Source organism: Stenotrophomonas sp. TWI273, from assembly GCF_039674765.1.
Lineage (GTDB): Bacteria > Pseudomonadota > Gammaproteobacteria > Xanthomonadales > Xanthomonadaceae > Stenotrophomonas.
The window spans coordinates 1-54637 of sequence record NZ_JBDJOA010000016.1; the positions used below are offsets into that span (position 1 = coordinate 1).

Consider the following 54637-nt stretch of genomic DNA (forward strand, 5'->3'; position numbering starts at 1 on the left):
ACGCAAAAAAGGCCACCCTTGGGGTGGCTTTTTTTGCGTGTCTGGCGGAGAGGGGGATGAAGCGAAGACGCGCCGGGGTTCGACGGATTCGCCAGGAGCGAATCCGGACAGACGAACGTCTGGCCCTGGAGCGCGCAAGCGCGGAAGGGCTGGGTGCATGGATGCACCCAGCAATCCCAATGAAGCGGCCACCCTGCATCCGAAGCCCTCAGCGGCATCACCGACATTCCCGGGCGCGTGGCGACGCGTTCATCCCCAACGGCGTCTCCAGCTATGGGAGGCGCGGCCCTGGAGCGCGCAAGCGCGGAAGGGCTGGGTGCATGGATGCACCCAGCAATCCCGGCAATGAAGCGGCCACCCCGCAGGCCACGCGACGTCATCGCGGTAGAGCCACGCCATGCGTGGCTGCCTCCCGCCGACCATCGCGCAGCCACGCACGGCGTGGCTCTACCCGATCACCGCGCAGCCACGCACGGCGTGGCTCTACCCGAGGGGCCGCACCCGCGCCCCACACCCCTCCAACATGCGCTCCGCTAAACTGCCCGCCTCACGTAACGGATCCCCACCATGACCGCTGAAATCCTCGTCCCCGTGTCCTTCGGTGAACTGCTCGACAAGATCTCGATCCTGCAGATCAAATCCGAGCGCATCAGCGACGAGGCCAAGCTGGCCAACATCCGCACCGAGCTGAGCGCGCTGGAAAAGACCTGGATGGCGCACCCGGCCGGGGTCAAGGACATCGCCCGCCTGCGTGCCGAGCTCAAGGCCGTCAACGAGCGCCTGTGGGACATCGAAGACAACATCCGCCTGCAGGACAAAGCCCAGGCCTTCGACGACCACTTCGTCGAACTGGCCCGCAGCGTCTACCAGCAGAACGATGAGCGTGCCCGCATCAAGAAGGACATCAACCTGGCGCTGGGCTCGCTCTACGTGGAAGAGAAGTCGTACAAGGATTACGCGCCGCGCGGGGCGTAATCGGCCACATAGCGCTCGAAGGCGGCAATGCCGTCCTCGACCGTGATCAGCTGCATCACGTCGTCGAACTCGACCTTCGCGCCCCACTTCAGTTCGCTGGCCGGCTTGCCCAGGAATCTGCGCGCGGCGTCGTCGTAGCGGTCCACGCAGTAGCGCCGGTCGGAGTAGGGGCCGCTGCGGTGCGGGTTGCTGGCCGCGTGCAGGCCCAGCACCTTGGTGCCCATCGCGTTGGCGATATGCATCGGGCCCGAATCGGGCGTCATTACCAGTGCGGCGCGCGCCAACAGCGCGGGCAGCTGCTTGAGGGTGTCCTTGCCGACCAGATCCAGCGCCGGGGTGGTCAGCTGCGCCTGGATGGCATCGGCCATGCCGCGCTCCAGATCGCTACGCCCACCGCACAGCACCACCCGCCAGCCGCGCGCGGTGGCGTGGTTGGCGACGGCCGCATAGCGGTCGGCATACCAGTTGCGGCGCACGTGGCTGGAGCAGGGCGAAATCATCAGCACCGGGCGGCCATCGTCGGCCCACTGGGCATTGGCCCACTCGAACGCCGCCGGCGGCACGGCCAGATCCCAGCTGACCTCGGCCTGTTTCAGGCCGAGCGGCTCGCAGAAGCTGCCGATCGCGTCGAGCACGTGGATGCCCGGGCGGTCGGGGATGCGTTCATTGATAAACAGCCCGTGAAGGTCCTTGGAGCGCGATCTGTCGTAGCCGATGCGGCGCTTGGCCGGCACGAAGGCAGACAGCACGTTGGCGCGGAAGGCGACCTGCATCTGCAGCAGCGCATCGAAACGCCCCGCAGGGAGGCTCTCGCGCAGGGCGCGCATGCCGGCCAGGCCGGTCTTCTTGTCGTAGCTGTGGAAGGTCACGCCCGGCAGCCCGTCGAGCAGCTTGTGGCCGGCCTTGTCGATGATCCAGTGCAGCGACACGCCGGGATCGGCCTGCTGCAGGGTGCGCACCAGCGGCACCACATGGGTCACGTCCCCCAGCGCGGACAAACGCAAAAGACACAAGGAAGAGGACGTTGGTGCCATGGTGTTGTTAGACTCGAAGGAATGGTCGCATTCGACGCCACTGAAGCGCTGACGCCCTGCCGCGATGGACGCGGTATCGGTGCCATTCTGTTCGACCGCGAAGCCTTGCGGCAAGCCGAGATGAGCCTGTTCGCGCCGGCCCACTGGGGCGAGCGGGCACGACCGGTCGCCGATGGCGGCCGCGGCGGCGCCTGGTTCGTCGATGCCCCCTTCGGTCATGCCGTGCTGCGCCAGTACCTGCGCGGCGGCCTGGCGGCCAAGCTCAGCCGGGACCACTACCTCTGGCGCGGCGCCAACCGCACCCGCAGTTTTGCCGAATTCCGGCTGATGCGCGCCCTGCACGCGCAGAAGCTGCCGGTGCCGCGGCCGATCGCCGCGTTCTACATGCGCGAAGGCCTGCGCTACAAAGCGGCGATCCTGATGGAGCGGCTGGAGGGCGTGCGCTCGCTGGCCGATCGGGCGCTGGTCGCCGGGCGCGGCGCTCCCTGGGAAGAGACCGGCCGGCTGATCGCGCGCTTCCATCGCGCCGGGCTGGACCATGCCGATCTCAATGCCCACAACATTCTGTTCGACGCCAACGGCCACGGGTGGCTGATCGATTTCGATCGCGGCGTGCTGCGCATTCCCGCTACCCGCTGGCGCGAACGCAATCTCAAGCGGCTGCTGCGCTCGCTGATCAAGCTGCGCGGTGAGCGCAGCCATGAGGATGTCGAGAAGGACTACGCACGGCTGCGCCGCGCCTACGACCTGGCCTGGAACCGGGGTTACTGATGGACTGGGCATTGCGTTTCATGGGGGTCGGCAATGCGTCGGCCGTGCAGCTGGGTTCGCCGATGGCGGTGATCGAGCGCGATGGCCGCCCGTGGCTCACCATCGATTGCGGCGGGGAAGGGCTGACCGCCTTCCAGGCGCACTACGGGCATGTGCCGCAGGCACTGTTCGTCACCCATGTGCACCTGGACCATGTCGCCGGTTTCGAACGCCTGTTCGTGGATGCGTATTTCTCGCCGCAGCGTCGCGGGCGCATCCGCCTCTACGTGCCGGCGACGGTCGTGCCGCTGCTGCACAAGCGCGTGGCCGATTACCCGAATGTGCTGGCCGAGGGCGGTGCGAACTTCTGGGATGCGTTCCAGCTGATCGTGGTCGGCGAGGCGTTCTGGCATGACGGCGTGCGTCTGGAAGTCTTCCCGGTGCGTCATCACTGGCCGGAAACCGCCTATGGCCTGCGCCTGAAGGGTGCGGTCACCTGGAGTGGTGATACCCGCCCGATTCCGGAAATGCTGGCGCGCTACGCCGACGACAACGAACTGATCGCCCACGACTGCGGCCTGCACGGCAATCCCTCGCACACCGGTGTGGACGACCTGGAGCGTGAGTACACGCCCGAGCTGCAGGCGCGGATGATGCTCTATCACTACGCCAGCGAGACGGACGGCGAGGCGCTGCGCCAGCGTGGCCACCGTGTGGCCCTGCCCGGTGAGCGTGTGGCGCTGGCCACCCCGACCGCCATGCATGTGCTGGCCCAGGATCCGCCCTGAGCATGGACGACGCGCTGGCCGCCCAGCTGCAGGCGCTCGAACGCGCGTTGCATGCGCCGGCGGTTCGCGGTGATGTCGCGCAGTTGGCGGCGCTGTTGGATGATGACTTTCGCGAGATCGGCAGCTCGGGCACCTGTTTCGACCGTGCTGCTGCGTTGGCCGAGCTTCCGCGTGAGCGCGCGCAGGTGGAGATCGTGTCCTGCGATTATGACGTCGCTCTGCTGGCCCCGACGCTGGCGCAGGTGCGCTACCGCAGCTGGTATGTGATCGAAGGGGTGCGCCAACGTGAGGTGCTGCGCAGCTCGCTGTGGCGGCTGCACGGCGAGGCATGGCGGGTGGTGTTTCATCAGGGCACGCCCGCGGCGCCTTGAGCGGCAGCATCGCGAAGGAAAACAGGGGGCCCAAAAAGGTGGCGGCCCCGCCGGCTGACCTCGGCGCCCGCGTCGATCGATACCGTTGCTGCCTTCCGGCCCTGGCGGGATTTTCGACCTAGCGTCGCGAGGGGCCGACGGGGCCACCATAGAGACGTTCCGGCTGCAGGGCGATCAGGGATCAGCCAGCCGCAGGCGGAAGGTGCACCGCAGGAACAGGCCCGGCAGTGCAGTCGCGCATTCTAGCGCATGCGTGGCACGCAGTGCCAGACGCGGAGGCTGAATCCCGTGTAGCCCGCCGTGACACGGAGCGGCCAATGTGCGGGCGGGTTGCTAAAATGCGCGGCACAGGAGGAACGGCCTCCCCCATTTCGGGAATCACTGACCAGGACGGCCTGGCCCCCATCAAGGAGGGCCGCATGGCCTGGATCTATCTGTTGGCAGCGGGTGTACTGGAAATCGTCTGGGCGTTCTCGATGAAGCAGTCCGAGGGGTTCAGCAAGCTCACCCCCTCGATCATCACCCTCGTCACCATGATCGCCAGCTTCTGGCTGCTGTCATTGGCAATGCGCACGTTGCCGCTGGGCACCGCGTACACGATCTGGACCGGCATCGGCGCGGTCGGCGCGTTCGTGATCGGCATTAGCTTCCTCGGCGAGCAGGTCAGCGCGATGCGGATTGCCGCAGCGGTGTTGATCGTGAGCGGGTTGGTGTTGATGAAGTTGAGCAGCAGCTGAGGCGTTCAAAATGCACGCTGCGCGCTCGGGGGTAGAGCCACGCCATGCGTGGCTGACGTAACCCTGACGCACTCCAATCACTGGCGCCGCTCAACGTGGCGCCAGTTCGAGTGCCATCTCCACCGCATCCAGCCCGGGGCCATGCCCATCGGGGGTGATGTGGGTGACGACGAAGCCGAGGCCGGCGTAGAACGCCTGCGTGTGCTGGCTGGTGCTGAGCGTGATGCGCTGGGCGCCGAGTGTTCTTGCGTGGGCCAGCCGCGCGTGGGAGAGCTGCGCGCCCAGGCCTTGGCGATGACGGGTGCGGTCGACCATGCCCCAGCAGAAGGCCGCGGTGTGTTCGTTGTCGAGGGCCAGGCCGCCGCAGGCGACAAGGTGGCCGTTGTGGTCGATGACCAGATAGTCGTGGGCGCGGTGTGGGTGGAGCAGGTAAGTGGCGAAGTCGTGGCGTTCGTGTGGGGCGAAGTAACGCGGCACGTTGCTGTCGAACAGTGCCAGACAGGCGGGGGCGTCGGTTGGGGTGTAGGGGCGCAGGGTGGGCATGGGGGGACTTTGGCATGGGTTGGCTGCGCAAAGAGCAGCCGACCAGCGGTCGGCTCTACCGTTAGCGGTGGCGACGCAGAGGCTTCGGATGCAGGGTGGCCGCTTCATTGGGATTGCTGGGTGCATCCATGCACCCAGCCCTTCCGCGCTGACGCGCTCCAGGGCCAGCCGTTCGGCTGTCCGGATTCGCTCCTGGCGAATCCGTCGAACCCCCGGTCGGGGGTTCTCATCCCCCTCTCCATGGTTTCGCGCGCTGCTATCGGAGCCGGATGAATGACGAACGTGAGAAATGCAAAAGGCCGCCCCGAGGGGCGGCCTTTTGCATTTGTCTGGCGGAGAGAGGGGGATTCGAACCCCCGAAGCGCGGTTTAGACGCTTACACACTTTCCAGGCGTGCTCCTTCAACCGCTCGGACACCTCTCCGGACCTGCCGCAATAACCCGCTGCAGGGGCGCAGATTCTAGCGGGGGAATCGGAATCGCACAAGCGGTTCGTCACAGGGGGCAGGGGGGCTGGACAGGCGTGGCACAATGGTCGTCCCGATGAAGACGGTGGCCTGATGTCCTATCTCGTCCTTGCCCGCAAGTGGCGTCCGAAGCGTTTTGCCGAGCTGGTGGGCCAGGAACACGTGGTCCGTGCGCTCAGCAATGCGCTGGACAGCGGCCGGGTGCACCATGCGTTCCTGTTTACCGGCACCCGCGGGGTCGGCAAGACCACCATTGCCCGTATTTTTGCCAAGTCGCTGAACTGCGAGCAGGGCACCAGCGCCGATCCGTGCGGCCAGTGTCCGGCCTGCCTGGATATCGACTCCGGCCGCTACATCGATCTGCTCGAGATCGATGCTGCGTCCAATACCGGTGTGGATGATGTCCGCGAGGTGATCGAGAACGCCCAGTACATGCCCTCCCGGGGCAAGTACAAGGTCTACCTGATCGACGAAGTGCACATGCTGTCCAAGGCGGCGTTCAATGCGCTGCTCAAAACGCTGGAAGAGCCGCCGGAGCATGTGAAGTTCCTGCTGGCCACCACCGATCCGCAGAAGCTGCCGGTGACGGTGCTCTCGCGCTGCCTGCAGTTCAACCTGAAGCGGTTGGACGAGGACCAGATCCAGGGCCAGATGACCAAGATCCTGGCGGCCGAGGAGATCGAGTCCGACCCGACCGCCATCGTGCAGTTGGCCAAGGCGGCCGATGGCAGCCTGCGTGACGGCCTGTCGCTGCTGGACCAGGCGATCGCCTATGCCGGCGGCGCGCTGCGCGAAGACGTGGTGCGCGCGATGCTGGGTACGGTCGACCGCACCCAGGTCGCCGCGATGCTGGATGCGCTCGCCGATGGCGATGGTCCGCGCCTGCTGCAGACGGTGGCCCTGCTGGCCGAGTTCTCGCCGGACTGGAGCGGGGTGCTCGATGCCCTGGCCGAAGCCCTGCACCGGATCCAGGTGCAGCAGCTGGTGCCCGGCGCCGCGACGGCAGGCGAGGGGATCGATGCCGAGGCCTTCGCCCAGCGCCTGCGCCCGGAAGTGGTCCAGCTCTGGTATCAGATGGCCTTGGGCGGTCGTCGTGACCTGCACCTGGCCCCGAGCCCGCGCGCCGGGTTCGAGATGGCCGTGCTGCGCATGCTGGCGTTCCGTCCGGCCGCCGCCGTACCGCCGGTGCCCCGCGATCCGGGCACCGGCACCGAAGTGAACAGTGGTGGCCAGGCCAGCGGCCAGGGCACCGGCATGGCCGCTGCGGCAGCGAGCGCGGCTTCTGCATCGGTCGTGGCGCCGGCCAAGGCGAGCGCCCCCGTCGCTCAGCCGGCCCCGGTGGCGCCCGTGGTTGCTCCCGTCTCTGCGGCGCCTGAGCCCGCACCGCCGGCGCCGAAACAACCTGTCCCGGCCCCGGCAGCCGTCGAGCCGGTCAAACCGTCCAAACCAAGCGTCTCAGCCCCCGCGGCCGACGACGATCTGCCGCCGTGGCACCGTGAAAGCGATGTCGCCGATCGCGACGAAGCGCTGGCTGCTGAAATGGCCACCCCGGATGCGGCCATGGTCGCCCCGTGGGAAGCGCCGGCCGAGCGGACCGTGGCACCGGCTGCTCCCGCGCCTGCACGGGAAGCTTCCGCCCCGGTGTCCCGCCCGGAGGGCATCGCCATCGCCCCCTCGGCGCCGGAGACCGCGCCCTCGGACGCCCAGGGCGACCTGACCGCCGATGCGTGGCTGGAACTGGTCGCCGGCAGCCAGCTCAATGGCCCGTCCAAACAGCTGGCCGCGCACTCGGCGTTCATCAGCTACCAGCACGGCGTCTTGAAACTGGCGATTTCGCCCGGATTTGAGTACTTGAGTTCGGACCGCTCGCAGGCGGCGCTGATCGCGGCGTTGACCGGCCCCTTGGGGCAGGCCCCGCGCCTGGTGATCGATACCGGTGCAGCCGGTGCCGAGACCCTGCATCAGCGCGCTGACCGTCAGCGTGGCGAACGCCAAACGGCGGCGGAAGCCGCTTTCATGGCCGATCCTTCGGTGCAGTTGCTGGTCCAGCAACACGGTGCCCGGGTCGTCGCCGATTCCATTCGTCCTTTTGAAGAGTAAAGACCCATGCGCGGCAATATCGCCCAACTGATGCAGCAGGCCCAGAAGATGCAGGAGAACCTGCAGAAGGCCCAGGAAGACCTCGCCAAGCTGGAAGTGACCGGCAGCGCCGGCGGCGGCATGGTCAGCGTGACCCTGACCGGCACCAAGGAATGCCGCAAGGTGCGCATCGATCCGTCGGTGCTGTCCGATGCGGAAATGACCGAAGATCTGGTGGCCGCCGCGTTCAACGATGCCTCCAACAAGATCGACGCCGAGTCGAAGAACCGCATGGGTTCGGCGACCGCCGGCATGCAGCTGCCCCCGGGCATGAAGCTGCCGTTCTGACCCACCGCCTGCGCCGGGTGTCTGCCTGGCGCGACCGTGGTGACCGCGCCGCGAAGCCTTCGGGCTTCGCGCGCTTGTTTCTGAGATGAGCGATCCGCCATGAGCCTGCCCCTGCTCGAACAATTGATCGAGGCCTTCCGCGTGTTGCCGGGCGTGGGCCAGAAGACCGCCCAGCGCATGGCGTACCACGTGCTGGAGCGCGAGCGCGAGGGCGGCCAGAAGCTGGCCGAGGTGCTGGCCAAGGCGATCGAGCGGATCGGGCATTGCGAACAGTGCCGGGATTTCAGCGAGACCGAGATCTGTGCGGTCTGCGCCAACGGCAGCCGCGAGCGCCAGCAGCTGTGCGCGGTGGAATCACCGGCCGATCGCCTGGCGATCGAAACGGCCACCGGGTTCCGTGGAGTGTACTTCGTGCTGCAGGGGCGGTTGTCGCCGCTGGATGGCATCGGTCCGCGCGAGCTGGGCCTGGATCAGCTGGAGGCGCGCCTGAAGCAAGGCGAGGTCAACGAGTTGATCATCGCCACCAGTGCCACCGTGGAAGGCGAAGCGACCGCGCATTACCTGGCGCAGATGGCGCGCAGCTACAAGGTGCGGCCCAGCCGCCTCGCGCAGGGTCTCCCGCTGGGGGGCGAACTGGAATACGTGGATCGCGGCACGCTGTCGCACGCGTTCGGCACGCGTACTGAAGTGCAGGAATGACGCGGCGCACCGCGCGGCAATGATCGAAACCGGGGGCGCATCCGCGCTACTCTCCAGGGCCCTGTTCCACGAGGTGCCCTCATGAGCCACGACACCCTGTTCGGCAAGATCATCCGCCGCGAAATTCCGGCCACCATCGTCTACGAAGACGAGGACGTGCTCGGCTTCAAGGACATCGCCCCACAGGCGCCGGTGCACGTGTTGTTCATTCCCAAGCACGAGGCGATCCCGACCCTGGATGACGTGCGCCCGGAGCAGGCACACCTGATCGGCAAGCTGGCGATGGCCGCCGCGGACTACGCGCGCCGCGAAGGTTTCGCGCAGGACGGCTACCGCATCGTCATGAACTGCCGCGAGCATGCCGGGCAGACCGTGTTCCATATCCACCTGCACCTGCTGGCCGGTGCCCCGCTGGGCCACTTCGGCACGGCAAACGGCTGATCCGGCCGCGCGCAAACAAAAACGCCGCCCGAGGGCGGCGTTGCTGCGTCAGCGTGTTACCACCAGCCCCAGCCACGGTAGCCCCAGCCCGGACCCCAGCCCGGGCCCCACGGGCCGTAGGGGTAGGCGGGCACCACATCCACCTGGCGCTGTTCCGGCCACAGGTAGATGACGTCGGCGTCCAGTTTCGGCAGGCGGTAGTCGTACTCGCCGATGCGGGTGTTCTCGTAGCCGCCGATCTTGCCGATGAAGGTCACATCGCGGCCCGGCTCGAACACCGCCGGATCGTAGAAGCCGGCACGGCAGGCGATGAAGCGGCCGTCACTGGCGTCGGCCGAGGTGGTGCTCGGGCGGCCACTGCCGTTGAGCGGGCGCGAAATCATCTGGAAGCAGGTCTGGCCCTGGCCCGGATTGGTTTCGATGATGCGACCACCCCAACGTACCGGGGTGCCCACCTGCTGGGTGGGAACCGCGTCGCGCGGGCTGACCATACTGAACTGCCCCTGCAACGGCTTGGGCGCGGTGGCGCAGGCAGCCAGTGCCAGAGAGGCAGCAAGGGGAAGCAGGATTTGAATCTTCATGGGGATGCTCCGGAGGTCGGGCGATGCCTGCGCAGGTCGCGCAATAATGAAGTGAGGTCGACGTCAGCGCCAGCGTAGCGCGCCTGGACGAAACGCGCGCTGAGCGACAGCAGCGCAGGATCGGGTCGCTGCCGGTCCACCCGACGCGCCCACTCGTCAGCGGGTTCGGCGCTGGCGCGGGACAGCCCATAGCGTGCGTACCGGCGTCCCAGCCGATGCCAAGCCCGCAACAGCGGGTCGCGCTCGCGTTCGCCCCGGGCCAGCAGCCATGCCATCCAGCCTAGCGCGGCCAGTGCGAAGACGATGAAAATTCCCACCAGCTGGCTCGGATCCAGCCGCTCGAAACCAAACGGTTTAAGAAGCTGCTGCTGACGGTTGGCATCGAAGGACAGGACCAGGTCGTTCCAGCCCCGGCGCAGCCAGTCGCCCATCTGCCCGATCTGCAGCCATCGGCTGTCCAGCGTGGCGCCGGCAGCGCCGGCCCCCAGCCGGTCCTCAAGCGTGTCGTAAACGCGCTCCGGCGCAACGGCGGCGGTCGGATCGACCCGCACCCAGCCGCGGCCCGGCAGCCACACTTCGGCCCAGGCATGTGCGTCCATCCGGCGCAGCACCCAGTAGTCGCCATATGGGTTGCGGATGCCGCCCGCGAAGCCGGTCACCACCCGCGCCGGGATGCCTGCATTGCGCATCAATACGACGAACGAGGAGCTGAAGTGCTGGCAGAAGCCGGCCTGCTGATCGAACAGGAATTCGTCCGCGCCATCGCGACCGGGCTCGGGCGTGTCCAGGGTGTAGACGAAACGCGCGCGCACCCAGTCCAGCGCGCGCTGCACGATCGCGGCATCGTTGCTGCCGGCGTCCTGTCGCCACTGCCGGGCCAGCGCTGCCGTGCGCGGATTCAAGCCGTCGGGCAACTGCAGCGCAAGGCGCCGCGCGTCAGGCGTCAGCGCTTCGGTATAGGCCACCGCCGGTGCGGAGGTCAGCCGCCAACGGGTCAGTGCGTTCAACGCCGCGTGGCTGCGCAGGCTGTGGTTGGCATCCAGGTCGCTGCCGGGCGGTGCCTGCAGCGGAAGATCCAGCGCGACCAACTGGCGGCGATCGGTCGGCTCGTAATCGATCTGGTAGTCCCACTGCGTGCTGGCGTGGGTCACGGCGGCCGGCGCACGCTCGATCTGCCGCCGGTCCTGCTCCCAGCGCTTGCCATCGAAATGGGTCAGTACCGGCCCGCGCCAGTAACGTTGCTGTGGCGCGGGGATCGCGCCGAAGAACTGCACGCGAAGCGCCGGGGTGTCATCGGCCATCAGGTCCAGCCACTCCCCGGGCTCCATCGTGTCGGACAGGCCGGGTTTGCCCACCGCGCGATCCGGGATGCCCCAGAGCGGTTCGCTCAACCGCGGGAACAGCCAGAAACCGGCCAGGGCCAGCGGCAGGCCGAGCAGCACCAACCGGCCGATGCCGCGCAACTGGCGTTTGAGGGGCGCTGGCGGTGCCTGTCCCTCCAGGTGTGCCAGGCGTTGCAGGGCGAGCAGTGCGACCAGGCCGGCCAGCACGGCCAGCGTCATCGTCAACGGGCCTTGGTCGAGCAGGAACGCCGCGAACGGGCCGAACAGCCCGAAGCCGACCAGGCTGCGGGCATCGCGCAGGCTGCGCAGCTCGCTGGATTTCAGCGCGAGCATTGCTGCCAGCAGCGCGCAGCCGGTGTCGCGGCCAGGCCGTGGACCCATCTGCCAGTAAATGGCGGCCAGCATGGCGAGCACCGGCAACAGGCGCAGGGCGCCCGGCAACAGTCGCTGCCGCGAGGCCAGCGCGGTCAGCAGTGCGACACTGGCGATGACGGCGGCCAGCACGGTGGGCAGCTGCAGCAGCAGCGGCAACAGGCCCAGCGCCGCGCTGGCCAGCGTCCAGTAGCGCGCACCGGAACTGAGCAGGGACACGGGCCGGTCAGTCATGAGGCAACAGCGCCAGTGCGCGCTGGCACAGGTGGTGATGGGCGCTGCCGTTGCCAGGCCCGAGCACCGGTTGGCCCGGCAGCTTGAGCGTGTAGCGGCGGCCTTCGCGTTCGGCCAGGTCGATCCAGCGCGCCATGCGTGCGATCCGTGCTTCGGTGCCCAGCGGTGCCAGGTGCCACCAGTCCAGCACGATCTCCAGCCCGACCGGCTTTTCGTACTCGCGCACCAACAGGGTGTCGCGTCGCGCGGAGTGTTTCCACGCGATGCTGCGCATCGGATCGCCAGCGCGATACGGGCGCAGCTGATGCAGCTCCTCGCCGCTGGCATGCACGCGGGTATGCAGTGGGTCGCCGCCGCTTTCCGGCAGGGAGGGTGCGTGCGTTTCCGGTGCCGCATAGACCAGCAACGGGGTTTCCGGCCAGACCCACGACCACGCGCGCACCAGGCCGAGCGGTTGCGTGGTGGCGATGCGGATGCGGGCCAGGTCGAACCAGCCGCGCCGGTGCGTGGGCAGCGCGAGATCCACTTCGATCTGGTCGCTGTCGATCAGGTGCCCGAACGCGGCCACGCCCTCGTGCTCCACCTGCAGGCCGCGCCGGGCGCGGGTATCGGCGCGCGACAGACTGATGCGCAGCCGCAACGGCGCGCCCGCGGTGACCGGCTCGGCGGAGACCGCATCCACCTGCAATCCGGACAGCTGCAGGTGCGCGCTGATCGCACTGGCGATGCTGACGGTCGCCAGCAACAAGGCCAGCAGCAGCGCAGGATTGTTGTTGTAGTTCAGCGCGCCGAGCAGCATCGCCGACAGCAGCGCGGCGACGAACAGCCCGAACCGCGTCGGCAGCACATAGATGCGGCGCCGGTCGAACCGGCACGGCAGGTGCTCGGGGTGGCGCGGTCGCGCCAGATGTTGCAGTTGCTGCCAGCGGGCTCCCCAGCCGCGGCGCATCTCAGTCGACCTGCACGGTCTGGAGGATGGCGCGGGCCAGTGCCGGCCCGTTGCCGGCTTCGGCCTCGGGCACCAGGCGATGCCCGGCCACTGCCACGAACAGGGTCTGCACGTCTTCGGGCACCACATGCGCGCGGCCGAGCAGCAGCGCATGCGCCTTGGCGGCGCGCAGCAATGCCAGCCCGGCACGCGGCGACAGGCCCACGCGCACCCCGGCGTGCTGGCGGCTGCGGGCGAGCAGGGCCTGCACATAGGTGATCAACGCCTCGCTGGCATGCACCTGACCAGCCGCCTCGCGCAGCGTGCGCACGTCCACTTCGCTAAGGCGCGCGGTGGCCTGCGCGATCAGATGGCGGCGATCGGTGCCGCGCAGCAGCTCGCGTTCCGATTCCGGATTGGGGTAGCCCAGGGCCAACCGCAGCAGGAAACGATCCAGCTGCGAGTCCGGCAGCGGGAACGTGCCGGAGAGGTCGACCGGGTTCTGGGTGGCGATGACGAAGAACGGATCCGGCAGCGGATGGGTCACGCCATCCAGGGTGACCTGCTGCTCGGCCATCGCTTCCAGCAGCGCACTCTGGGTACGCGGCGGCGCACGGTTGATCTCGTCGGCCAGCAACACATGCGTGAACACCGGGCCCGGGTGGAACTGGAACTGGCGGCTGCCGGCGTCATACACCGAGACGCCAAGCACATCGGCCGGCAGCAGGTCAGAGGTGAACTGCACCCGCTGGAAGCCCAGCCCGAGGCTGGAGGCCATGGCATGGGCGAGGGTGGTCTTGCCCAGCCCGGGCAGGTCCTCGATCAGCAGATGGCCGCCGGAGAGCAGCGCCACGAACGCCAGCCGCACCTCCTGCGCCTTGCCCAGCACCAGCCCGTTGACCTGATCCTGGGCGGCGCGAAGGGACTGTCGCAGTACATCGGTTAGCATGGCTGGCACGGGGGGCGAATGATCCATGTCCGTCTCGATTCGATGATTCCACTGATTCTATAGAGCAATGCAGGGCGAACAACGCGCACGCACCATATTCCTGTTGTTGTGGACGCTGGTCACCGCCGTCAAGCTGGTGGTGGCCGCACGTCTGCCCTTGTTCGTGGACGAAGCTTTTTACTGGCAGGAAGGTCAGCATCTGGCGGCGGCCTATTCGGACCTGCCTGGCCTGACCGCTTGGCTGGCACGCCTGGGCGTGGAAGTGGGCGGCAATCATGTGCTTGCACTGCGCCTGCCGTTCCTGGCGATCGGTGCGTGGCTGCCATGGCTGGTCTCACGCATCGCCACGCGCTGGTTCGGTGCGGTGGCCGGTTGGCAGGCGGGCAGCCTCACGTTGTTGATGCCGCTGTCGGCCACGCTGGGCATGCTGGCCGTCCCGGATGTGCCGATGGCGTTGGCCGCGGTGCTGTGCCTGGATGCCGGCGCGCGCCTGCTGCGCAGTGTCGATGCCGCGGCGGCGGTGAAGCTGGCCGCCGGCCTGGCCATCGGTGCACTCAGCCATTACCGCTTCATCGGCGTGATCGTGGTCGGTTTCATCGCGTTGCTGGTGCTGCCGCAGGGCCGGCGCATGCTGCGCGATCCGCGCGTCTGGGTGGCCTTGGCGGTGGGTGTGCTGGCGTGGCTGCCGCTGCTGTCGTGGAATGCCGACAACCATGATGCGGGCCTGAAATTCCAGGTGGTCGAGCGCCACCCGTGGGCGTTCGAATGGAGCGGGCTGTGGTTCCTGGTGATCCAGCCGATGCTGGTCACCCCGATCCTGTGCATCGCGATGTGGAAGGTGGCCCTGGCGGGCACCCGCTCCGGTGGTGGCGCACGCGCGCAATGGCGTTACTTCGGCCTGATCGGCGCGGTGTCGACGCTGTCCATCTTCGGCCTGGGCTTCTTCACCGATGTGGAGCGCATCAGTTTCCACTGGCCGCTGCCGGGCTATCTGGCGCTGCTGATCGCGGTGCCGGTGGTACTCAACGGCTGGCCGCGCTGGCTGCGCCGTACCGGCTGGTGGTTGGCCGGTGCCGGGCTGGCGCTGGCCTTCGGCTATTACCTGACGGTCTCCATCCCGAGCGTGCGTGAGCAGTTGGCCGGCTACAAGTATTACCCGCGCAACTTCGCCGGCTGGGAACCGTTGGCAGGCGCCGTGCGCGACGAGCTGAAACGCATGCCGCCCGGCACGCGCGTGCTGGCCGGCAACTTCAAGGTGGGGGCGGAACTGGGCTTCCAGTTGCGCGACGCCTCTATCGAGGTGCTGCCCCACCCGTTGAACGACAAGCACGGCCGCACTGCGCAGCTGGGGCTGTGGGGGCTGCTGCACGATGGCCAGCGCGACGCGCCGATGCTGCTGGTGCTCTCGCCCAGCGACCAGCGCTATCGCGATCTGCTGGCGCGCTACCACGCGGTCTGCGAACAGGTGGGCCCGCTGCCGCCGCCGCGTGTGGTCAGCAACGATCATGGTTTCCAGCGCTTCCTGTTGTTCAAGCTGCCGGCCGAGCGGGTCGAGGGGCCGTGCGTTACGCCGGCGATGGCCTGGCTGGATACGCCGCAGCCCGGCGCCGCGGCGGGCAACCCCCTCCAGGTGCGTGGCTGGGCCTTCAAGGATGGCGTGGGCATCGAGCGTGTCGAGCTGCTGATCGATGGCCAGCCGGTGGGCGATGCGGTCTACGGTCGGCCCTACGACATCACCGGCGCGTGGAAGATCTCCACCGATCCGCAGCACCCGAACGTGGCCTTCGATGCCACGCTGAAGACCGACCACCTCGCGCCCGGCCGTCATTGGCTCGGCATGACGCTGCACGGCAAGGACGGCAGCGTGGAGCAGTGGCAGGAACAGGCCTTCACCGTCCCCGCGCGCTGAGCGTGCGTGTTCTTCCATGGATGACACCGTCATGCGCAATGCGCCGCAGGAATCTGCCCCGCTGTCTGCTTCCCACCCGCACGCCACGCCGGTGTCACCCGCGCTGATCCGTGCGTTGTGGTGCGCGGTGGTGGGCATCGTCGCGGTGGGTGTGGCCGCGATGCTGTGGCTCTCACCGCGCGTGTTGTACGCCGATCCGTGGCGCTTCACCCAGAAGCTGCTGGAGATGCCGTGGCCGGGCAACGTGCTGGTGTCGGACAATGGCCACCGCGAAATCCTGCCGAACCTGGTGCGCTACGCCGAGCTGGAGTGGCTGCACGGCAATCAATGGCTGCAGATCGGTACCGGCGTTGCGTTGGCATTGGCCACGGTAGGGCTGCTCGCCCGGATCATCAGGGCCGATGCCTTGGCGCCGCCGGTGCGCGCCGCCGCCACCCTGGTCGCAGCGCTGTCGATCTTCTGGCTGGGCAGCCAGCGCGCGCTCACCCATGCCAACGAATCGGTCCACGCGTACCTGATCACCGTGGCGCTGATGGCGGGCGTCGCCCTGCTGCTGCGTGGCGATCGCCGCGGCGCGGTCGCGGCCGCCGTATGCGGCGTGGCGGCGACGTTCTCCTTCGGCAGCGGCGTGGCCGTGTTCGTGGGGCTGGCGGCGGTGCTGGTGGTGCGGCGTGCGCCGTTGTCGCACTGGGTGCCCTGGATCGCCGGCCTGCTCGTGGCGGTCGGGCTGCACCTGGGCATGGGGCGGACCGGCATGCCGACACAGATGGCGCTGGCCCCGTTGCCGCAGCTGGACGTGCTGCTGCGCTGGCTGGCCTCGCCCTTCATCTATCTGGTTTGGCCGGCACTGGATCCGGCAGCGGCACAGCAGTTGCCGTTCGCGCCCGTGCGCGGCGTGGTGCATGCCGTGGCCAGTGCCTATCAGGCGCAGTTCGGACCGGTGCTGACCTCGCGCTGGCCGCATCTGCTGATCGGTGCTGCGGGGCTGGCCGGGTTGCTCGGCATGACCTGGCGCACCTGGCAGCGCGGCCACCGCGCCGGGGCGGGGGAATCGGTGGGGCTGGCAATGGCATGGTTCGGCCTGGCCGTGGGCGGGCTGGTCGCACTGAGCCGCTGGACCTACTTTGCCGACTACCCCACGCAGCTGGCCGCACCGCGCTATGTGCCCTGGTCGTGGTTGTTCTGGTCCGGTCTGATGCTGTGGACGATCGTGCGCGTCGGCCTGCGCCGTCCCGGGGCGGTGGCCTGGGCAGCCCTGCTGTTGGCCTTGGTGGCCGTGCCGAGTACGGCGTGGATGGCCTACCTCGGTGCCAGCATGCAGCGGGTGGCCAACATGACCGCTACAGCGGCCGCGGCCGGTGTGGTCGATCCGGATCAGACGCATGGCGAAAGCGTGCCCGGCGAAGTGCTGGCCGCGCTGCCCAGCCTGCGCGCGCACGGGGCATCGGTGTTTGCCTGGCCGGAAGTTCGCTATCTGCAGGGGGCGCCAACGACGGCGACCGGCGTGGCCGTCCCGGTCAGCGATGTCTCCCTCGTGGCCGTGCGCAACCTCCTGGGGCACCCGGCCTGGCGCATCGATTTCAGCGCCCAGAGCAGGGCGCCACGGCTGGTCCTGCAATGCGGCGGGCATCCCGTGGGCCTGGCCATGCCGCTGGCGGGCCGCTGGGTTGGTTGGGCCACCGGCGAACTTGATGCCAGCTGCCTGGAGGCGCTGCAGCTGCGCTGAGGCTCAGGGCAGGGTGTAGCCGGCCTGGCGCAGCAGCTGGCTGACCGCGATCAGCGGCAGCCCGATCAGCGCGGTCGGGTCGCGGTTCTCGATCGCCTCGAACAAGGTGATGCCCAGGCCTTCGCACTTGAAGCTGCCGGCGCAGTCCAGCGGCTGCTCGGCCGCCACGTAGCGGGCGATCTCGGCGGCCTCCAGCACCCGGAAGTGGACCCGGGTCAGATCACAGCTCGCCAGGGCCTCGCCATCGCGCACCAGGCTCACGGCCGTGTGGAACGCGACCACCTGCCCGGACATCGCGGCCAGCTGCGCATGCGCGCCCTCGACCGAGCCGGGCTTGCCCAGCGGGGCGCCGTTCAGTTCCGCCACCTGGTCCGAGCCGATCACCCACCGGCCCGGGTGCAGGCGGGCGACGGCCTCGGCCTTCGCGCGCGCCAGCCGCACCGCCACGGCCCGTGGGGCTTCGGCGGGGCCGGGGGTCTCGTCCACCTCGGGGCGGGCGGTCTCCAGGGGCAGGCCGAGCCGCTCCAGCAGTTCACGGCGGTAGCGGGAAGTAGAGGCAAGCAGCAGCGGGGTCATGCGACAATACCGGGCACGGAAGGGCGGCAGTCTGGCCCTTCGGGGCGGGGATCGGCAACCTGACTGCGCAGGCATTTGACAGCGGCCCGGACGATCCTTAACATTCAGCGGCTTATGTCCGCAAACGTGCCCGAAATGCTGGATGCTTGGCGGATGGTCGCAGCACGCAGGTGCTTCGACGGCCAGGTGAATCTAGCGGAATTGACCCGCCTCCAGGGCCTTGTCGCCGATACCGAAGGAACGTGCACCTATGCACTGGAATTCGCGCACGACGACATCCTGCAGGTATCCTATGTTGAACTGTCCATCGACACCGCGCTGCCGCTGATCTGTCAGCGCAGCCTGCAGCGTTTCCTGTTGCCGGTTTCGATGGTGCAGCGGCTCGGCCTGATCCGCAGCGAAGAGGAAGAATCCTCGCTGCCGGAAGGCTGGGAACCGTGGCTGGTGCCGGAAGACGGCATGCTGCGACCGCTGGAACTGGTCGAGGACGAACTCGTCCTGGCCGTGCCCGTCGTGCCGCTGTCTCCCGATGGTGAGGCCGTGGACAAGGACTGGGCACCGACCGAAGAAGAAATCAGCAAGGCCAATCCGTTCGCGGCGTTGGCGGCACTGAAAAAACAATAGCAGCCGGATTGTCGTCGGCGGCTGCGGCGAAAGCGAAAACTGTGCTGGGCGCTGGCGTCCTGCGCGACGATACGACGAAGCAAAACGAACCGAGTTTGGAGCAATCCCATGGCTGTGCAGAAATCCCGTGTCACCCCGTCCCGCCGCGGTATGCGCCGTGCGCATGACGCCCTGAGCGCCAAGCAGCTGTCCACCGATCCGACCACCGGTGAAGTGCATCTGCGTCACCACATCACCGCTGACGGTTTCTACCGTGGCAAGAAGGTGATCACGACCAAGTCGAACTCGGCCGTCGAAGAAGATTGATTTGTGAAGGCCGCTGCCCGGTCGGGCAGCGGCCTTTACCCCATTCTTCCCGATCGTCACGTTTGGCGATCGAGCTACAGGACATGCAATGAGCAAGCGGATCTACTCGAGGATCGCGGGCACCGGTAGTTATTTGCCCGAAAAAGTGTTGACCAACCAGGATCTGGAGAAAATGGTCGACACCAGCGATGAGTGGATTCAATCGCGCACTGGTATCCGCGAACGGCACATTGCGGCCGAAGGCGAAACCACCAGCGACCTCGGCTACCACGCCGCGGTACGTGCGCTTGAAGCGGCCGGTATCGACGCTTCGCAGCTCGACATGATCGTGGTGGGTACCACCACGCCTGACCTGATTTTCCCGTCCACCGCGTGCCTGATCCAGGCCAAGCTCGGTGCGAGCGGCTGCCCCGCCTTCGACGTCAACGCGGCCTGTTCGGGCTTCGTGTTCGCGTTGAGCGTGGCCGACAAATTCATTCGTTCCGGTGATGCACGCCATGTGCTGGTCATCGGTGCGGAAACGCTGACCCGTATCGTCGACTGGACCGAGCGCACCACCTGCGTGCTGTTCGGCGATGGCGCGGGCGCTGTCGTGCTCAAGGCCGACGAAGAGACCGGCATCCTCAGCACCCACCTGCATTCGGATGGCAGCAAGAAAGAGCTGCTGTGGAACCCGGTGGGCGTCTCGGCCGGCTTCGGCGAGGGCGAGAATGCCCGCGGCGCGATCCTGATGAAGGGCAACGACGTGTTCAAGTACGCCGTCAAGGCGCTGGACTCGGTCGTCGATGAAACCCTGGAAGCCAACGCGCTGACCAAGGACGACCTGGACTGGCTGATCCCGCACCAGGCCAACCTGCGCATCATCGAAGCCACCGCCAAGCGCCTGGAGATGTCCATGGACCAGGTGGTGGTGACGGTCGACAAGCATGGCAACACCTCCTCGGCCTCCGTGCCGATGGCGCTGGACCACGCCGTCCGCTCCGGCCGTGTCGAGCGCGGCCAGCTGCTGCTGCTGGAAGCCTTCGGCGGCGGCTTCACGTGGGGTTCTGCTCTGCTGCGCTATTGATAGTGTCAGTTACGGCAACGTGACGCTGTCGTTACGGCCCCATTACGGGGCCGTATGCATTTCAGGAGAACTGCCATGGTTGAGCCCATCGTCATCGAGGGCCAACGCGCCTGGCTGAAGCAGTACGGCGAAGGCAGCCGGGTGGTCGCACTCGGGCTGCTCAATTTCATTGCCCGCCGCTTCCAGCTCGACGCCCTGCGCCCACCGCCGCACCGCGGTGGCGACGCCGCCCGCGAAACCGAGGCCCGCCGCTTGGCCGAACTGCAGGCGCAAGGTGTCAACGTCCCCAGTGTGATCGGCAGCGGTCATGCCGCCCTCGTGCTCGGCGACAACGGCTCCTCGTTCAATACCTGCCTGCGCGAAGCCGACGATGCCGGCCGTGACCGCCTTGTGTCCGCCGCGATGAATGCCATTGCCCAGGCGCACCGCAAGGGCGCGTACTTCGGCCAGCCGCTGCCGCGCAACCTCACCTGGGATGGCAAGGAGATCGGCTTCATCGATTTCGAGGAAGATCCCCTTGAGGTCATGGACCTCGCCCAGGCCCAGGCCCGCGACTGGCTGATGTTCGGTTACGGCGTGGCCAAGTACTACGAGAACCGTCCGCAACAGCTGCAGACCCTCATGGCCCAGGCCATGGACGGCGCCGAAGCCCCGGTCCTCGCCCATGCCCACGATGTCACCGGCCGCCTTCAGGGGCTGGCCCGCGCCAGCATGAAGATGGGCCGCTCCGCCCGGGCGCTGGCCCATTCCATCCTCATCGTGCACGGTGCCACCACCCTGGGCGTGCTGATGCTGGCCGTGATCTGCATCGATTTCTTCAGTGACGGCGACCTCGACATCCTCCAGCTGTTCACCTGAAGAAAGACCCCACATACGCGGCAGTACAGACGAAGGGCGACGTTCCCCTTTATCATTCGCCGTTCGATTTTTGCAGGCGGATGATCGCGTGACCGATACCAATCTCGCATTCGTGTTCCCGGGCCAGGGCTCGCAGTCGCTGGGCATGCTGGCCGAACTGGCCGAGCTGCACCCGCAGATCCGCGAGGCCTTCACCGAAGCCTCCGACGGCGCCGGTGTCGACCTGTGGGCGCTGTCGCAGGGCGGTCCCGAGGAAATGCTCAACCGCACCGAATACACCCAGCCGGCCCTGCTGGCCGCCAGCATCGGCGTGTGGCGCGCCTGGAACGCCGTTGGCGGCGTCCAGCCGGCCGTCCTGGCCGGCCATAGCCTCGGCGAGTACACCGCCCTGGTGGCCGCCGGCGCGCTGACCCTGCGGGACGGTGCCCACCTGGTGCGCCTGCGTGGCCAGCTGATGCAGGAAGCCGCCCCGACCGGCGTGGGCGCCATGGCCGCCGTGCTCGGCGCCGAAGACGCGCTGGTCGTGGAGGTCTGCGAGCAGGCCGCCGGCAGCCAGGTCGTCGTGCCCGCCAATTACAACTCGCCCGGCCAGATCGTCATCGGTGGCGACGCTGCCGCCGTGGATCGTGCGCTGGCGCTGCTGGCCGAGAAGGGCGTCCGCAAGGCCGTCAAGCTGGCTGTCAGCGTGCCCTCGCACACTCCGCTGATGCGCGAAGCCGCCAACCGCCTGGCCGAAACCATGGCCGGCCTGGATTGGCGCGCCCCGGCCCTGCCGGTGGTGCAGAACGTGGATGCCCGTGTGCATGACGGCGTGGACGCCATCCGCCAGGCGCTGGTGCAGCAGCTGTACCTGCCCGTGCAGTGGACCGGCTGCGTGCAGGCGCTGGCCGCCCGTGGCGTCACCCGCGTGGCCGAATGCGGCCCGGGCAAGGTGCTGAGCGGATTGATCAAGCGCATCGACAAATCGCTGGACGCGCGCACACTGTCCACGCCCGCCGATTTCGAGACGGCCCGCGAGACCTGGGCCGCCTAATGTCTTCCGATCGCGTCCGTGCTGGAATGGCTTCGCGCCAGCCCGGCCGGACCGGTCCCGTTTGAGGAAATGAGATGAGCAAGCCCCTTCAGGGTGAAATCGCACTGGTCACCGGCGCCAGCCGGGGTATCGGTGCCGCGATCGCCGACGCACTGGCCGCGCAGGGCGCGACCGTCATCGGCACCGCCACCACCGACGCCGGTGCCGCCGCCATCGGTGAGCGCCTGGCCGCCGTGGGTGGTCACGGCCGCGCGCTGAACGTCACCGACGCCGCTGCGCTGGAGGCCGTGCTGGACGGTATCGCCAAGGAGTTCGGCGCCATCAGCATCCTGGTCAACAACGCCGGCATCACCCGCGACAACCTGTTGCTGCGGATGAAGGAAGAAGACTGGCAGGCGATCCTGGACACCAACCTGACCAGCGTCTTCCGCACCTCCAAGGCCGTCATGCGCGGCATGATGAAGGCGCGCAAGGGCCGCATCATCAACATCGCCTCGGTGATCGGCGTGACCGGCAATGCCGGCCAGGCCAACTACGCCGCGGCCAAGGCCGGCATCATTGCCTTCTCCAAGTCGCTGGCCAAGGAAATCGGCTCGCGCGGGATCACCGTCAATGTGGTCGCGCCGGGCTTCATCGATACCGACATGACCAAGGCCCTGCCGGAAGAGCAGCGCACCGGCCTGGTCAAGTCGATCGCCCTGGAGCGGCTCGGCGAGCCGTCCGATATCGCCAACGCGGTGGCGTTCCTGGCCGGTCCTTCGGCCAGCTACATCACCGGCGAAACCCTCCATGTGAACGGCGGCATGTACATGCCGTAAGCATGTGGCGCAAGGATTGCGCCGCAAGTGGTTGATCCGTTTGATGTTTTGCTGCAATGCAAGGTGTCGCTGGTTTCCACTACACTATCCCACGGTCATCCCTCACCGGATGGCGTCATTTTTGAACCACTACTCCATCTGGAGCGATATCCAATGAGCACCATCGAAGAACGCGTCAAGAAAATCGTCGTCGAACAGCTTGGCGTCAAGGAAGAGGAAGTCACCAACAGCGCATCGTTCGTCGATGACCTGGGCGCTGACTCGCTGGACACCGTTGAACTGGTGATGGCGCTGGAAGAAGAGTTCGAGTGCGAAATCCCGGACGAAGAAGCCGAAAAGATCAGCACCGTGCAGGCTGCGATCGACTACATCAACGCCCACGTCAAGGCTTGATGTCAGGCGGCTCGCGCGCGGCCGTGGCGATCGCTGCGACCGCGTGCGGCAAACCCATGGGGCCGCGCTTGCGGCCCTGTGCTTTTGAGCGTTTTACCGCGTGATACCCGCAACACCCGGGTCAGGAGAATCTGCAATGAAGCGTCGCGTCGTCGTTACCGGCATGGGCATGGTCTCGCCATTGGGCAATGATATGGCCAGCAGTTGGAAGGGCATCACCGAAGGCCGTTCCGGCATCGGTCCGCTGACCAACGTTTCGCAGTCCTACCTGGACCGTTTCACCACCAAGATCGCAGGTGAGGTCAGGGACTTCGACATCACCGCCGACAACGAACAGTTCGGCAAGTTCCGGGTCACTGGCAAGGATGCCAAGAAGATGGACCCGTTCATTCATTACGGCCTCGGTGCCGCCTTCATGGCCTTGAACGATTCGGGCCTGGAGATCACCGACGGCAACGCCGAGCGCATCGGCGCCATCGTCGGGGCGGGCATCGGCGGCCTGCTGGGCATCGAAGAGCAGACCATCGATTTCCACGAAGGCAAGAAGATCTCGCCCTTCTACGTGCCCAAGACCATCATCAACATGCTTCCGGGCCAGTTGAGCATCATCACCGGCCTGAAGGGGCCGTCGTTCTCGGCGGTCTCCGCCTGCGCGACCTCGAACCACTCGATCGGCACCGCGATGCGCATGATCCAGTACGGCGATGCGGACGTGATGGTGGTCGGCGGTGCCGAGCGCGGCTCCTCGCCGACCGCCCTGGGCGGCTTCTGCGCGATGAAGGCGATGAGCACCCGCAACGATGCCCCGGCGGAAGCCTCGCGCCCGTGGGACAAGGAGCGCGACGGCTTCGTGCTCGGCGACGGTGCCGGCATCCTGATCCTGGAAGAGTACGAACACGCCAAGGCGCGTGGCGCGCGCATCTATGCCGAGCTTGCCGGTTTCGGCGCCAGCTCGGATGCGTACCACATGACCGCCCCGAGCGAGAACGGCGAAGGCGCGGCACGCTGCATGACCATGGCGTTGAAGGACGCCGGCGTGACCCCGGACCAGGTCGGTTACCTCAACGCGCACGGCACCTCCACGCCGCTGGGCGACCTGGGTGAAACCATGGCCATGAAGACCGCCTTCGGCGACCACGCCTACAAGATGATGGTCAGCTCCACCAAGTCGATGACCGGCCACCTGCTCGGCGCGGCCGGCGGCGTGGAAGCGATCTTCTCGGTGCTGGCGCTGCGCGACAACATCATTCCGCCGACCATCAACCTGCATGAAGCGGGCGAAGGCTGCGACCTGGATTACGTGCCCAACACCGCACGCGAGGCCAAGGTCGACGTGGTGATGTCCAACGGCTTCGGCTTCGGCGGCACCAACGGCACGCTGGTGTTCAAACGCGTCTGACCGCACGTTCCGTGCATCCCCACCCGGGCCGCCATCATGGCGGCCTTGGTGTATCTGGCCCCCGCGCACGCTGCGCGCCCCCTCCGGTGTCCTGTCATGTTCCAGACGCTTCCGCTGCCCGCCACCACCGACCTGCTGGCCCTGCAGCGCCTGGCCCCTCAGCGCTACCCGCTGCTGATGGAATCCACCGCCTCGGGCACCGCACAGGGGCGCTGGGACCTGCTGCTGATGGGCAACGGTGAAGCGCTCTCACTGCAGGCCGACGGCGTGGTGCGCGATGCCGATGGCGTCGCCCATGAGGGCCGCTTCCTAGAGGTGCTGGACGCGCACTGGGCCGCGCTGCGGCTGCCGCGCGAAGCGACCACGCTGCCGTTCCGTGGTGGCTGGGCGCTGATGCTGGATTACGAGCTGGCCGGCCAGATCGAAGACGTGCTGGCCTTGCCGGCGCGCGCCGATGGACTGCCGTCCGCGCTGGCGCTGCGCTGCCCGGCGGCGGTGCTGCACGACCGCGTGCTCGGCCAGTTCCATGCCGTCTGCGAGACCGGCCAGGCCGCGCTGCTGCAGACCCTGCAGGACGACCTCGCCGCGGCCGCCACGTTGGCCCCGCTGCCGACGTGGCAGCCACCGGTGGCGATCGGCGAGGACGCGCCGCAGCGCTTCACCGATGGCGTCGGCAAGGTGATCGATTACCTGCGCGCGGGTGACGTGTTCCAGGTGAACCTCTCGCGACGCTGGAATGCGCAGTTCGCCGAGGCGCTCTCGCCGCAGGCGCTTTACGCGCAGCTGCGCGTGGCCAACCCCGCCCCGTTCGCCGGGCTGTTCATGGCGCAGGGCAGGGCGGTGGTCAGCTCCTCGCCCGAGCGCCTGGTCTCGGTGCATGGCGATGACGTCCAGACCCGCCCGATCGCCGGCACCCGCCCGCGCTTCGCCGGCGATGACGATGCCGCGCGCATCCAGGAGCTGGTCGGCCACCCCAAGGAGCGCGCCGAGCACGTGATGCTGATCGATCTGGAGCGCAACGACCTCGGCCGCATCTGCGCACCGGGCAGCGTGGAGGTGGATGAGCTGATGACCGTGGAGAGCTACGCCCATGTGCACCACATCGTCAGCAACGTGCGTGGCCGCCTGCGCGAGGACGTGAGTCCGGGCCAGGTGATCGCCGCGACCTTCCCCGGCGGCACCATCACCGGCTGCCCCAAGGTGCGCTGCATGCAGATCATCGCCGAGCTGGAGCAGACCGCGCGTGGCGCCTACACCGGCGCGTTCGGCTGGCTGAACCGCGATGGCGACCTGGACCTGAACATCCTGATCCGGACCGCCGAAGTGGCCGCCGACACCGCCAGCTTCCGCACCGGCGCCGGGATCGTGGTCGATTCGGTGGCCGACAGGGAACTGGACGAAACCCGCGCCAAGGCCCGTGGCCTGCTGCGTGCGCTGGGCAGCGATGCCTGAGCCGTTTGGCGGTGTGCAGCACCCGCGCGGTATGCTGCGCGGCGAAGAAATGGATTCGAGGTGAGCATGGCGGGTGCGAAACGGGGATGTCTGGCCGTACTGGCCGTGTTGCTGGTGCTGGCCCTGCTGGTGGCGGCCGCAGGGGCATGGTTCTGGCATCGCCAGGGCGCCTTTGCCGATGCACCGGTCACCCCCAGCGCGGAGAGCGTGGTGATCGCCTCCGGTGATGGCTTCAGCACCGTGCTCGGCAAGCTGCGCCAGGCCGGCGTGGACGAAGGCAGCGACACCCAGTGGCAGCTGCTGGCACGCCAGCTCGATGCCGCCGGCAAACTCAAGGTGGGTGAATACGCGCTCGATCCGGCGCTGACCCCGCGCGAGCTGCTGACCCGCATGCGCCAGGGCCGTGTCCTGCAGCACCGCGTCACCATCGTGGAAGGCTGGAACATCCGCCAGTTGCGCGCTGCGCTCAAGCGCGCCGATCCGCTGGTGCACACCACCGACGACCTGGATGATGCCGCGCTGATGAAGGCGGTCGGCTTCCCCGGCGAACACCCGGAAGGCCGCTTCCTGCCCGAGACCTACGTCTACCAGCGCGGCGACAGCGACATCGACGTGCTCAAGCGCGCGCATGCCGCGATGGAAAAGGAACTCACCGCCGCGTGGGACAGCCGCGTGGACGATCTGCCGCTGAACTCGCCGTATGAGCTGTTGATCCTCGCCTCGATCATCGAGAAGGAAACCGCACTGCCAAGCGAGCGTCCGCAGATCGCCGGGGTGTTCATGCGCCGCCTGAAGATCGGCATGCGCCTGCAGACCGACCCGACCGTGATCTACGGCATCGGCAGCAGCTACGACGGCAACATCCGCAAGCGCGACCTCACCACCGATACGCCGTACAACACGTACACGCGCGCCGGCCTGACCCCGACCCCGATCGCCATGCCCGGGCGCGATGCGCTGCATGCCGCCGCGCAGCCAGCCAAGGGTGACGCGCTGTACTTCGTGGCCGTCGGTGATGGCAGTGGCGCGCACATCTTCTCGGCCAACTACACCGACCACAACGCTGCCGTTGCCCGCTACCTGCAGCAACTGCGCAGCAGACGTACCAACGAGGCCGCACCCCAATGAGTCCCGCGCTGCACCGGCACCCGCATTTCGTCAGCCTGGAAGGGGGCGAGGGCGCCGGCAAGACCACCGCCATCAACGCGATCCGCGAGGCCCTTCAGGCCCGTGGCCATGAGGTGGTGCTGACCCGCGAACCCGGCGGCACCGCCCTGGCCGAGCGCATCCGCGCGCTGGTGCTCAAGCCGGATGCGGAGATCGCCGCCGAGCCGCTCTCGGCCGAGGCCGAGCTGTTGCTGGTGTTCGCCGCCCGTGCCCAGCACGTGCGCCAGGTGATCGCCCCGGCACTGCAACGCGGCGCCTACGTGTTGTGCGACCGCTTCACCGATTCCAGCTACGCCTACCAGGGCGGCGGCCGCGGCCTGGACCCGGCGTGGATCGCGGATCTGGAGCGCCGCGCCGTCGGCCTGCTGCCCGGCCTGACCCTGCTGCTGGATGTGGACGTGGCCGTCGGCCGTGCGCGCGCCAACGTCCGCGACATGTGGCCGGACCGGATCGAAAGCGAGCACGATGATTTCTTCCAGCGGGTGCGCGCGGTGTTCCGCCAGCGTGCCAGCGAAGACCCCGCACGTTACCGCCTGATCGACGCCGGCCAGGACCAGGCCGGCGTCGCCGGCGCGGTGGTGGCGGCCGTGGAGGCATGGTTGGCACAGGAGCCGGATCGTGGCTGAACCCTTTTCCCCCTGGCAGCAGCGCGCCTATGACCAGACCGTGGCCGCGCTCGACGCCGGTCGCCTCGGCCATGGCCTGCTGTTCTGCGGCCCGGCCGGCCTGGGCAAGCTCGGCGTCGCGCTGCGGCTGGCCGAGCACGTGCTGGGGCAGGGTGAGCCGGCCGCGGCCAAGCGCAGCGCCCAGCTGCTGGCCGCCGGCACCCACCCGGACCTGCAGCGGATCTCGTTCATCCCCAACAAATCCGGCGACAAGCTGCGCACCGAGATCGTGATCGAGCAGATCCGCGAGGTCTCGCAGAAGCTCTCGCTGACCCCGCAGTACGGCGTGGCCCAGGTGGTGATCGTCGATCCCGCCGACGCCATCAACCGCGCCGCCTGCAACGCCCTGCTCAAGACCCTGGAAGAGCCGCAGCCCGGCCGCTACCTGTGGCTGATCAGCGCCGACCCCGCGCGCCTGCCGGCCACCATCCGCAGCCGCTGCCAGCGCCTGGAGTTCAAGTTGCCTCCGCGCGAGGAAGCGCTCGCCTGGCTGCAGACCCTGGGCCACAGCGATGCCAGCGCCCGCGAAGCGCTGGACGCCGCCCGCGGCCACCCCGGCCTGGCCGACCAGTGGCTGCGTGAGGATGGCCTGGCCCTGCGCCGCCAGGTCGCCACGGACCTGGAAGCCCTCGTCGCCGGCCGCGCCGGCGCGGTTGAGCTGGCCCAGCGCTGGACCGCCGACGACAACGCCGCCGTGCGCCTGCGCCACGCCGCCGATCTCGCCCTGGCCCAGGCCACCGGCGGTGGCTTGACCGATCCCGATCGATTGCACAAGCTGGCCGCCTGGTTCGATGCGGCCAACCGCACCCGCGACCTGCTGCGCACCACGGTGCGCGCCGATCTTGCGGTGGTGGAGCTGCTGCTGGCCTGGGGAAAGGTCAACGAACGGCACGCCAAGGGGAATAGAGCATGAGCGCCACCAACGCCCGACAGGGCATCCTGTCCCTTGCCGTCAAGGACAAGGCCGCGCTGTACAGCGCCTACATGCCGTTCGTGAAGAACGGCGGCATCTTCGTGCCCACGCCCAAACGCTACTTCCTCGGCGATGAGGTGTTCCTGCTGCTCACCCTGCCGGACTCCAGCGAGCGCCTGCCGGTAGCCGGCAAGGTGATCTGGGTAACCCCGGCCGGAGCGCAGGGCAACCGCGCGGCAGGCATCGGCGTACAGCTGGCCGACGGCGCAGAAGGGGAGACCGTCCGCCATCGGATCGAGACGCTGCTGGCTGGCATCCTGACCGCGGACAAGCCCACGCACACGATGTGAAGAAATTTCGGTGAAACCGTTGACGTCGAAATTTGCCGCCCTATAATGAGCGGCTCAGCAGCATCGGGCGGTTAGCTCAGCGGTAGAGCATTGCCTTCACACGGCAAGGGTCACAAGTTCGAACCTTGTACCGCCCACCATGATTCAGTCGAAAAAGCCTCCGGAAACGGGGGCTTTTTTGTTGGGTTGGGTTTGGGTGGTTCAAGGGCTGCGCAGCGCGACGTGGTCAATTCTCTGGACCAGGCGTCCCGATCTCCATCAAGCGCAGATCTGCCGGCGAAGGAGGCAGGCGATGGAACGAATTGCGCGAGCGGAACACCGATGTGCGATCCACGCTGCCGCACCTCGCGCTCGTTAATAGCCTCCACTAGAATCCGGAGGGTTGCCAAGACGCGCCGGTCTCTGGCCCCGCTGGAGATTGTCCGTGAGCTACTGGCAGCTGGTTGAACCAGTCTGGGACACCGTGTCCATTTACGACGGTGCGGAGGTGTTTTTGCATCAATATAATGCCGCCCCGGAAGCATCACGCATTTTGTTCGCCGCGCACTGGTGCCAATCCGAGATCAACAATGGTGGTTTTGAGCAGTTCTTCTCGAACAGCACAGGGGTACTCGCCCCTGAAGGTGCTCGAGCCTTTCGTGCCCTCCACATGCCGCTTACCGCGGAGCTGATCGTCAAAGCGATGGCTGCCTTTGGTCCCCGGTATCCGAGAGAGCGAACCGAGCGCGACCTCGCGATGGACGAGATAGGGGCGAACAGCGATGACCAAGCAGGTCCTTTCCATCATTTGGACGAGGAATTCTTTGTGCTGGTGGAAACCGAGAACGGAGGGTTCAGGAGTGCGGCGAACGCTTATGCCGTGTCGATGGCGCATTGAACCGCCGTTGCCCTCGGTAGCGCTGCTTCGGTCCGCTCGCGTCCGCTTTTCGGCGATAGCGAAGATCCCCTTCAGCGAGCTCTCCCTGCTATGAGTGCTATTGCACCGCGCCAGCGGCCAAGCTGTCCCAGATACGTCCGTCACGTTGCGCTTCAGTGGTGATGTTGATCACCGCCTGTTCGCCCAGACGATCACGCAACTGCTGCAGATACAGGCTGCGAGGTGTCACCACCTGGCCCACCGATTGCACGATCCCTGCAGGTTCCTCAGGCGGGAATTTCCCGGGTGCAATGGCGCCCACCTGTCCCACGCTCCAGTTCATCGCGAAGGGCGGCGCCTGGACGACGTAGATGTCGTGCTCGGTGTTCCAGAACATCTGCTGCGCGCCCGCCCACCCGTGCCCCGTTCCGCTGTACCGGCGGTTCTGTGCCCGCAGCATGTATCCCTTGGTGTTGTCATACAGCGTGCCGGTGGACCAGCGATGATGTGGACCACTGTCGTTGCTGTCACCTACGGCGAGGCAGTCCAGAAACACATTGGGACCGGGTACCCGTGCGCCGATGACGAAGGTATGCCTGCCGCCCTGGTTGTAGCAGCGCTGGATCAGATTGAAGGCGGCGTTGCCCTCGTAAAGGAACACATAGCGGCGGGCGCCTTGGGTTGCGCCATACCTGGGGTCGAGATAGGCAATGTCCTGCAGGGTATTGAACTGGGCGCCGTTGCGGGTCACGAAGCCATGCGACACATAACGCACGGTCACGTCGCGAACCCATGAGTCGTAGATTGCACCCAAGCGGAGTGCGGTAAAGGGGCCGGAATCGGCGGTGCCGTTGACCGTCCCGGTCTCGGGGTTACCCTCAAGGCGGAGGTCTTCGATGCCGACCTGCGAGATACGGATGGGATCCGTGCGATAGACGCTGCCGCCACCGAAGCGCGTCGCGATGGCATCCATGATCGGGGCATCCAGGCTGATCGTGTCGTGGTCTACGGCAGTGACGACGCGTTCGCTGTACACAGCGTAGTCGCTGGGCGTCCATCGGTATCGTGCGGTATCGATGCCCTCGGGGCCGACCCAGCGGGCATTGGGTTCCCTCGCGATCGACACCGTATCGCCCACGCGATAGCCGGCTGCGGACTTCACTGTGATCCGCATCGCTCCCACCGGCACGTAGTCCATGGTGATGGCGGTCCGGCGTGGGTCCAGAGCGGCGCGGGGAACCGCGGATTCGCTGCTGCCCACTTCAAGAATCCTGCCCTGCCGATCGCTGACTTGGGAGCGGATCACCGTGCCGTCGGCACCTCGACCTTCACCGCGCAACACCACGCCGCTGGCCCGGATGGTCAGCGTCTTGCTCAACCTATAACCGCCGCGCCGCAGCAGGACTACGCCGCGTAGGCCCCGGCTGTCCTGGACACGCACGGCGACCGCGTCGATGGCGGCCTGGATGCGGGGATAGTCGTCACCCTCCGCGTTTGGCTCAAGGACCTCAATAACAGGAATGCTGGAGCGGGTGGGCAGGCTGACACCGCCGCCCTGGTAGCCGGCGCGGGAGAAGTCCGGGACGATGTTGCGCGCGTGATCGCTACCGCGTTCGGAGTACAAGGCATAGCGCAGCAGGCCGTTGCTGCCCAGTGCTACCAAGGGGGCGTCTTCGGCATCGTTGATGGGGTGGATGAAGGCGCTGGTCTCGGAAGCAGGCCCCGCCGCTGATAAGGTAGAAAACGGACAGACCGGCAACGCCAGGAGCGTCAGCGCTGCGACGCGGCGAAACGCCGGGAGGAAAGGCATGCGGGCGACGTCCTTCCATTGAGGAGTAGCTTGCAATGTTAGCAACTGCTTCCAACGATGCAGTCCGTGCTGAAGAGTCAGGCTGGTCTGCTTTTCCGGCCGATCGCGGACTTTTCGGACAACAGAAAGGCGCCAATCGCTGCAGTGTCCGTTTCTGGCCGTCAGCGGCCCCCGCCTGCGAAGGCGGCCAGCTCCTCCGCCTGACCCTCGGGGAAGGATTCCTTGAGCAGGTCGAGCAACGCCGCCACCCTTGAGCTGAGCAGTCGTCGCGAAGGGTACAGCGCCCATATTTCGATCGGCGGGGCCTTCGCATGTCCCCACGACACCAATGCGCCCTCCCTGAGATCGTCGGCAACCAGCGAGAAGGGCAGCATCGCCGCGCCGGTGCCTGCACGAACGGCATCGCGCACCATGGTCAGTGCGCCCAGGCGCAGCACCGGATCCACCGCGATACGTATCTCGCCTCTCGGCGTCACCAGGTCCCAGCCGGTGGCATTGCTGGACGGACGGAACACCACAGGCGCCGTCTCGCCCAGCGCGGGCAGGGGCAGGTCCGGGTGCGCCACCGCCACGAGGCGGTCCCGGATCAGCACCCGCCCCACCAGCCGTTCATCTGGATCCGGATTGACCCTTATCACCAGGTCATAGCCTTCTTCCACCATGTCCACGGCGCGGTCTTCGGTAGTGACATCGAGCCGCACCTGTGGATAGCGCTTCACGAATTCGGCTGCGATCTTGCCCAGCGCCATCTGCGAGAACAGCATCGGTGCGCTCACGCGCAGCCGCCCACGGGGCGTGTCGCCGCCTGAGGAAATGGACGTGGCCGCTTCGTCCAGTTCGGTAAGCAGCGTCTCGGTGCGCTCGAACAGCGCCCGACCCTCCTCGGTGAGCTTCAGCGTGTGCGAGCCACGCTCGAACAGCCGCACCCCCAGGCTGGCCTCCAGCTCAGCCACACGCCGCGAGAGCGTTGCCTTGGGGCGGTCCGCTGCGCGCGCGGCACGGCCAAACCCGCCGTGGCGCGCCACCAGGTTGAAGTCGGCCAAGGCCAGTAGGTCCATGTGTTCCACCAGCGAGACAGGTGGTCCAAGTATATGGGCTATCGGCCCGCACGCGGATCAACAACCATGAGGCCTCACCACCCACCCGGAGTACCCCATGACCATTCTTGTTACCGGCGCCACTGGCACCATCGGCCGTCAGGTCGTCCAGCACCTCACCCAGCGCGGCGCAAGCGTTCGCGCACTGGTCCGCACCCCCGCCACTGCCAACCTGCCCGCCACCGTGGAACTGGTGCAGGGCGACATGCTGGATGTGGATGCCCTCCGCCAAGCTTTCGAGGGCGTCTCCACGCTGTTCCTGCTCAACGCCGTGGTCGCCGACGAATTCACCCAGGCACTTATCACCCTCAACGTCGCCCGCGAGGCGGGGGTGAAGCGCGTGGTGTACCTGTCGGTGATCCACAGCGACCGCTATGTCAACGTGCCGCACTTCGCCGGCAAGTTTGGCGTGGAGCGCATGATCGAGCAGATGGGCTTCAGCGCCACGATCCTGCGCCCGGCCTATTTCATCGATAACGACCTCACCATCAAGGACGTGGTGCAGGGCTACGGTGTGTACCCCATGCCGATTGGCAGCAAGGGGCTGGCGATGATCGACACCCGCGACATCGCCGAGATTGCCGCCATCGAACTGCTCAACCGCGAACAGGCGCCGGACAACAGCGCGCTGACCCGACTCAACCTGGTCGGCCCGGAAGCACTCACCGGAGAACAGGTGGCCGCCATCTGGAGCGGTGTGCTGAACCGCCCGATCGCCTACGGGGGCGATGACACGGCCGCCTTCGAGCAGAACCTGCGCCAGTTCATGCCGGCGTGGATGGCCTACGACATGCGACAGATGGCCGAGCGATTCATCAGCGACGGCATGCTGCCGGGCGCGGGTGACGTGGAGCGGTTGATGCAGTTGCTGGGTCGGCCGCTGCGTACGTACGCAGCGTTTGCGGCGGAGCATGCGTCAGCGGGATGAAGGCCGAGCCTGGGCAGCGGTTGAACAGCCAGCTGTTAGAGCCCTCAGCCTTCGCCATCTGGAACATCCACTTGGCAAGCAGACGCCGCTTGATCGCTTGGCGCGGCGCTGGGCTTGTGAACGTCCGCTTCTGGCCGAAAGTGGACCTTCGGGGAGGACGGTGGCGCCGACCGCTGGTAATGTCCGCTTTCGACGGCGGTTTCAACTGGTCAATGCAACAGCTTGTTGATATCGCTCGATCCGTGTCTGGAAGTCCCGCGCGACTGGATGAAGAGCGTGCGATAGATCGTCTCGTGTGAGACCTGGCAGCTCGGATCGTCCGGGTAAGTCCGCTTGAGCCAGCCAGCGATCTGTTCGGGCGACCACTGCTGCATCCCGCCAGTCTCCGCGAGAACCCCTTCGCACGGACGAGTGATGCCGATCGAACAGCCTCGCCATCTGGTGCAACGACTCGCCCTGCCGCCAGCGGTCCCACATCAGGGCCTTGTGGCTGTCGGAACCGCCACTCAAAGCGGACACCACGGGCGACGACTCAGCGCCATTTCGTCGGCGATCCGGGTGATTCATCGGCGGCTTCTGTGGCTTGGTCGCAAACGGGTAGCCACGCCCCCGCGCGGATGGCAACTTGCAGCGGCGATCACGTCGACCTGGAGCCCCGCATGACCCCCGTTGTCCTGTATTCGCCCGATCCGGCCCGCGGCTGGCTGCCCTGGGCCTGGCTGACGCCGATCCTGATGATCCTGTTCAACGCGGTACCGGTGATCGCGCTGGACGGATGGATGCAGTCGCAGCATTGGTCGACGCCGGGCGGCGATCCGATCGGCCTCGCTGGCTTGCATGCGCTGCTGTGGATCGGCTTCGCGCCGACGCTGGCGGCCGTGCTCGCCTGGGTACGCTTCGTCGAAGGGCGCTCGCTGGCGAGTATCGGGCTGACCGGTCCGGCGCCGCTGAAAACCTTCCTGCGCGGACTGGCCGTTGGATCCGGCACGATCGCGCTGGTCGTAGTCGCGATCTGGATGGCTGGCGGCATGCAGGCGGCGGGCTTGGGGCAGGCCTGGCGGTCGCCCGTCAGTCTGCTGCACATCGGTCTGCTGCTATTGAGTTTCATGTTCCAGGCGAGCGTGGAGGAAGTCATCTTCCGCGGCTGGATGCTGTCGGTGGTGGCGCGCAAGACCAATGTCACGGTGGCAGTGCTGCTGGTGTCGCTCGTTTTCTGCTTCCTGCATTTCAGTCCGCACCAGCCGCCCCTGGTCATGCTCAGCACGTTCCTGTTCTCGCTGTTCGCCTGCGCCTGGGCGCTGCGGACCGGCAATATCTGGGGCGTGATGGGCTGGCACGCGGGGTGGAACTGGTTGCTCGCAACCGGCTTTGAACTGCCCGTCACCGGCATGGATGCGCACTTGCCGGCGCTGCTGGTGGCGCTGCGCCCGCAAGGCCTCGACACCCTGACCGGTGGCGCGCAAGGGCCGGAAGGCAGTTACCTGTGCAGCGTCTTCTTCGTCACCGCGATCGCGTGGATCCAGTGGCGAAAGACGCGCGGAGCTCAGAACTTCTCGCCGACCAGCAGGTAACGCCACTGCCCGGGCGGCATCGCCCCGTCCGGGCCCTTGCCGATCGGATGCTGGTTCGCGCCGTACCGGCGACGACGTCCGCTCCAGATATTTAGCGAACCCGAGACAGCTCAGGTTCGGGATGCGAGTGCCACTACCGGCTGGAACCGAGACTGCCTTTGCTGAAGTGTCAACAAAGGGTGATCTGGCTTCCTCGATAAAGCTCGACTAGGCCACCTTCGGCTTACGTTTCGCGACGACTGCTCCTGGCCGGAAGCCGACATGCGCCTCCTTTGCCGCGCTGACCAATCGCGAATGCCCGGCGCGCCCAGCTCGCTGCCCCGCTTACGAGGTCGCCTTGTTGAAGATATCGCTCGACGATGTGCATCTGCTGGCCAATGTCATGCCGTAGATATGGCATATATACCCCCCATGCATGAGTGATATGCGTGTGCGCGCTTCTTCCAGCATGGCCCCGACGGTAGATTTCCCTGACAATCTGTCACGGAGTGACCCATGCAGACACGCACCCGCCTTCGCACTCTGGTGCCTGGCTTTCCCTCCACGCTGATCTGGATGGCGGTTTCCCTCTGTTCCACGGCCGCCATGGCCAACGAGCCACTGCAGATCGAGGCGCAGGGGAGTTTCCTCGCGGGTGGCATGGAAAAGACGGAACCTGGCACGTTCGATCCGTTGAAGCCGTCCAATCCGCAGGGCCAGAGCTACCACGGTGATCACGCCTATGCCTTCTACCAGACGCCGGTGAATGCGCGTTCGCTGCCGATTGTGATGTGGCACGGTGCGGGCCAGTCGTCCAAAAGTTGGGAAACGACGGCCGATGGGCGCGAGGGCTTCCAGAATCTGTTCCTGCGTCGTCGCTTCACTACCTACCTGATCGATCAGCCACGGCGAGGCAAAGCCGGCCGAAGCATCGTCGAGTCCACGCTGAAGCCTGTGGCAGACGATCAGATGTGGTTCAACCAGTTCCGAATTGGCCTCTGGCCAACGTACTTCGGTGGCAGTCAATTTCCGACAGGGGAGGCGACGCTTGACCAGTTTTTCCGTTCGGTCACGCCGAACACGGGGCCGTTCGACCTCGGGCTGGTCTCCGACGGAGTAGCTGCCGTGCTGCAGAAGACCGGTCCTGCCATCCTGTTTACCCATTCGCAGGCGGGTGGCCCTGGCTGGAGGACGGCGATAAAAAGCCCGAATGTGCGCGCCATCGTCGCCTTCGAGCCTGGCAGCAGTTTCGTATTTGCCAAAAACGACGCGCCGGCGCCGATTCCCAGTGCATTCGATACGGTCGCACCGGCGGTGGTTTCGCCCGAAGCGTTCAAGGCGCTGACGCGGATTCCCATTCTGGTGCTGTATGGCGACAACATCCCTGACAAGCCCGTTGACCTGCCCGCGCAGGACAGCTGGCGGGCACGCTTGGAAATGGCGCGCGCCTGGCGCGACGCCGTCAATCGGCAGGGTGGGGACGTGACCCTGATACATTTGCCGGACATGGGGATCCGTGGCAACAGCCACTTCTTGTTCTCGGACCTCAACAACGTCCAGATCGCCGATCTGGTGAGCGGGTTTCTGGCGAAGAAGAATCTGGATCATTGAGCCGGATTGCCTCGTGCATTGATCGCGCCATGAAAGGCGTGTGGCGCCATGGCGGCTGCGTCGCCCGCCAGATTCATATCATTCATGCATGAGTGATATCCGGCTGATGCTCTTTTTCTATGAGTGCACGGCGGTTAGTTTTACGCCTGATCCCCGCCAACGTGGGCGCGCCACATGCACCGGCCGGGGTAACGTCCACACTGGGAGCAGTTGAATGAAGCACATCGTGCACGCCACGCTGTTGGCGATGTCCCTTGGCTTGGCGGCAGGCAACACGTCCGCCGCCGACTACAAGCTCAACCCCTTCAAATTGGCCTACGAAGGTGCGATCACACGGAATGTGCCCAGCGAGGTCAACGTCCACTCGGTGTCCTATCCGCTGAATGGAATCGAGATCGCGGCAAACTTCTACACGCCGGCCAACTTCGATGCCGCACGGAAATACCCGACCATCGTGGTTGCCCACCCCAATGGTGGGGTCAAGGAGCAGGTGGCCGGCCTGTACGCGCAGCGTTTGGCCGAGCAGGGCTACATCGCCATTACCGCCGATGCGGCCTATCAGGGCGCGAGTGGCGGCCAGCCGCGCAGCGTGGACATGCCTTCACACCGCATCGAAGACATCCACGGCATGGCGGACTTCATCAGTCGATTCCCCTGGGTCGACACTACGCGCCTGGGTCTGCTGGGCATCTGTGGCGGCGGCGGCTATTCGTTGGCGGCCGCGCAGACCGACAAGCGGTTCATGGCCGTAGCCACGATCAGCATGTTCAACTCCGGCCGGGTGCGCCGTAACGGCTATGCCGACTCGCAGCTGGACACGATCCAGCAGCGCCTGCAGCAGGCTTCCAATGCGCGAGCACAGGAAGCCGCCGGCGGCGAAGTGCTGTACTCCGGCGACGCCAACCTCACCGACGCGCAGATCGCCACGCTTCCCTTCGATCTGTATCGGCAAGGTTATGCGTACTACTGGAAAACGCACGCCCATCCCAACTCCACCTTCCGCTATGCGACCAGCAGCCTGCTGGACCTGATGCGTTGGGACGCCACCGACCAGATCGAGCTCATCAACCAGCCGCTGCTGATGATTGCCGGTAGCAAGGCTGACAGCCTGTACATGACCCAGGACGCTTTCGCCAAGGCGACCGGTACCGCCGACAAACAACTGGTGCTGCTGGACGGCGCTACGCATATCGAAACCTACTGGGTGCCGAAATACGTGGACGCCGCCGTCGCCTCGCTGACCACGTTCTACGGCCGGACGCTTGCGCCATGAGCGCGCCTCGTAAATCAACCGCGCAGACGGCGCTGCTTGGCGCGGCATTGAGCGTGGCGGCACCATTCGCTGGCGCCGTCGAAACACCTACGCAGCAGATCACCCGAGCGGGAACGCAGTCGTCCGTTGCCGGTCCGGCAGCGACCTTCGTCGGCAAGGTGCGGGTAGATCCGCTGTTCCCGGCGGACGAGCAGGTGCACGTCTCTTCCGCATACGTCAGCTTCGAACCGGGTGCGCGCTCGGCCTGGCACACGCACCCCTCCGGTCAGCGACTGGTGGTTACCTCCGGCGTTGGGCTGACCCAGGAATGGGGTAAGCCGGTGCAGCAGATACACGCCGGGGATGTGGTGGTGTGTCCTGCCGGGGTCAAGCATTGGCACGGCGCCGCGCCCCACAGCGCAATGACCCACCTTGCCGTGACCGGGGTAGCAGACGGCAAGTCGGTGGCGTGGCTGGAGAAGGTCAGTGATGACCAGTATCGCGAGGCATCAGCAGGCATCGTCGCTCCCGTTGCCGGGCAGCTTTCGCCCAGGCAGCAGGCGATCCCGCTGATTGCGGCCGCCGCCGCCAGCAGCGACATGCCGCAGCTCACTGCCGCGTTGCGCCGGGGACTGGATGCAGGGCTGACGCTGAGTGAGACCAAGGAAGTGCTCGTGCAGCTGTATGCCTATGCGGGTTTCCCGAAGAGCCTCAATGCCTTGGGCGAGCTGATGGAGGTGGTGCGCGTACGTCAAGCGCAGGGCGTCGCCACTGCACCCGGGCAGCCGCCCACCAGGAACGTTCCCGTGGGCGACGCGCTGCGCGCGGTGGGCACCGCCAACCAGACCCGGATCTCCGGCGCCCCGGTGACCGGGCCGCTCATGGACTTCGCCCCGATCATCAACCAGTACCTGCAGACGCACCTGTTCGGCGACATCTTCGAGCGCGACAACCTGGACTGGCAGAGCCGTGAACTGGCCACGGTTGGCGCGCTGGCAGTGATGCCCGGCGTGGAGGCGCAGTTGCGCTCGCACATGGCGGCCAGCCAGCGCGTGGGCCTCAGCCGCGCACAGTTGCAGCACCTGGCCCAACTGCTGGCCCACAGCGGCTACGCAGCCGCATCCGCTCGCGCAGTGCAGGCACTGGAACAGACCCCGGCACCCGGGCCCTGACAGCGCCCCACATGGAGACCCCAATGAACACCCTACCCACCAATGCCCAACGCCGCTCCCTTCTGAAGGGCGCCGCTACGCTGGCGGCGCTGCCGCTGGCCGGCGCGCTGGCCACGTCCACGGCAAACGCCTCCCCCGCAGCTGCCGCGCAGAAAATGGACGGCCGCCGCACGCTCGGAACGCTGCAGGTTTCCAGCATCGGGCTGGGCGTGCAGAACATGAGCCGCACCTACCAGACCACCATCCCCTCGCGCACCGAGATGCACCGCATCATCCGTGCCGCGTTCGATCGGGGGATGACGTTCTACGATGCGGCCGAGGCCTATGGCCCGCATGAAGTGGAACGAATCCTGGGAGAAGGCGTTGCCTCATTCCGCAACGACGTGGTGATCGCCACCAAGTTCGGCTGGAACATCGACCTGGAAACCGGTGCGCGTGGCCCGGGCCTGATCAGCAGGCCCGCACATATCAAGCGGGCGGTGGAGGGCATGCTCACGCGGCTACGTACCGACCGCATCGACCTGCTGTACCAGCATCGCGTGGACCCGCAGGTGCCGATCGAAGACGTGGCCGGTGCGATCCAGGACCTGATGACCGAGGGCAAGGTGCTGCATTGGGGCCTGTGCGAGATGGGGCTGAAGACGCTTCGCCGCGCGCACGCTGCACTGCCGGTGACCGCTGTGCAGAGCGAGTACTCGATGCTCTGGCGCGGACCGGAACAGGAGGTGCTTGCTTCGTGCGCCGAGCTGGGCATCGGATTCGTGCCATGGAGCCCACTGGGCGTAGGCTTCCTGACCGGTGCGATCGACGCCAGGACACGGTTTGCCGAGGGCGACATTCGCGGCATCGAAACGCGCTTCACGCCGCCGAACATCGAACATAATCTGGCCTTGGTGCGCCTGCTCAGGGACTGGGCCGAGCGAAAGCAGGCCACGCCTGCGCGGATTGCACTGGCCTGGCTGATGGCGCAGCAGCCTTGGATCGTGCCGATTCCCGGTACCACGCAGATGGCACATCTGCTGGACAACGTTGGCGCAGGCGAGGTGGTCTTCAGCGCAGAGGAGCTGCGGGAGCTCAACGCTTCAGTTGCCGCGGTGGCAGTGCAGGGCGAGCGTCTTCCGCCAGCGGTGCAGGCCTACAGCGGCGTGGAGGCGCCTCTGCGTTAGCGCTCAATCCCGATAGCGCAACGCATCACGCAGCACGGTGAACGCCGGTGACGACTGCCTGCGACTGGGGTAGTACAGGTGGTAGCCGGGGAAGGAGGGGCACCAGTCCTGCAGGACGTGAACCAGGGTGCCCGCCTGCACATGGGCGCGCACCAGATCCTCGGGCATGTAGGCCAGTCCCAGCCCCTCCAGCGCGGCACCCAGGCGCAGGGCGATGTTGTTGAATACCAGTTGGCCTTCCACCCGTACTTTCAGCTCCTGTCCCTTCTTCTCGAACTCCCACGCGAAAATGCCACCGTGGGTCGGGAGGCGGATGGTGATGCAGTTGTGCTGGGTGAGGTCGTGCGGTGATTTCGGCTTCGGATGGTGCTGGAAATAGGCAGGCGATGCGACCACTGCCATGCGCAGGTCCGGCCCCACGCGCACGGCGATCATATCCTTGGCCACCTGTTCACCCATGCGGATACCGGCGTCGAAGCCCTCGGCCACGATGTCGGTCAGTCCGTAGTCGACGATCACCTCGATGTTCAGGTCGGGATTGGCCGGCAGCAGTTTGCCCAGTACCGGCTGCATCACGGTGAGCGCGGCATGCTCACCCGCCGTGATGCGCAGGCGACCGGCGGGCTTGTCGCGGTAAGCGTTGAGCTGGGCGAGCTCCGTGTCGATTTCCTCGAAGCGCGGTGAAATCACCCGCAGCAGTTGCTCTCCGGCTTCGGTGGGCGAAACACTGCGCGTGGTCCGGGCAAGCAGGCGCACACCCAGGCGCTCTTCCAGCTGACGCATCGATCGGCTCAGGGCCGGCTGGGACATGCCCAGCTGGGCGGCAGCCCGGGTAAAGCTGCGCTCCCGCGCCACCAGGACGAACATGGCCAACTGGTCGTAATTGTCTACGCTCATTGATGCGCACCGGATATAAGCGATATCCGATTATGCCTCTGCAAGAATGTGTTTGGGGGGCGTAGATTGGCGCCATGACGATTCCAACCCCCAACCATGGTCGCCGGGCAGTCGTTGCGGCGCTCGCGTCGCTGCCGCTGGGATGCTCCGCTGCGGAGCCGCAGGAGGGCGCGGCCGCGGGTCGATCAGACGCACGGACACTGGTTGCCTGCTTCTCACGCTCGGGCAACACCCGGGTCGTTGCCGGCCTCATTCATCGCAGCATGCCCAGCGACCTGTTCGAGATACAGCCTGCCGTGGACTACCCGGCGGACTACCTGGAAACGGTGGCCCAGGCGCGGCAGGAGCGCGACGATGGGGTAGAGCCGGCACTGCGCACCCGCATCGCCGGCATGGATCGCTATGACACCGTCTACCTGGGCTTCCCCATCTGGGGCGAGACCGCGCCGCCGATCATTCGATCGTTGTTGTCGCAGCACGACATGAGGGGCAAGACGATCGTGCCGTTCATCACCCACGGCGGCTTCGGCGTGGGCAGCAGCCTGCGCGTGGTCGCCAGCCACGCACCCAACGCCCGCATCCTGGATGCATTCGTGATGCAGGCCGACCAGGAACGTAAAACCATGGAGAGCGTCAACGCCTGGTTGACCACTCCGCACACTGCCCGATGAGGAGTCGACCATGAAGACCCGTACCCTTGGACAAGGCCTTGAAGTTTCCGCCCTCGGCCTGGGCTGCATGGGCATGAGCGCGGCGTATGGCCCGGCCGCAGACAAGCAGGACATGATTGCGCTGATCCGCGCGGCGGTGGAGCGTGGCATCACCCACTTCGACACCGCCGAAGCCTACGGCCCCTTTGCCAACGAAGAACTGGTGGGCGAGGCACTGGCGCCCGTTCGTGACCAGGTGGTGATCGCCACCAAGTTCGGCTTCGACATCGACCCGGTGACGGGTGCCCGCGGCACAGGTACCAACAGTCAGCCCGCACACATCCGCGCTGCCGTAGAGGCCAGTCTGAAGCGGCTTCGCACCGAGCGCATCGACCTTCTTTACCAGCATCGTGTTGACCCGGCGGTGCCGATCGAGGATGTTGCCGACACGGTGAAGGCGCTCATTGCAGAGGGCAAGGTTGCGCATTTCGGTTTGTCCGAAGCGGGTGTGCAGACAATCCGCAAGGCGCATGCGGTGCAGCCGCTGACGGCGGTGCAGAGCGAGTACTCGCTGTTCTGGCGTGAACCGGAGAAGGCGCTTCTTCCTTTGCTTGAAGAACTGAGCATTGGCTTCGTGCCCTTCAGTCCGCTGGGCGCGGGGTTCCTTACTGGAAAGATCGACGAGAACACGCAGTTCGATGCAACGGATTTTCGTAATGCGGTGCCGCGCTTCTCGGCTGAAGCACGCCGGGCCAACATGGCATTGGTCGCAGTGGTGAAGGCAGTGGCGGCAGAGAAGGGCGCCACGCCTGCCCAGGTGGCTCTGGCTTGGCTGCTGGCCCAGCGATCGTGGATCTCGCCGATCCCCGGCACGACCAAGCTTCATCGTCTGGATGAGAATCTGGGTGCGGTGGATCTGATGCTGGATGTGGCCGACCTGGCGCGTATCGATGAGGACGTGGCCCGGATCAGTATCAGCGGTGCGCGCTTGCCGGAAGCGGCCTTGAAGATGACCGGCAAGTGAGCGGGCTGGGTGGAAAGCGCTTATATCGACCCAAGCTCCCCACGCACCTCCTCAACAAACGCCCGCCCCACCGGCACCTCAGCCCCATCATTCAGCACCAACCAGTAACGGCTCCCCGAAGCCGCATGCAACGTCCGCACATGCGTCAAATTGACCAGATACGACCGATGGCAACGCACAAAGTCCGGCGGTAGCACGGCAGTAAGAGTCGCCAGCGATTTGTCATGCAGCTCACTCCGCCCATCGCGCATACGTACTTCGCTGTAGTCCCCATCAGCACGAATCCAAAGCACATTGGCGAGCTCCACCATCGCCGTCCCCTGCGCATGCCAGATGCCCAGGTAACGCGCCGCCCCGGACCGATACCGCCCAACATCCAGCAACCGCTCCAGCGCCTGCCGCAACCGCTCGCGCGAGAACGGCTTCGGCACGAAATCCAGCACCCCATGCTCAAACGCCTGCAGCGCCCGCTCCCGATGCGCGGAGACCACCACGCAGTGGTATCGGCCAGCCACCACACGCTTCAGCAGGTCGAAGCCATCCTCTCCCCCCAGATTCAAATCCAGCAGCAGGCCGTCATACACGCTGCGCTGCAGCCGGTCACCGGCGGCCTCAAGGTCGGCCACGGCATCGAATCGCGCGCGGCTGCCAGCCAGTTCGGTGCACATCCGCAGCAGCCGCTGGCGGACCAGCAGTTCGTCCTCGACGATCAGGATGCGCATGTCAGCTCCATGCGGCCGTACCAGTCGCTGCCATCGGGGCCTTGTTCAAAGCGCCAGTTCTCGGGGCAGGTGGCGGCCAGGCTTGCCTCGATGTAGCGGGTGCCCGTGCCTTGCCCGCGATGCGGGGCAGTGCCGCGTGCGCTGCGCAGCTCCAGCATCCAACGGTCGCCGTCGCGTTGGATACGCAGGCGGAAGGGATGCTCGGCACACGCGACGGCTCCTGCATGAGTCAGCGCATTCTCGACCTGCGCATGCAGCACGCCGGGCGGCAGCCACAGGCCCGTGTGCTCGCCGTCGAGCTCGAAGCCGATGTGGCGATCCAACGCGAGCCCGACGATGTCCAGGTGGTTGCGGCACAGCGCAAGTTCTTCGTCCAGCGGCACGCTGGGGCGGGTGCTGCTCTCGCGCAGGCGGTCGAACTGCTCGGCCAGCGATTCGACCAGGCGGCTGGCGCGCATCGGTGCCTGTTCGATCAGTTCCTGCAGGCCGGTGAGGGTGTTCATCAGCCAATGCGGCTGGATGCCCCGTTGCAACAGCTGCAGCGAGAGGCGGGCACGCTCTTCGCGCAGCTGCGCGTTGTGGTGGTCCAACGTACGCAGCTGGGCGGCGTGGCGGATCAGCAGGAAGCCCATCAGCACGGCCAGGAACAGGAAGTAGGGGCCGTCGAGGAAGATGCCGCCGGCCAGCGGCACGGCGAGTGCACCGGCCACCACCAGGGTCAGGATTGGCCAGCGCTCGTCGGGCTCGCCGCGGGCGCGCAGCAGCACGTAGGCGGAGGTCAGCAGGCTGAGCAGCAGGAGTGCGGCACCGCGGCCGTCGAAGCTGGGCACGAAGGCGGCCAGCGCCAGCAGTGTGGCGAGATAGGCGACGCGGGCTGTCTTCGGCACCGCGACGCCGAAACGACGCGCCAGGTAAGCCGGCAGCAGGATCGCCGCGGCGAGGTGCAGCAGAAGCAGCATGAGCAGTCGCGGGCCGTGCCACGGATAGCCATAGCCGACCAGCGGCCGCCACGCTTCGACGACGGGCAACGCCAGGCCGACGACACCCAATGCGAGCAGCAGGCGCGCACCCGGTACCCGTGGACGGCCGCGCTGTGCAGCGAGGAAGTAGAGGCAGGCTGCACCCAGCGCCCCCGTGGCAAGCGCGGCGATCAACCACGGTCCAAGGTTGAGGCTGTAGATCGAGGCAGCCGGCCCGACCGCAACGAAGGCATCCGCGCCCCGCAGTTTGAACCACTGATGATGGCTGGAGGCGAGCAGCACCACCGTATCGGTGCCACTGGAGGAAGAGGGCGGCAGCACACGGATGATGTCCACCTGTCCCGGCTGCTCTTCGTCCGCGTTGCGGCCGACGGTGCCATTGGCGGCCAAGGGCTGGCCGTTCCAGAAGGGCTGGCTGGCGGCGCGTACCGAGATGCGCAGGGCACGGTCGGCCGCGCCGTGTGCTGGCTGCGCAGGCAAGCGCCAGCGCAGCCAGTAAGGGCCGCGCCACTTCACCAGTTCGCGTTGGTTGGCCGCTTGCCATTGCAGTGCCGTCGGTGGTGCGGTGGGCAGTGCGCCGTCGGCATCCAACGTGGCGGGTGCCATCTCCTGTGGCTCGTAGTAGTGCACGCCCGGTGGGGGCGCGACCAACAGCAGCCACGCGGCGACCGCGATGAGCAGGACGACGAGGGCGGTCAGGGTGCGTGGGATCTGCATGCGTCCATCGTATCGGTTGCACGGAGTCACTGGACCCCCGCCTGGAGCTGTTCGGCGGACGGGCCGTCCTCGGCTGCCGTGGGGAAGGTGATGCTGACGGCGTGGTGCATGCGCCGTCACTCGGTGCTCGATTCCCTTACCTCCCACCCGGAGTCCGTCATGTCCAACGTCCCGATGTCCCTGTTCCGTTCTCCTGCTCCCGGCCTGTGCCTGCCGGTCACGCGTTGGGCAGCGCTCTGCCTGACCCTGGTCGGCGCGTCACCTGTGCTGGCACGTGATGCGGCGGCGCGGCTGGAGTTCGCCCCCTATGCGTTCGAGACGCAGAAGCACGGCACCATCGCCGCCGAGGCGGGCTACCTGGAGGTGCCGCGCCGGCATGCCGACCCCAACGGCCCGCGCATGCGTCTGCGGGTCGTGCGCCTGCCGGCAACGGGGGGCGATGGCAATGCGTCGCCCGTGGTGTACCTGGCCGGTGGTCCGGGGGGCTCGGGGATCGGGACCGGGCGCGGACCGCGCTGGCCGGTGTTCGATCAGGTCCGGCGCGAAGCCGACGTGCTGCTGCTCGATCAGCGCGGGGCGGGCGAGTCCGAGCCGCCGTCGGCGTGCCCGCATGAGCACACGTTCGACGATGCAAAGCCGCTGCAGCACGATGCGGCGCTCGCCGCGCTGCGTGACGTTGCCGCCCGCTGCGTGGCGTACTGGCGGGAGACGGGCGTGGACCTGGGGGCCTACACCACCGCGGAAAGTGCCGGCGATCTGGAGGACCTGCGGCGTGCGTTGAAGGTGCCGAAGATCAGCCTGTGGGGCATGAGCTATGGCACGCATCTGGCGCTGGCCACGGTGCGCCTGCACGGCGCCGGTCTGGACCGCGTGGTGCTGATGGGGACGGAAGGACCTGATGACACCTTGAAGCTGCCGCTGTCGGCCGATGCGCTGCTGGCGGAGCTGGGCGTGTTGGCCAAAGGAGCGGGCTTCGATGATCTGACCGGCTCGGCCACGCGCGTGCTGGCGGCCCTGCGCGAGCAGCCGCGCCAGGGCCGCAGTGTCATGCATGGCGGCAAGCCCGTGATGATCGGCGAGTACGACGCGCAGCTGGCGATCAGTGCCTGTCTCGGGCGCCGCATGACCCAGCAGTGGCTGCCGCTGATCCTGCGCGATGCCGAGAACGGCGACTACGATCTGCTGGCGGCAATGGTCCTGCTGCTGCGCAGTGAGTACGGCAGCTACGGCGCGATGTCGCTGGCGATGGATGTGGCCTCTGGCCAGACTCCGCAGCGCCGCGCACTGGCCGAGGCGCAGGCACGCGAGAGCCTGTTCGGCGATGCGCTGAACTTCCCGTTCCCGGCACTGGGGGATGGCCTGGGGCTGGTCGATCTTGGCGATGCTTTCCGTGGGCCACTGCGCAGCAACGTGCCGGTGCTGTTCATCAGTGGCACGCTGGATGGGCGCACGCCGCCGGCCAACGCCGAGGCGCTGCGGCCGGGCTTCAGCGACAGCCGCACATTGCGGGTGCGCGGGGCCAGCCACGACAACGAACTGTGGCTCGGGAATCCCGCCATCGCCGCGGGCATCACGGACTTCCTGGCAGGTCGGCCGGTGGGTGATGCGGAGCTGGACGTGGGGGCGCCGGTGTTTGCGCGTAGCAAGAGCGATCTGGTCGATCCGCGGGGGCGCTGAGGGCTGCCGGAAGTGCGACTGTGTGCAGGCGCTGTGGACCGACCGAGGTGTATGGTTTCGGCTGGCCCGGCGCTTGCGCCAACACAGGAGGACGCGATGACCGATCCAACGGTGACTTCCGTGCACGGCACGCCCGATGATTATGGCGACACGCTGTACCGGGTGTATGTCGAAGTCGGGGAATCGGAGGACATCGCCCGCGATGCGATCACCACGTTCCTCGTTCAACGCGCCAGCGACAATCCTGCCTTCGACTTCGACGCCTCGCTCCTGCACGCCCGTCCGCACGGCTATGAAGTGGACCTGCCGATGCAGCTGATTCCCGAGGTGGTGCGTGCGCTGGCCGAGCGGAATATCGCGGTGTACCAGGTGGTCAGGCTCGGCGGGGTATAGGGGCGCCGCCGGGCGCCACGGGACGTCGCTTCCTTGCTTGCCTTGGCGCTATCCTTCCGCCAGCGCCAGCCGCACCCTGCGTGCTGGCCGGATCGATACTCTCAACCTGGATAAGGCAGCAATGGCAGATCCTTACAACAGCGGTGGCCGCGCAGGCCCGGCAACCCGGCTCGACGATTCCATGGTGACCACGGCGATGGAGCTGCCCGGCTTCCGCGTGGTGCGCAGCCTGGGCGTGGTGCGTGGCATCACCGTGCGTTCGCGTTCCATCGTGGGCAACTTCCTCGGCGGGCTGCAGACCATCTTCGGCGGCAACATCACCATCTACACGCAGCTGTGCGAGCAGGCGCGCGAAGAGACCTACCGGGACATGTCCAACCATGCGCGGCTGCTGGGCGCCAACGCGATCATCGCGATGCGCTATGACGCCACCGACGTGATGACCGGCCTGACCGAAGTGCTGTGCTACGGCACGGCGGTGATCGTCGAGCCCACGCACCGCTAAGCATCTCGTGTGCGATACGCCCTGCGTATCGCAGCAAGCTGTCATCGGTATTGGCATCCGCGCTGTCCAGGGCGGATGCTGTCCGCATGACGATCAACGACACACTTTCTTTCGCCGGGCAGGTCGCCCTGGTCACCGGCGCCGCAGGCGGCCTCGGCTTCGCCTACAGCCGGTTGCTGGCCCAGCGCGGCGCGCATGTGGTGATGCAGGACGTGGGCGCTACGCTGGACGGTACCGGCCGTGATCCGCAGCGGATCGATCACGCTGTTGCGCGTCTGCGTGCAGAGGGGCTCTCTGTCGAGGCCAGCCACCAGGACATCCAGTCCCGCTCCGCGGCCGCTGCACGGGTCGCCGATATCCTGCAGCGGCATGGCCGCCTGGACGTGATCCTGCACAACGCGGGCTGGGTCGAGTACCAGCGGATCGATGCGGTGGACGAGGATCGTTTCGACCACATGATGGCGGTCGTGGCCAAGGCGCCGTTGTGGCTCGCCCAGGCCGCGTGGCCGGCGATGCAGGCGCAGGGGCATGGCCGCATCGTGCTGACCACCTCCGACCGCGCGCTGTACCCGCAGTACGTGCAGCACGGGCTGGCGGCCTACGCGGCGGCGAAGTCGGCCGCGGTCGGCATCGTCAATGTGCTGGCTGCCGAAGGCGCCGCGCATGGGATCGTGGTCAACGCGGTTTCACCCGTGGCCAAGACCCGCATGTGGGGCGTGGAAGGCGAGCCGGATGAGCTGCACCCGGAGGCCGTGGCGCCGGGCGTCGTGTTCCTGGCCTCGCGCGCCTGCATCGAGGGTGGCTGGATTCTGCGCGCCAGCAACGGCCAGTTCCATGCCACGCGGCTGAGCGAGGCCGAGGGCGTGCGCTATCCGCGCGATCTGCGGGCCGTAGTGGCCGGTAACATCGAGGCGGTCGCCAGGCAGTGGCCGCAGATCGCCAAGTCGGCAGTCGAACCACGCTGACACCCGCTCACGTCCTGACGTCCTACGCTTGCCGGATTTCCCGACACGGCCCGCGGGTGGCAGCCGTCGAGCGTCAGCACGTCAGCACGGCCTCCAGCGCGGCCATGGCCTCACGTGCCACCGCATGTGGATCGCGGGCCTTCAGCGCATCGTTGAACACCTCCAGCCCGATCGGCCCGCCGTAACCCATCGCGGCCAGCGCATCGATCAGCGTCTCCAGCGGCCAGAGGCCATCGCCCGGCAGGCAGCGGTGATGCCGCGCCTGCGTGGTGACCTGGCCGGGCAACGGCTGGGTCAGCACATCCGATAGCTGCACCAGCGCGATGCGCTCCACCGGCACGTCGTGCAGATCGTCGGCGGTGCGCCCGGCGGCGAACAGGTGGAAGGCATCGACCACGATGTCCAGGTTCGGCGCGCCGACCTGCTCGATCTGCTGCCACGCAGAGGGCAGGGTGGAATGCAGGCGGCTCCAGGCCATGCCTTCGTAGGCGATGCGCAGGCCACGTTCGGCGGCACGCGCGCACAGCCAGCGCAGGTCGTCGGTGACGCGGTCGGGCACGTAGTCGGTCGCGGTGCAGGCGGGCACCAGCACCGTGCCTGCGCCCATGTCGTGCGCCAGCGCAAGCAAGGACAGTGCCTCTGCACGCTTGCCCTCGCGGGTGGCCGCCGAAGCGCCATCAAAATCCAGCAGCACCTGCACGTCGGTGAGCTGCAGGCCGGTGCGCGTCAGGGTTGCACGCACCTCGGCGACGGATGAGGACTCGACATCCTCACGCCACAGCTCGACCTGTGCGAACCCTGCCGCGGCGGCGGCACCGAGTTTCCCGGCCGTGTCGCCGCCAAGCAGGATGGTGTTGAGGAAGCGCGGGCCGGGCAATGAGGACATCGAGGGGTACACCTTGCAGCGAATCAAGCGTCGCCGCCGATGCTAGTGGCTACCGCATCGCCGCGATGTGCAGGCGGCCGGGTGTCAGCGAAGCCCCTCCGCCGCGCAGCGGATGCTCAGCCATGCGCCGCCGCCCGGCGCATCCCCGGCGCGGACCCGGAACCCATGGAGGCCGGCGATGGCGGCCACGATCGAAAGCCCCAGCCCGAAGCCCTCGGTCGTCTCGCCGCCGCTACCGCTGCGGAAGAAGCGCTGGTAGATCAGGCTGCGATCCTGCGGCGGAATGCCGGGGCCGTTGTCGATCACATCGATGCGCGGTGCGCCGTGGTCATCCACCGCGCGCAGCACGATCCGGCCCTGCGCCGGGGTGAAGTGCAACGCGTTGGAGAGCAGGTTGGCCAGCGCCTCGAACAGCAGTTCGCGGTCGCCCCACAGCGTGCCTACCTGCGGGGTGATCTCCAGCAGCAGCTGCTGGTCCTTCTCCTCGGCCAGTGGCAGGTAGAACGCGTGCAGTTCCTGCAGCAGCTCGCCCGCATCCAGTTCGACGAAGGCCGAGCGGCGCTGGTGGCTTTCCAGTTCGGAGACGCGCAGCAGCGCCCCGAAGCGCGCCATCAGCCGGTCGGTTTCGGTCAGCGCCTTGTCCAGCTGCGCGGCACGCGGGTCATCTTCTTCCAGCCCGACACGGGTGCGGTAGAGATGCGCGCGCAGGCGGGTGAGCGGGGTCCGCAGATCATGCGCGATGCTGTCGCACACGCCCTTGACCTCGGTCATCAGCTGCTCGATGCGTTCGAGCATGGCATTGACGATGCTCGAGAGACGGTCGATCTCATCCGGGTGGCCGGACACGGGCAGACGCTGGCCGAGATCGCCGGCGATGATGCGGTTGGTCGCGGCCTCGATCTGCTGGATCCGTTTGAGCGGGCGCCGGCGCAGGATGTGCCAGCCGGCCAGGCCGGGAAGGACGGTCAACGAGACGCCCCACAGCAGCGCATCGAGAATGATGCTGTTGACCGCGGAGAGCTTGCCGCTCTGGCGAACGAACACCAGCAGCCGGCCATCCTGCGTTTTCACGCCGAGCGCGCGCCCGGGCGCCTTGATCGGCCCACTACGCAGGGACCAGCGTTCCACCGCCTGCGCGTGCCCGTCGATGCTCAGGCCATCGGGAATCGCCAGGAGTGGGCCGGACAGTGGCTGCCCGCTGCGGCTGAAGATGCCGTAGGCATACGCCCCGTGCAGGTCATAGCGCAGGCTGTCGCGCAGCGCATCGTCCAGCGCCGGGCCCTCGAACTTCTCGAACAGGTGCGCGCGCTGCTGCAGGCCGGACTCGGCGAGGTCGTTGAGGTAGTCCGAGACGCGCCAGTACATCACCCCCAGCAGTACGCTGGACCAGGCCACGAACAGCACGCAGTACAGCCCAAGCAGCCGGCTGCTGGAGGAACGCCAGTGATCAGACATGGTCGTCCAGGACATAGCCGGTGCCACGCACGGTGCGGATCGGCTGGGCACGCCCGGGCTGGTCGATGCGCTTGCGCAGGCGCCCGATGTGGACGTCGATCAGGTTGGTGCCGGGATCGAAGTGGTAGCCCCATACCTCCTGGAACAACATGGTGCGGGTGACCACCTGGCCGACGTTGCGCACGAGGAATTCCAGCAGTTTGAACTCGGTCGGCAGCAGGGTGATCTCCTCGCCGGCGCGGCGGGCGGTGCGGGTCATCAGGTCCAGCTCCAGGTCACCGGCGCGCAACTGGTTCTCCGCCACGGCTGGCTGCCCGTGGCGACGGATCAACACCTCCACGCGGGCCGCCATTTCGTCCGAGGCGAAGGGTTTGGTCAGGTAGTCGTCGCCGCCGGCGCGCAGGCCCCGGACCCGCTCATCCACATCGGAAAGGGCGCTGATCATCAGCACCGGGGTGGTGATGCCCTGGCGCCGCAGGGCCGTGACCAGGGCCAGGCCATCCATGCCCGGCAGCATGCGGTCCAGGGTGATCACGGCGTAGTCGCCGCGGCAGGCCATGGCCAGGCCGTCCTCGCCATTGCCCACCCGGTCCACCTCGAAGCCGTGGCTGCGCAGTTCCGTGGCGATCTCCTCGGCGGTGACGAGGTCGTCCTCGATGGTGAGTACGCGCGGCATGGGCCACTTTGACGATTGGGACCGGTGCATCGTCGCAACCCCCCGGAGGGACTGCAAATGAAAAATGTTTCATGCGGTTTTCGCCGGATCCTCGCCCCGCTTCTCCTATATTCGCCCCGAGCAGTGGCCCTGCCGCCCGGGGCCATGTGCCCCGTTCACGCCTGGAATACCCTCCCCCATGACCGATCCGCTCCCGTCCTCCCCGGCCCCCGGCCTGTTGTCCGGCCCTTGGCGCCTGCCGCTGCTGGGGCTGGCCGTGGCGTTGGGGCTGGCCGCCTGCAGCAAGGAAGCGCCCAAGGCAAAGGGACCGGCGCCGGAGGTGACGGTGCTGACCCTGCAGGCGCAATCGCTGGCGCTGGCCCAGGAATTGCCCGGACGCACGGTGGCCTCTCAGGAATCGGATGTACGCCCGCAGGTTTCCGGGGTATTGCAGGCGCGGTTGTTCGAGCAGGGCGAGATGGTGAAAGCCGGGCAGCCGCTGTTCCAGATCGAACCGGCGCTGTACCAGGCCTCGGTGAACGAAGCGCAGGCCAACCTGCGCACGGCCGAGGCCAGTGCGGTGGCGGCGGGGTTGCGTGCAAAGCGCATGCAGCAGCTCGGCGTCGGTCAACTGGCGGCGCAGCAGGACGTGGATGATGCGGTGGCCACCCACCAGCAGGCCGAGGCGGCGGTGCAGGCGGCGCAGGCGGTGCGCGATACCGCACGCACCAACCTGGGCTTTGCGCGGGTGACCGCGCCGATCAGCGGGCGGATCGGCCGCGCGCTGTTCACCCCGGGCGCGCTGGTGACCAACGGCCAGGCCGAGCCGCTGGCGCGCATCCAGCAGGTGGATCCGATGAACGTGGATATCACCCAGTCCAGCAACGAGTATCTCGCGCTGCGCCGCGCGATCGCCGACGGCGGCGTGGAAGCGACGACCGCGCCGGTGCAGCTCAAACTGTCCGACGGCACCGATTACGCCCTGACCGGCACGCTGGAATTCGCCGACATCGATGTGGACCAGGAAACCGGCAGCATCACCCTGCGGGCACAGTTCCCGAATCCACAGGGCCAGCTGCTGCCCGGCATGTACGTGCGCGCCCAGGTCGGCCAGGGTACGCAGCAGCAGGCGCTGCTGGTGCCGCAGGCCGCCGTGGACCGCAGCCCGAAGGGCGAGGCGCTGGCGTGGGTGGTGGGCGCGGACGGACGCGTGCATCAACGCACCTTCGGGACGGCGCGCGCGGTGGGTGACCAGTGGCTGGTGCTCGAGGGTCTGCGTGCTGGTGAGCAGGTCGTGCTCAGTGGCCGCCAGGGGCTGAGCGAAGGCGCCACGGTACGGATCAAGCCCGCGGGCGAAGCCGCACCGGCCGCGGCGCCCGCCGCCGCGCCGGCCGGCGAAGGCTGAGCCGCCGATGCTGCCGCGCTTCTTCATCCACCGCCCGGTCTTCGCCTGGGTCCTGGCCATCTGCATCATGGCGCTGGGCACCATCGCGGTGACCCAGTTGCCGGTGGAGCAGTACCCGGACATCGCGCCACCGCAGGTCAACATCACCGCCAACTACACTGGTGCCTCGGCACAGACGGTGGAAGACAGCGTAACCCAGGTGATCGAGCAGCAGATCAAGGGCATCGACCACCTGCTGTATTTCTCCTCCACCAGTTCGTCTTCGGGCCAGGCGCGGATCACGGTCACCTTCGACCAGCGCGCCAACCCGGACATTGCCCAGGTGCAGGTGCAGAACAGCGTCAACCAGGCGATCAACCGGCTGCCGCAGGAAGTACAGCAGCAGGGCGTCACCGTGGCCAAATCGCAGGGTGATTCGCTGATGGTGGTGTCGCTGTATGACACCCACCGGCGCATGGAACGGGTGGACGTCTCCGATTTCCTGGTCAGCAATGTGCAGGACCCGATCAGCCGCATTCCCGGCGTGGGCGAAATCAACGTGTTCGGTTCGCCCTATGCGATGCGCATCTGGCTGGACCCGCACAAGCTGCGCGCGTTCGATCTGATGCCCTCGGATGTGCGCACCGCGATCCAGGCGCAGAACACCCAGGTCACCGCCGGTGAGCTGGGCGCGTTGCCAACCGGGCCGGCGCAGGCGCTCAACGCCACCGTCACCGCGCAGTCGCGGCTGCAGACCGCCGAGCAGTTCCGCGCGATCATCCTGCGCACCCTGCCCAGTGGCGCGGCCGTGCACCTGAGCGATGTCGCGCGGGTGGAAATAGGCGCGGAAAACTACCAGACCAGCAGCTTCCTCAACGGCTATCCCGCAGCAGGCTTCTCGGTGACGCTGGCCTCCGGTGCCAACGCGCTGGAGACCGCCGATGCGGTGCGCGCCGAGATCGAGCGGTTGCGCCCGAGCTTCCCGCCCGGGCTGGAAGTGGCCTACCCACGCGACAGCACGCCGTTCGTGCGGGTCTCCATCGAGGGGGTCATCCACACCCTGATCGAGGCGATCGTGCTGGTCGTGGTGGTGATGTTCCTGTTCCTGCAGAACCTGCGCGCCACCTTGATCCCGGCCATCACCGTGCCGGTGGTGTTGCTGGGCACGTTCGGCGTGCTGGCGGTAGCTGGCTTCACCATCAACACGCTCACCCTGTTCGCGATGGTGCTGGCGATCGGCTTGTTGGTGGATGATGCGATCGTGGTGGTGGAGAACGTCGAACGCATCATCCATGAGGAGCACCTGCCGCCGCGCGAGGCGACCGAGAAATCGATGGGCGAGATCACCGGTGCGCTGGTCGGCATCACCGTGGTGCTCGGCGCGGTGTTCCT

At 67.1% G+C, this 54637-nt stretch carries 54 protein-coding genes, 2 tRNA genes, 1 other RNA gene and 1 pseudogene (1 of these 58 cut by a window edge); 40 read left to right on the plus strand and 18 right to left on the minus strand.

The features are described 5' to 3' along the window. Nucleotides 1-567: 567 nt before the first annotated feature. Nucleotides 568-975, plus strand: coding sequence for a DUF6165 family protein (locus ABE571_RS15945; protein ID WP_019185792.1), 408 nt, complete (start codon nt 568-570; stop codon nt 973-975). On the opposite strand, the gene ABE571_RS15950 is transcribed toward ABE571_RS15945, so the two are convergent. Continuing rightward, complete coding sequence (locus ABE571_RS15950; RefSeq protein ID WP_346494084.1) at nt 954-2009, minus strand: glycosyltransferase family 9 protein; 1056 nt, start codon at nt 2007-2009, stop codon at nt 954-956. The genes ABE571_RS15945 and ABE571_RS15950 overlap by 22 nt on opposite strands. Nucleotides 2010-2030: 21 nt before the next feature. Here ABE571_RS15950 and ABE571_RS15955 point away from each other — a divergent pair, with 21 nt between their 5' ends. The 3 genes from ABE571_RS15955 to ABE571_RS15965 are packed head-to-tail and all read left to right on the plus strand — an operon-like array spanning nt 2031 to nt 3918. Next, nucleotides 2031-2780 (plus strand): 3-deoxy-D-manno-octulosonic acid kinase, encoded by a 750-nt coding sequence (locus ABE571_RS15955; protein WP_313212245.1) that lies wholly within the window; start codon nt 2031-2033, stop codon nt 2778-2780. After that, nucleotides 2780-3547 carry an MBL fold metallo-hydrolase gene (locus ABE571_RS15960; RefSeq protein ID WP_346463616.1) on the plus strand — a complete coding sequence of 256 codons (768 nt, stop codon included), beginning with the start codon at nt 2780-2782 and terminating at the stop codon, nt 3545-3547. Before ABE571_RS15955 ends, ABE571_RS15960 begins: the two co-directional genes overlap by 1 nt. 2 nt (nt 3548-3549) lie before the next feature. After that, nucleotides 3550-3918, plus strand: coding sequence for a nuclear transport factor 2 family protein (locus ABE571_RS15965; RefSeq protein ID WP_313217372.1), 369 nt, complete (start codon nt 3550-3552; stop codon nt 3916-3918). A 44-nt stretch (nt 3919-3962) separates the two neighbouring features. Here the strand turns inward: ABE571_RS15965 and ffs are convergent. Next, an RNA gene (gene ffs, locus ABE571_RS15970) (signal recognition particle sRNA small type) lies at nt 3963-4059 on the minus strand. A gap of 278 nt (nt 4060-4337) precedes the next feature. Here ffs and ABE571_RS15975 point away from each other — a divergent pair. Continuing rightward, the gene (locus ABE571_RS15975) at nt 4338-4655 is read left to right on the plus strand and encodes a multidrug efflux SMR transporter (RefSeq protein ID WP_346494087.1); all 318 of its coding nucleotides are present in this window, start codon (nt 4338-4340) and stop codon (nt 4653-4655) included. A 90-nt stretch (nt 4656-4745) separates the two neighbouring features. Here the strand turns inward: ABE571_RS15975 and ABE571_RS15980 are convergent, their stop codons facing one another. Further along, the gene (locus ABE571_RS15980) at nt 4746-5198 is read right to left on the minus strand and encodes a GNAT family N-acetyltransferase (protein ID WP_346494089.1); all 453 of its coding nucleotides are present in this window, start codon (nt 5196-5198) and stop codon (nt 4746-4748) included. A 330-nt stretch (nt 5199-5528) separates the two neighbouring features. Then, nucleotides 5529-5621, minus strand: a tRNA-Ser gene (locus ABE571_RS15985). Between the two features lie 136 nt (nt 5622-5757). Here ABE571_RS15985 and dnaX point away from each other — a divergent pair. The 4 genes from dnaX (at nt 5758) to ABE571_RS16005 (ending at nt 9231) form a co-directional block, all read left to right on the plus strand. Further along, nucleotides 5758-7764: a DNA polymerase III subunit gamma/tau gene (gene dnaX / locus ABE571_RS15990; RefSeq protein ID WP_346494091.1), complete on the plus strand. Its 2007-nt coding sequence runs from the start codon at nt 5758-5760 to the stop codon at nt 7762-7764. A gap of 6 nt (nt 7765-7770) precedes the next feature. Continuing rightward, the gene (locus ABE571_RS15995) at nt 7771-8091 is read left to right on the plus strand and encodes a YbaB/EbfC family nucleoid-associated protein (protein ID WP_019185335.1); all 321 of its coding nucleotides are present in this window, start codon (nt 7771-7773) and stop codon (nt 8089-8091) included. Between the two features lie 99 nt (nt 8092-8190). Beyond that, a complete protein-coding gene (recR, locus tag ABE571_RS16000; protein WP_259261179.1) occupies nt 8191-8790 on the plus strand; it encodes a recombination mediator RecR in 600 nt (199 codons plus the stop codon). An 81-nt stretch (nt 8791-8871) separates the two neighbouring features. Further along, nucleotides 8872-9231: a histidine triad nucleotide-binding protein gene (locus ABE571_RS16005; protein WP_313212238.1), complete on the plus strand. Its 360-nt coding sequence runs from the start codon at nt 8872-8874 to the stop codon at nt 9229-9231. Between the two features lie 56 nt (nt 9232-9287). Here ABE571_RS16005 and ABE571_RS16010 read toward each other — a convergent pair whose 3' ends face one another. Genes ABE571_RS16010 through ABE571_RS16025 form a run of 4 tightly spaced genes read right to left on the minus strand, consistent with a single transcriptional unit; the run spans nt 9288 to nt 13665 of the window. Beyond that, on the minus strand, nt 9288-9812 hold the full coding sequence (locus ABE571_RS16010) for a Slp family lipoprotein (protein WP_019185338.1): 525 nt from the start codon (nt 9810-9812) through the stop codon (nt 9288-9290). Then, nucleotides 9809-11761: a DUF3488 and transglutaminase-like domain-containing protein gene (locus ABE571_RS16015; RefSeq protein WP_346494093.1), complete on the minus strand. Its 1953-nt coding sequence runs from the start codon at nt 11759-11761 to the stop codon at nt 9809-9811. Before ABE571_RS16015 ends, ABE571_RS16010 begins: the two co-directional genes overlap by 4 nt. Beyond that, nucleotides 11754-12710, minus strand: a complete 957-nt coding sequence (locus ABE571_RS16020) for a DUF58 domain-containing protein (protein WP_346494095.1) — start codon at nt 12708-12710, stop codon at nt 11754-11756. Before ABE571_RS16020 ends, ABE571_RS16015 begins: the two co-directional genes overlap by 8 nt. Nucleotide 12711: 1 nt before the next feature. After that, nucleotides 12712-13665: a MoxR family ATPase gene (locus ABE571_RS16025; protein WP_346494097.1), complete on the minus strand. Its 954-nt coding sequence runs from the start codon at nt 13663-13665 to the stop codon at nt 12712-12714. 40 nt (nt 13666-13705) lie between these two features. On the opposite strand from ABE571_RS16025, the gene ABE571_RS16030 reads away from it, so the two are divergent. After that, nucleotides 13706-15547, plus strand: a complete 1842-nt coding sequence (locus ABE571_RS16030; protein ID WP_346463605.1) for a glycosyltransferase family 39 protein — start codon at nt 13706-13708, stop codon at nt 15545-15547. Nucleotides 15548-15563: 16 nt separating this feature from the next. Beyond that, nucleotides 15564-17273 carry a hypothetical protein gene (locus tag ABE571_RS16035; RefSeq protein ID WP_346494099.1) on the plus strand — a complete coding sequence of 570 codons (1710 nt, stop codon included), beginning with the start codon at nt 15564-15566 and terminating at the stop codon, nt 17271-17273. Nucleotides 17274-17276: 3 nt separating this feature from the next. Here the strand turns inward: ABE571_RS16035 and ABE571_RS16040 are convergent, their stop codons facing one another. Then, on the minus strand, nt 17277-17849 hold the full coding sequence (locus ABE571_RS16040) for a Maf family nucleotide pyrophosphatase (protein WP_346494101.1): 573 nt from the start codon (nt 17847-17849) through the stop codon (nt 17277-17279). A 114-nt stretch (nt 17850-17963) separates the two neighbouring features. Here ABE571_RS16040 and ABE571_RS16045 point away from each other — a divergent pair, with 114 nt between their 5' ends. The 15 genes from ABE571_RS16045 to ABE571_RS16115 all read left to right on the plus strand — a co-directional run bounded on the left by ABE571_RS16045 (nt 17964) and on the right by ABE571_RS16115 (nt 29770). After that, entirely contained in the window at nt 17964-18473 is a 510-nt protein-coding gene (locus tag ABE571_RS16045; protein ID WP_088432868.1) for a YceD family protein, read from the plus strand. Nucleotides 18474-18581: 108 nt separating this feature from the next. Next, on the plus strand, nt 18582-18779 hold the full coding sequence (gene rpmF / locus ABE571_RS16050; RefSeq protein ID WP_017357626.1) for a 50S ribosomal protein L32: 198 nt from the start codon (nt 18582-18584) through the stop codon (nt 18777-18779). Nucleotides 18780-18867: 88 nt separating this feature from the next. Continuing rightward, nucleotides 18868-19845, plus strand: coding sequence for a beta-ketoacyl-ACP synthase III (locus tag ABE571_RS16055; protein ID WP_313212230.1), 978 nt, complete (start codon nt 18868-18870; stop codon nt 19843-19845). A gap of 75 nt (nt 19846-19920) precedes the next feature. Further along, nucleotides 19921-20703, plus strand: a complete 783-nt coding sequence (locus ABE571_RS16060; protein ID WP_346494103.1) for a serine/threonine protein phosphatase — start codon at nt 19921-19923, stop codon at nt 20701-20703. Nucleotides 20704-20791: 88 nt separating this feature from the next. Continuing rightward, nucleotides 20792-21736 (plus strand): ACP S-malonyltransferase, encoded by a 945-nt coding sequence (fabD, locus tag ABE571_RS16065; protein ID WP_313212228.1) that lies wholly within the window; start codon nt 20792-20794, stop codon nt 21734-21736. A 74-nt stretch (nt 21737-21810) separates the two neighbouring features. Further along, entirely contained in the window at nt 21811-22554 is a 744-nt protein-coding gene (gene fabG / locus ABE571_RS16070; RefSeq protein ID WP_070426748.1) for a 3-oxoacyl-ACP reductase FabG, read from the plus strand. 153 nt (nt 22555-22707) lie between these two features. Then, nucleotides 22708-22947, plus strand: coding sequence for an acyl carrier protein (gene acpP / locus ABE571_RS16075; RefSeq protein ID WP_017357544.1), 240 nt, complete (start codon nt 22708-22710; stop codon nt 22945-22947). Nucleotides 22948-23083: 136 nt separating this feature from the next. After that, nucleotides 23084-24346: a beta-ketoacyl-ACP synthase II gene (gene fabF, locus ABE571_RS16080; RefSeq protein WP_176990978.1), complete on the plus strand. Its 1263-nt coding sequence runs from the start codon at nt 23084-23086 to the stop codon at nt 24344-24346. Nucleotides 24347-24442: 96 nt separating this feature from the next. Beyond that, nucleotides 24443-25798, plus strand: a complete 1356-nt coding sequence (locus ABE571_RS16085) for an aminodeoxychorismate synthase component I (protein WP_346481951.1) — start codon at nt 24443-24445, stop codon at nt 25796-25798. 66 nt (nt 25799-25864) lie between these two features. After that, complete coding sequence (gene mltG / locus ABE571_RS16090) at nt 25865-26926, plus strand: endolytic transglycosylase MltG (protein WP_313217390.1); 1062 nt, start codon at nt 25865-25867, stop codon at nt 26924-26926. Beyond that, entirely contained in the window at nt 26923-27591 is a 669-nt protein-coding gene (gene tmk / locus ABE571_RS16095; RefSeq protein WP_346494105.1) for a dTMP kinase, read from the plus strand. The genes mltG and tmk overlap by 4 nt, the downstream gene beginning before the upstream one ends. After that, nucleotides 27584-28543, plus strand: coding sequence for a DNA polymerase III subunit delta' (locus ABE571_RS16100; RefSeq protein ID WP_313212224.1), 960 nt, complete (start codon nt 27584-27586; stop codon nt 28541-28543). The genes tmk and ABE571_RS16100 overlap by 8 nt, the downstream gene beginning before the upstream one ends. Further along, nucleotides 28540-28893 carry a PilZ domain-containing protein gene (locus ABE571_RS16105; RefSeq protein WP_088432861.1) on the plus strand — a complete coding sequence of 118 codons (354 nt, stop codon included), beginning with the start codon at nt 28540-28542 and terminating at the stop codon, nt 28891-28893. The genes ABE571_RS16100 and ABE571_RS16105 overlap by 4 nt, the downstream gene beginning before the upstream one ends. A gap of 65 nt (nt 28894-28958) precedes the next feature. After that, a tRNA-Val gene (locus ABE571_RS16110) sits at nt 28959-29033 on the plus strand. Nucleotides 29034-29317: 284 nt separating this feature from the next. Next, nucleotides 29318-29770, plus strand: coding sequence for a DUF4375 domain-containing protein (locus tag ABE571_RS16115; protein WP_313212222.1), 453 nt, complete (start codon nt 29318-29320; stop codon nt 29768-29770). A gap of 97 nt (nt 29771-29867) precedes the next feature. On the opposite strand, the gene ABE571_RS16120 is transcribed toward ABE571_RS16115, so the two are convergent. Further along, the gene (locus ABE571_RS16120) at nt 29868-31559 is read right to left on the minus strand and encodes a hypothetical protein (protein WP_346494107.1); all 1692 of its coding nucleotides are present in this window, start codon (nt 31557-31559) and stop codon (nt 29868-29870) included. Between the two features lie 161 nt (nt 31560-31720). Then, on the minus strand, nt 31721-32602 hold the full coding sequence (locus ABE571_RS16125; RefSeq protein WP_346494109.1) for a LysR substrate-binding domain-containing protein: 882 nt from the start codon (nt 32600-32602) through the stop codon (nt 31721-31723). Nucleotides 32603-32714: 112 nt separating this feature from the next. On the opposite strand from ABE571_RS16125, the gene ABE571_RS16130 reads away from it, so the two are divergent. Continuing rightward, the gene (locus ABE571_RS16130; RefSeq protein WP_313212112.1) at nt 32715-33584 is read left to right on the plus strand and encodes an NmrA/HSCARG family protein; all 870 of its coding nucleotides are present in this window, start codon (nt 32715-32717) and stop codon (nt 33582-33584) included. A 254-nt stretch (nt 33585-33838) separates the two neighbouring features. Here the strand turns inward: ABE571_RS16130 and ABE571_RS16135 are convergent. Then, nucleotides 33839-34061: pseudogene (locus ABE571_RS16135) on the minus strand (IS30 family transposase); the annotation flags it as partial. 182 nt (nt 34062-34243) lie between these two features. Between ABE571_RS16135 and ABE571_RS16140 the strand changes: the two are divergent. From ABE571_RS16140 to ABE571_RS16160, 5 genes are all read left to right on the plus strand, one after another. After that, nucleotides 34244-35155: a type II CAAX endopeptidase family protein gene (locus ABE571_RS16140; RefSeq protein ID WP_346494111.1), complete on the plus strand. Its 912-nt coding sequence runs from the start codon at nt 34244-34246 to the stop codon at nt 35153-35155. Nucleotides 35156-35650: 495 nt separating this feature from the next. Beyond that, complete coding sequence (locus tag ABE571_RS16145; protein ID WP_346494113.1) at nt 35651-36745, plus strand: alpha/beta fold hydrolase; 1095 nt, start codon at nt 35651-35653, stop codon at nt 36743-36745. A 214-nt stretch (nt 36746-36959) separates the two neighbouring features. Continuing rightward, nucleotides 36960-38018, plus strand: a complete 1059-nt coding sequence (locus ABE571_RS16150) for an alpha/beta hydrolase (protein ID WP_346494115.1) — start codon at nt 36960-36962, stop codon at nt 38016-38018. After that, complete coding sequence (locus ABE571_RS16155; RefSeq protein ID WP_346494117.1) at nt 38015-39169, plus strand: carboxymuconolactone decarboxylase family protein; 1155 nt, start codon at nt 38015-38017, stop codon at nt 39167-39169. The genes ABE571_RS16150 and ABE571_RS16155 overlap by 4 nt, the downstream gene beginning before the upstream one ends. A gap of 23 nt (nt 39170-39192) precedes the next feature. Further along, entirely contained in the window at nt 39193-40335 is a 1143-nt protein-coding gene (locus tag ABE571_RS16160) for an aldo/keto reductase (RefSeq protein WP_346494119.1), read from the plus strand. A gap of 3 nt (nt 40336-40338) precedes the next feature. Here the strand turns inward: ABE571_RS16160 and ABE571_RS16165 are convergent, their stop codons facing one another. Further along, entirely contained in the window at nt 40339-41232 is an 894-nt protein-coding gene (locus tag ABE571_RS16165) for a LysR family transcriptional regulator (RefSeq protein ID WP_346494122.1), read from the minus strand. 74 nt (nt 41233-41306) lie between these two features. Here ABE571_RS16165 and ABE571_RS16170 point away from each other — a divergent pair, with 74 nt between their 5' ends. Further along, a complete protein-coding gene (locus tag ABE571_RS16170) occupies nt 41307-41903 on the plus strand; it encodes a flavodoxin (protein ID WP_346494124.1) in 597 nt (198 codons plus the stop codon). Nucleotides 41904-41913: 10 nt separating this feature from the next. After that, nucleotides 41914-42906 carry an aldo/keto reductase gene (locus ABE571_RS16175; protein WP_346494126.1) on the plus strand — a complete coding sequence of 331 codons (993 nt, stop codon included), beginning with the start codon at nt 41914-41916 and terminating at the stop codon, nt 42904-42906. Between the two features lie 20 nt (nt 42907-42926). On the opposite strand, the gene ABE571_RS16180 is transcribed toward ABE571_RS16175, so the two are convergent. Together ABE571_RS16180 and ABE571_RS16185 are read right to left on the minus strand one after the other, a co-directional pair. Continuing rightward, nucleotides 42927-43628, minus strand: a complete 702-nt coding sequence (locus tag ABE571_RS16180) for a LytTR family DNA-binding domain-containing protein (RefSeq protein ID WP_346494128.1) — start codon at nt 43626-43628, stop codon at nt 42927-42929. Beyond that, a complete protein-coding gene (locus tag ABE571_RS16185) occupies nt 43616-45325 on the minus strand; it encodes a histidine kinase (RefSeq protein WP_346494130.1) in 1710 nt (569 codons plus the stop codon). The genes ABE571_RS16180 and ABE571_RS16185 overlap by 13 nt, the downstream gene beginning before the upstream one ends. A gap of 159 nt (nt 45326-45484) precedes the next feature. On the opposite strand from ABE571_RS16185, the gene ABE571_RS16190 reads away from it, so the two are divergent. From ABE571_RS16190 to ABE571_RS16205, 4 genes are all read left to right on the plus strand, one after another. Next, complete coding sequence (locus tag ABE571_RS16190; RefSeq protein WP_346494132.1) at nt 45485-47002, plus strand: alpha/beta fold hydrolase; 1518 nt, start codon at nt 45485-45487, stop codon at nt 47000-47002. A gap of 96 nt (nt 47003-47098) precedes the next feature. Further along, complete coding sequence (locus tag ABE571_RS16195) at nt 47099-47395, plus strand: hypothetical protein (protein WP_313212121.1); 297 nt, start codon at nt 47099-47101, stop codon at nt 47393-47395. 121 nt (nt 47396-47516) lie between these two features. Beyond that, nucleotides 47517-47900, plus strand: coding sequence for a YbjQ family protein (locus tag ABE571_RS16200; RefSeq protein WP_313212122.1), 384 nt, complete (start codon nt 47517-47519; stop codon nt 47898-47900). Nucleotides 47901-47986: 86 nt separating this feature from the next. Continuing rightward, nucleotides 47987-48865, plus strand: a complete 879-nt coding sequence (locus ABE571_RS16205) for an SDR family NAD(P)-dependent oxidoreductase (protein WP_346494134.1) — start codon at nt 47987-47989, stop codon at nt 48863-48865. A 73-nt stretch (nt 48866-48938) separates the two neighbouring features. On the opposite strand, the gene ABE571_RS16210 is transcribed toward ABE571_RS16205, so the two are convergent. The 3 genes from ABE571_RS16210 to ABE571_RS16220 form a co-directional block, all read right to left on the minus strand. Beyond that, nucleotides 48939-49751, minus strand: a complete 813-nt coding sequence (locus tag ABE571_RS16210; protein WP_346494136.1) for a sugar phosphate isomerase/epimerase family protein — start codon at nt 49749-49751, stop codon at nt 48939-48941. Between the two features lie 84 nt (nt 49752-49835). Then, nucleotides 49836-51206: an ATP-binding protein gene (locus tag ABE571_RS16215; protein ID WP_346494138.1), complete on the minus strand. Its 1371-nt coding sequence runs from the start codon at nt 51204-51206 to the stop codon at nt 49836-49838. Beyond that, the gene (locus ABE571_RS16220) at nt 51199-51882 is read right to left on the minus strand and encodes a response regulator transcription factor (RefSeq protein WP_313212127.1); all 684 of its coding nucleotides are present in this window, start codon (nt 51880-51882) and stop codon (nt 51199-51201) included. The genes ABE571_RS16215 and ABE571_RS16220 overlap by 8 nt, the downstream gene beginning before the upstream one ends. A gap of 178 nt (nt 51883-52060) precedes the next feature. Here ABE571_RS16220 and ABE571_RS16225 point away from each other — a divergent pair, with 178 nt between their 5' ends. Together ABE571_RS16225 and ABE571_RS16230 are read left to right on the plus strand one after the other, a co-directional pair. Beyond that, nucleotides 52061-53266: an efflux RND transporter periplasmic adaptor subunit gene (locus tag ABE571_RS16225; RefSeq protein WP_346494140.1), complete on the plus strand. Its 1206-nt coding sequence runs from the start codon at nt 52061-52063 to the stop codon at nt 53264-53266. 7 nt (nt 53267-53273) lie between these two features. Continuing rightward, nucleotides 53274-54637: the start of an efflux RND transporter permease subunit gene (locus ABE571_RS16230; protein WP_346494142.1), read on the plus strand. The gene runs 1750 nt beyond the window's last position; the window shows 1364 of its 3114 coding nt (coding positions 1-1364); its start codon is at nt 53274-53276; its stop codon lies beyond the right edge, outside the window.

What these genes read in the sequence shown, in the direction of transcription:
- ABE571_RS16045 (WP_088432868.1), top strand. Translation starts at nt 17,964, where the DNA reads ATGTCCGCAAACGTGCCCGAAATGCTGGATGCTTGGCGGATGGTCGCA.
- ABE571_RS16210 (WP_346494136.1), bottom strand. Translation starts at nt 49,751, where the DNA reads ATGTCCTCATTGCCCGGCCCGCGCTTCCTCAACACCATCCTGCTTGGC.
- dnaX (WP_346494091.1), top strand. Translation starts at nt 5,758, where the DNA reads ATGTCCTATCTCGTCCTTGCCCGCAAGTGGCGTCCGAAGCGTTTTGCC.
- ABE571_RS16055 (WP_313212230.1), top strand. Translation starts at nt 18,868, where the DNA reads ATGAGCAAGCGGATCTACTCGAGGATCGCGGGCACCGGTAGTTATTTG.
- rpmF (WP_017357626.1), top strand. Translation starts at nt 18,582, where the DNA reads ATGGCTGTGCAGAAATCCCGTGTCACCCCGTCCCGCCGCGGTATGCGC.
- ABE571_RS16205 (WP_346494134.1), top strand. Translation starts at nt 47,987, where the DNA reads ATGACGATCAACGACACACTTTCTTTCGCCGGGCAGGTCGCCCTGGTC.
- ABE571_RS16030 (WP_346463605.1), top strand. Translation starts at nt 13,706, where the DNA reads ATGCAGGGCGAACAACGCGCACGCACCATATTCCTGTTGTTGTGGACG.
- ABE571_RS16005 (WP_313212238.1), top strand. Translation starts at nt 8,872, where the DNA reads ATGAGCCACGACACCCTGTTCGGCAAGATCATCCGCCGCGAAATTCCG.
- ABE571_RS15945 (WP_019185792.1), top strand. Translation starts at nt 568, where the DNA reads ATGACCGCTGAAATCCTCGTCCCCGTGTCCTTCGGTGAACTGCTCGAC.
- mltG (WP_313217390.1), top strand. Translation starts at nt 25,865, where the DNA reads ATGGCGGGTGCGAAACGGGGATGTCTGGCCGTACTGGCCGTGTTGCTG.
- ABE571_RS16130 (WP_313212112.1), top strand. Translation starts at nt 32,715, where the DNA reads ATGACCATTCTTGTTACCGGCGCCACTGGCACCATCGGCCGTCAGGTC.
- ABE571_RS16155 (WP_346494117.1), top strand. Translation starts at nt 38,015, where the DNA reads ATGAGCGCGCCTCGTAAATCAACCGCGCAGACGGCGCTGCTTGGCGCG.
- ABE571_RS16085 (WP_346481951.1), top strand. Translation starts at nt 24,443, where the DNA reads ATGTTCCAGACGCTTCCGCTGCCCGCCACCACCGACCTGCTGGCCCTG.
- ABE571_RS16035 (WP_346494099.1), top strand. Translation starts at nt 15,564, where the DNA reads ATGGATGACACCGTCATGCGCAATGCGCCGCAGGAATCTGCCCCGCTG.
- acpP (WP_017357544.1), top strand. Translation starts at nt 22,708, where the DNA reads ATGAGCACCATCGAAGAACGCGTCAAGAAAATCGTCGTCGAACAGCTT.
- ABE571_RS15955 (WP_313212245.1), top strand. Translation starts at nt 2,031, where the DNA reads ATGGTCGCATTCGACGCCACTGAAGCGCTGACGCCCTGCCGCGATGGA.
- ABE571_RS16020 (WP_346494095.1), bottom strand. Translation starts at nt 12,710, where the DNA reads ATGCGCCGCGGCTGGGGAGCCCGCTGGCAGCAACTGCAACATCTGGCG.
- fabF (WP_176990978.1), top strand. Translation starts at nt 23,084, where the DNA reads ATGAAGCGTCGCGTCGTCGTTACCGGCATGGGCATGGTCTCGCCATTG.
- recR (WP_259261179.1), top strand. Translation starts at nt 8,191, where the DNA reads ATGAGCCTGCCCCTGCTCGAACAATTGATCGAGGCCTTCCGCGTGTTG.
- ABE571_RS16190 (WP_346494132.1), top strand. Translation starts at nt 45,485, where the DNA reads ATGTCCAACGTCCCGATGTCCCTGTTCCGTTCTCCTGCTCCCGGCCTG.
- fabG (WP_070426748.1), top strand. Translation starts at nt 21,811, where the DNA reads ATGAGCAAGCCCCTTCAGGGTGAAATCGCACTGGTCACCGGCGCCAGC.
- ABE571_RS16025 (WP_346494097.1), bottom strand. Translation starts at nt 13,665, where the DNA reads ATGGATCATTCGCCCCCCGTGCCAGCCATGCTAACCGATGTACTGCGA.
- ABE571_RS16040 (WP_346494101.1), bottom strand. Translation starts at nt 17,849, where the DNA reads ATGACCCCGCTGCTGCTTGCCTCTACTTCCCGCTACCGCCGTGAACTG.
- ABE571_RS16185 (WP_346494130.1), bottom strand. Translation starts at nt 45,325, where the DNA reads ATGCAGATCCCACGCACCCTGACCGCCCTCGTCGTCCTGCTCATCGCG.
- ABE571_RS16105 (WP_088432861.1), top strand. Translation starts at nt 28,540, where the DNA reads ATGAGCGCCACCAACGCCCGACAGGGCATCCTGTCCCTTGCCGTCAAG.
- ABE571_RS16140 (WP_346494111.1), top strand. Translation starts at nt 34,244, where the DNA reads ATGACCCCCGTTGTCCTGTATTCGCCCGATCCGGCCCGCGGCTGGCTG.
- ABE571_RS15965 (WP_313217372.1), top strand. Translation starts at nt 3,550, where the DNA reads ATGGACGACGCGCTGGCCGCCCAGCTGCAGGCGCTCGAACGCGCGTTG.
- ABE571_RS15975 (WP_346494087.1), top strand. Translation starts at nt 4,338, where the DNA reads ATGGCCTGGATCTATCTGTTGGCAGCGGGTGTACTGGAAATCGTCTGG.
- ABE571_RS16195 (WP_313212121.1), top strand. Translation starts at nt 47,099, where the DNA reads ATGACCGATCCAACGGTGACTTCCGTGCACGGCACGCCCGATGATTAT.
- ABE571_RS15960 (WP_346463616.1), top strand. Translation starts at nt 2,780, where the DNA reads ATGGACTGGGCATTGCGTTTCATGGGGGTCGGCAATGCGTCGGCCGTG.
- ABE571_RS16170 (WP_346494124.1), top strand. Translation starts at nt 41,307, where the DNA reads ATGACGATTCCAACCCCCAACCATGGTCGCCGGGCAGTCGTTGCGGCG.
- ABE571_RS16015 (WP_346494093.1), bottom strand. Translation starts at nt 11,761, where the DNA reads ATGACTGACCGGCCCGTGTCCCTGCTCAGTTCCGGTGCGCGCTACTGG.
- tmk (WP_346494105.1), top strand. Translation starts at nt 26,923, where the DNA reads ATGAGTCCCGCGCTGCACCGGCACCCGCATTTCGTCAGCCTGGAAGGG.
- ABE571_RS16145 (WP_346494113.1), top strand. Translation starts at nt 35,651, where the DNA reads ATGCAGACACGCACCCGCCTTCGCACTCTGGTGCCTGGCTTTCCCTCC.
- ABE571_RS16180 (WP_346494128.1), bottom strand. Translation starts at nt 43,628, where the DNA reads ATGCGCATCCTGATCGTCGAGGACGAACTGCTGGTCCGCCAGCGGCTG.
- ABE571_RS16215 (WP_346494138.1), bottom strand. Translation starts at nt 51,206, where the DNA reads ATGTCTGATCACTGGCGTTCCTCCAGCAGCCGGCTGCTTGGGCTGTAC.
- ABE571_RS15950 (WP_346494084.1), bottom strand. Translation starts at nt 2,009, where the DNA reads ATGGCACCAACGTCCTCTTCCTTGTGTCTTTTGCGTTTGTCCGCGCTG.
- ABE571_RS16010 (WP_019185338.1), bottom strand. Translation starts at nt 9,812, where the DNA reads ATGAAGATTCAAATCCTGCTTCCCCTTGCTGCCTCTCTGGCACTGGCT.
- ABE571_RS16225 (WP_346494140.1), top strand. Translation starts at nt 52,061, where the DNA reads ATGACCGATCCGCTCCCGTCCTCCCCGGCCCCCGGCCTGTTGTCCGGC.
- ABE571_RS16175 (WP_346494126.1), top strand. Translation starts at nt 41,914, where the DNA reads ATGAAGACCCGTACCCTTGGACAAGGCCTTGAAGTTTCCGCCCTCGGC.
- ABE571_RS15980 (WP_346494089.1), bottom strand. Translation starts at nt 5,198, where the DNA reads ATGCCCACCCTGCGCCCCTACACCCCAACCGACGCCCCCGCCTGTCTG.
- ABE571_RS16165 (WP_346494122.1), bottom strand. Translation starts at nt 41,232, where the DNA reads ATGAGCGTAGACAATTACGACCAGTTGGCCATGTTCGTCCTGGTGGCG.
- ABE571_RS16160 (WP_346494119.1), top strand. Translation starts at nt 39,193, where the DNA reads ATGAACACCCTACCCACCAATGCCCAACGCCGCTCCCTTCTGAAGGGC.
- ABE571_RS16150 (WP_346494115.1), top strand. Translation starts at nt 36,960, where the DNA reads ATGAAGCACATCGTGCACGCCACGCTGTTGGCGATGTCCCTTGGCTTG.
- ABE571_RS16120 (WP_346494107.1), bottom strand. Translation starts at nt 31,559, where the DNA reads ATGCCTTTCCTCCCGGCGTTTCGCCGCGTCGCAGCGCTGACGCTCCTG.
- ABE571_RS15995 (WP_019185335.1), top strand. Translation starts at nt 7,771, where the DNA reads ATGCGCGGCAATATCGCCCAACTGATGCAGCAGGCCCAGAAGATGCAG.
- ABE571_RS16220 (WP_313212127.1), bottom strand. Translation starts at nt 51,882, where the DNA reads ATGCCGCGCGTACTCACCATCGAGGACGACCTCGTCACCGCCGAGGAG.
- ABE571_RS16060 (WP_346494103.1), top strand. Translation starts at nt 19,921, where the DNA reads ATGGTTGAGCCCATCGTCATCGAGGGCCAACGCGCCTGGCTGAAGCAG.
- ABE571_RS16200 (WP_313212122.1), top strand. Translation starts at nt 47,517, where the DNA reads ATGGCAGATCCTTACAACAGCGGTGGCCGCGCAGGCCCGGCAACCCGG.